General features: G+C 70.2%; 52 protein-coding genes, 2 tRNA genes and 1 pseudogene (1 of these 55 only partly in view). 26 read left to right on the top strand and 29 right to left on the bottom strand.

The features are described 5' to 3' along the window. On the bottom strand, positions 1-229 hold the 5' portion of the coding sequence (locus tag ACZ43N_RS12295; RefSeq protein ID WP_468096995.1) for a bifunctional MaoC family dehydratase N-terminal/OB-fold nucleic acid binding domain-containing protein. Its footprint begins 701 nt before the window's first position; 229 of the gene's 930 nt are visible here — the first part of the coding sequence; it begins with the start codon at positions 227-229; its stop codon lies beyond the left edge, outside the window. 600 nt (positions 230-829) lie between these two features. Between ACZ43N_RS12295 and ACZ43N_RS12290 the strand changes: the two genes are divergently transcribed. Continuing rightward, positions 830-1,756 carry a bifunctional DNA primase/polymerase gene (locus tag ACZ43N_RS12290; RefSeq protein ID WP_468096994.1) on the top strand — a complete coding sequence of 309 codons (927 nt, stop codon included), beginning with the start codon at positions 830-832 and terminating at the stop codon, positions 1,754-1,756. Positions 1,757-1,916: 160 nt separating this feature from the next. On the opposite strand, the gene ACZ43N_RS12285 is transcribed toward ACZ43N_RS12290, so the two are convergent. Both ACZ43N_RS12285 and ACZ43N_RS12280 read right to left on the bottom strand, forming a co-directional pair. Continuing rightward, positions 1,917-2,132, bottom strand: coding sequence for an antitoxin (locus tag ACZ43N_RS12285; RefSeq protein ID WP_468096993.1), 216 nt, complete (start codon positions 2,130-2,132; stop codon positions 1,917-1,919). Between the two features lie 137 nt (positions 2,133-2,269). After that, a complete protein-coding gene (locus ACZ43N_RS12280; RefSeq protein ID WP_468096992.1) occupies positions 2,270-2,569 on the bottom strand; it encodes a hypothetical protein in 300 nt (99 codons plus the stop codon). A 260-nt stretch (positions 2,570-2,829) separates the two neighbouring features. On the opposite strand from ACZ43N_RS12280, the gene ACZ43N_RS12275 reads away from it, so the two are divergent. After that, positions 2,830-3,051: a hypothetical protein gene (locus tag ACZ43N_RS12275; protein WP_468096990.1), complete on the top strand. Its 222-nt coding sequence runs from the start codon at positions 2,830-2,832 to the stop codon at positions 3,049-3,051. Between the two features lie 624 nt (positions 3,052-3,675). Here ACZ43N_RS12275 and ACZ43N_RS12270 read toward each other — a convergent pair. The 13 genes from ACZ43N_RS12270 to ACZ43N_RS12210 form a co-directional block, all read right to left on the bottom strand. Then, positions 3,676-3,894 (bottom strand): hypothetical protein, encoded by a 219-nt coding sequence (locus ACZ43N_RS12270; RefSeq protein ID WP_468096988.1) that lies wholly within the window; start codon positions 3,892-3,894, stop codon positions 3,676-3,678. Between the two features lie 211 nt (positions 3,895-4,105). After that, positions 4,106-5,293 (bottom strand): tyrosine-type recombinase/integrase, encoded by a 1,188-nt coding sequence (locus ACZ43N_RS12265; RefSeq protein WP_468096987.1) that lies wholly within the window; start codon positions 5,291-5,293, stop codon positions 4,106-4,108. After that, positions 5,293-5,502 carry a helix-turn-helix domain-containing protein gene (locus ACZ43N_RS12260; protein ID WP_468096985.1) on the bottom strand — a complete coding sequence of 70 codons (210 nt, stop codon included), beginning with the start codon at positions 5,500-5,502 and terminating at the stop codon, positions 5,293-5,295. The genes ACZ43N_RS12265 and ACZ43N_RS12260 overlap by 1 nt, the downstream gene beginning before the upstream one ends. A gap of 2 nt (positions 5,503-5,504) precedes the next feature. Then, positions 5,505-6,899: a replication initiator protein RepSA gene (gene repSA, locus ACZ43N_RS12255; RefSeq protein ID WP_468096984.1), complete on the bottom strand. Its 1,395-nt coding sequence runs from the start codon at positions 6,897-6,899 to the stop codon at positions 5,505-5,507. Then, positions 6,896-7,084 carry a hypothetical protein gene (locus ACZ43N_RS12250; RefSeq protein ID WP_468096983.1) on the bottom strand — a complete coding sequence of 63 codons (189 nt, stop codon included), beginning with the start codon at positions 7,082-7,084 and terminating at the stop codon, positions 6,896-6,898. The genes repSA and ACZ43N_RS12250 overlap by 4 nt, the downstream gene beginning before the upstream one ends. 89 nt (positions 7,085-7,173) lie before the next feature. Next, positions 7,174-7,497, bottom strand: coding sequence for a SpdD-like protein (locus ACZ43N_RS12245; protein WP_468096982.1), 324 nt, complete (start codon positions 7,495-7,497; stop codon positions 7,174-7,176). A 23-nt stretch (positions 7,498-7,520) separates the two neighbouring features. Then, positions 7,521-7,676, bottom strand: a complete 156-nt coding sequence (locus ACZ43N_RS12240; RefSeq protein WP_167357483.1) for a hypothetical protein — start codon at positions 7,674-7,676, stop codon at positions 7,521-7,523. Between the two features lie 19 nt (positions 7,677-7,695). Then, entirely contained in the window at positions 7,696-7,884 is a 189-nt protein-coding gene (locus tag ACZ43N_RS12235) for a mobile element transfer protein (RefSeq protein ID WP_067004685.1), read from the bottom strand. A gap of 14 nt (positions 7,885-7,898) precedes the next feature. After that, positions 7,899-8,558, bottom strand: a complete 660-nt coding sequence (locus ACZ43N_RS12230) for a DUF2637 domain-containing protein (protein WP_468096980.1) — start codon at positions 8,556-8,558, stop codon at positions 7,899-7,901. A gap of 72 nt (positions 8,559-8,630) precedes the next feature. After that, complete coding sequence (locus ACZ43N_RS12225) at positions 8,631-8,807, bottom strand: hypothetical protein (RefSeq protein WP_468096978.1); 177 nt, start codon at positions 8,805-8,807, stop codon at positions 8,631-8,633. Positions 8,808-8,883: 76 nt separating this feature from the next. After that, entirely contained in the window at positions 8,884-10,239 is a 1,356-nt protein-coding gene (locus ACZ43N_RS12220) for an FtsK/SpoIIIE domain-containing protein (RefSeq protein ID WP_468096976.1), read from the bottom strand. Between the two features lie 5 nt (positions 10,240-10,244). Next, positions 10,245-10,595, bottom strand: a complete 351-nt coding sequence (locus tag ACZ43N_RS12215) for an SCO3933 family regulatory protein (protein WP_468096974.1) — start codon at positions 10,593-10,595, stop codon at positions 10,245-10,247. Positions 10,596-10,734: 139 nt separating this feature from the next. Next, the gene (locus ACZ43N_RS12210; protein WP_468096972.1) at positions 10,735-11,514 is read right to left on the bottom strand and encodes a GntR family transcriptional regulator; all 780 of its coding nucleotides are present in this window, start codon (positions 11,512-11,514) and stop codon (positions 10,735-10,737) included. Between the two features lie 18 nt (positions 11,515-11,532). Here ACZ43N_RS12210 and ACZ43N_RS12205 point away from each other — a divergent pair, with 18 nt between their 5' ends. Continuing rightward, positions 11,533-12,000 carry an NUDIX hydrolase gene (locus ACZ43N_RS12205; RefSeq protein WP_468096970.1) on the top strand — a complete coding sequence of 156 codons (468 nt, stop codon included), beginning with the start codon at positions 11,533-11,535 and terminating at the stop codon, positions 11,998-12,000. Positions 12,001-12,453: 453 nt separating this feature from the next. On the opposite strand, the gene ACZ43N_RS12200 is transcribed toward ACZ43N_RS12205, so the two are convergent. Further along, positions 12,454-12,540: transfer RNA gene (locus ACZ43N_RS12200), tRNA-Ser, on the bottom strand. A 163-nt stretch (positions 12,541-12,703) separates the two neighbouring features. After that, entirely contained in the window at positions 12,704-14,482 is a 1,779-nt protein-coding gene (locus ACZ43N_RS12195) for a S1C family serine protease (protein ID WP_468096968.1), read from the bottom strand. A 255-nt stretch (positions 14,483-14,737) separates the two neighbouring features. Here ACZ43N_RS12195 and ACZ43N_RS12190 point away from each other — a divergent pair, with 255 nt between their 5' ends. From ACZ43N_RS12190 to ACZ43N_RS12180, 3 genes are all read left to right on the top strand, one after another. After that, the gene (locus ACZ43N_RS12190; protein WP_468096967.1) at positions 14,738-15,547 is read left to right on the top strand and encodes a glycerophosphodiester phosphodiesterase; all 810 of its coding nucleotides are present in this window, start codon (positions 14,738-14,740) and stop codon (positions 15,545-15,547) included. A 314-nt stretch (positions 15,548-15,861) separates the two neighbouring features. After that, positions 15,862-16,404, top strand: a complete 543-nt coding sequence (locus ACZ43N_RS12185) for an ATP-binding protein (RefSeq protein ID WP_468097094.1) — start codon at positions 15,862-15,864, stop codon at positions 16,402-16,404. 284 nt (positions 16,405-16,688) lie between these two features. Then, positions 16,689-17,678 carry a DUF5926 family protein gene (locus ACZ43N_RS12180; protein WP_468096965.1) on the top strand — a complete coding sequence of 330 codons (990 nt, stop codon included), beginning with the start codon at positions 16,689-16,691 and terminating at the stop codon, positions 17,676-17,678. A gap of 254 nt (positions 17,679-17,932) precedes the next feature. On the opposite strand, the gene ACZ43N_RS12175 is transcribed toward ACZ43N_RS12180, so the two are convergent. Next, on the bottom strand, positions 17,933-18,544 hold the full coding sequence (locus tag ACZ43N_RS12175; RefSeq protein WP_468097093.1) for a hypothetical protein: 612 nt from the start codon (positions 18,542-18,544) through the stop codon (positions 17,933-17,935). Between the two features lie 198 nt (positions 18,545-18,742). Next, positions 18,743-19,408: a bifunctional DNA primase/polymerase gene (locus ACZ43N_RS12170; RefSeq protein WP_468096963.1), complete on the bottom strand. Its 666-nt coding sequence runs from the start codon at positions 19,406-19,408 to the stop codon at positions 18,743-18,745. 512 nt (positions 19,409-19,920) lie between these two features. On the opposite strand from ACZ43N_RS12170, the gene ACZ43N_RS12165 reads away from it, so the two are divergent. Beyond that, the gene (locus ACZ43N_RS12165; RefSeq protein ID WP_468096962.1) at positions 19,921-21,444 is read left to right on the top strand and encodes a PP2C family protein-serine/threonine phosphatase; all 1,524 of its coding nucleotides are present in this window, start codon (positions 19,921-19,923) and stop codon (positions 21,442-21,444) included. Between the two features lie 148 nt (positions 21,445-21,592). Continuing rightward, complete coding sequence (locus tag ACZ43N_RS12160) at positions 21,593-23,077, top strand: aminopeptidase P family protein (RefSeq protein WP_468096960.1); 1,485 nt, start codon at positions 21,593-21,595, stop codon at positions 23,075-23,077. A 193-nt stretch (positions 23,078-23,270) separates the two neighbouring features. On the opposite strand, the pseudogene ACZ43N_RS12155 reads toward ACZ43N_RS12160, so the two are convergent. Beyond that, positions 23,271-23,581, bottom strand: a pseudogene (locus tag ACZ43N_RS12155) (triphosphoribosyl-dephospho-CoA synthase); the annotation flags it as partial. Positions 23,582-24,203: 622 nt separating this feature from the next. Between ACZ43N_RS12155 and fxsA the strand changes: the two are divergent. The 4 genes from fxsA to fxsT all read left to right on the top strand — a co-directional run bounded on the left by fxsA (position 24,204) and on the right by fxsT (position 32,593). Continuing rightward, a complete protein-coding gene (gene fxsA / locus ACZ43N_RS12150) occupies positions 24,204-24,578 on the top strand; it encodes an FxSxx-COOH cyclophane-containing RiPP peptide (RefSeq protein ID WP_468096959.1) in 375 nt (124 codons plus the stop codon). 38 nt (positions 24,579-24,616) lie between these two features. Next, positions 24,617-27,025 (top strand): FxsB family cyclophane-forming radical SAM/SPASM peptide maturase, encoded by a 2,409-nt coding sequence (locus ACZ43N_RS12145; protein ID WP_468096958.1) that lies wholly within the window; start codon positions 24,617-24,619, stop codon positions 27,023-27,025. A 232-nt stretch (positions 27,026-27,257) separates the two neighbouring features. Beyond that, the gene (locus ACZ43N_RS12140) at positions 27,258-28,505 is read left to right on the top strand and encodes a TIR-like protein FxsC (RefSeq protein WP_468096957.1); all 1,248 of its coding nucleotides are present in this window, start codon (positions 27,258-27,260) and stop codon (positions 28,503-28,505) included. Positions 28,506-28,606: 101 nt separating this feature from the next. Next, the gene (fxsT, locus tag ACZ43N_RS12135) at positions 28,607-32,593 is read left to right on the top strand and encodes an FxSxx-COOH system tetratricopeptide repeat protein (protein ID WP_468097091.1); all 3,987 of its coding nucleotides are present in this window, start codon (positions 28,607-28,609) and stop codon (positions 32,591-32,593) included. Positions 32,594-32,839: 246 nt separating this feature from the next. Here fxsT and ACZ43N_RS12130 read toward each other — a convergent pair whose 3' ends face one another. After that, the gene (locus tag ACZ43N_RS12130; protein WP_468096956.1) at positions 32,840-33,703 is read right to left on the bottom strand and encodes an alpha/beta fold hydrolase; all 864 of its coding nucleotides are present in this window, start codon (positions 33,701-33,703) and stop codon (positions 32,840-32,842) included. 501 nt (positions 33,704-34,204) lie between these two features. Beyond that, complete coding sequence (locus ACZ43N_RS12125; protein ID WP_468096954.1) at positions 34,205-34,651, bottom strand: ATP-binding protein; 447 nt, start codon at positions 34,649-34,651, stop codon at positions 34,205-34,207. 373 nt (positions 34,652-35,024) lie between these two features. Between ACZ43N_RS12125 and ACZ43N_RS12120 the strand changes: the two genes are divergently transcribed. From ACZ43N_RS12120 to ACZ43N_RS12080, 9 genes are all read left to right on the top strand, one after another. Next, positions 35,025-35,804 carry a hypothetical protein gene (locus tag ACZ43N_RS12120; RefSeq protein ID WP_468096953.1) on the top strand — a complete coding sequence of 260 codons (780 nt, stop codon included), beginning with the start codon at positions 35,025-35,027 and terminating at the stop codon, positions 35,802-35,804. 250 nt (positions 35,805-36,054) lie between these two features. After that, on the top strand, positions 36,055-36,801 hold the full coding sequence (locus ACZ43N_RS12115) for a YcnI family copper-binding membrane protein (protein WP_468096952.1): 747 nt from the start codon (positions 36,055-36,057) through the stop codon (positions 36,799-36,801). 132 nt (positions 36,802-36,933) lie between these two features. Then, positions 36,934-37,614 (top strand): SCO family protein, encoded by a 681-nt coding sequence (locus ACZ43N_RS12110; RefSeq protein WP_468096951.1) that lies wholly within the window; start codon positions 36,934-36,936, stop codon positions 37,612-37,614. Then, entirely contained in the window at positions 37,611-38,075 is a 465-nt protein-coding gene (locus ACZ43N_RS12105) for a copper chaperone PCu(A)C (protein ID WP_468096950.1), read from the top strand. Before ACZ43N_RS12110 ends, ACZ43N_RS12105 begins: the two co-directional genes overlap by 4 nt. A gap of 302 nt (positions 38,076-38,377) precedes the next feature. Further along, positions 38,378-40,504, top strand: a complete 2,127-nt coding sequence (locus tag ACZ43N_RS12100; RefSeq protein WP_468097089.1) for a copper resistance CopC/CopD family protein — start codon at positions 38,378-38,380, stop codon at positions 40,502-40,504. 8 nt (positions 40,505-40,512) lie between these two features. Further along, a complete protein-coding gene (gene efeB, locus ACZ43N_RS12095; RefSeq protein ID WP_468096948.1) occupies positions 40,513-41,955 on the top strand; it encodes an iron uptake transporter deferrochelatase/peroxidase subunit in 1,443 nt (480 codons plus the stop codon). Positions 41,956-42,292: 337 nt separating this feature from the next. Next, a complete protein-coding gene (pheA, locus tag ACZ43N_RS12090; protein WP_468096947.1) occupies positions 42,293-43,228 on the top strand; it encodes a prephenate dehydratase in 936 nt (311 codons plus the stop codon). A gap of 554 nt (positions 43,229-43,782) precedes the next feature. Further along, the gene (gene serS / locus ACZ43N_RS12085) at positions 43,783-45,060 is read left to right on the top strand and encodes a serine--tRNA ligase (protein ID WP_468096945.1); all 1,278 of its coding nucleotides are present in this window, start codon (positions 43,783-43,785) and stop codon (positions 45,058-45,060) included. Further along, positions 45,057-45,911, top strand: coding sequence for an HAD family hydrolase (locus tag ACZ43N_RS12080; RefSeq protein WP_468096943.1), 855 nt, complete (start codon positions 45,057-45,059; stop codon positions 45,909-45,911). The genes serS and ACZ43N_RS12080 overlap by 4 nt, the downstream gene beginning before the upstream one ends. A gap of 270 nt (positions 45,912-46,181) precedes the next feature. Here the strand turns inward: ACZ43N_RS12080 and ACZ43N_RS12075 are convergent. The 6 genes from ACZ43N_RS12075 to ACZ43N_RS12050 form a co-directional block, all read right to left on the bottom strand. After that, positions 46,182-46,265, bottom strand: a tRNA-Ser gene (locus ACZ43N_RS12075). A 280-nt stretch (positions 46,266-46,545) separates the two neighbouring features. Further along, positions 46,546-46,848 (bottom strand): SGM_3592 family protein, encoded by a 303-nt coding sequence (locus ACZ43N_RS12070; protein WP_468096942.1) that lies wholly within the window; start codon positions 46,846-46,848, stop codon positions 46,546-46,548. A 300-nt stretch (positions 46,849-47,148) separates the two neighbouring features. Next, on the bottom strand, positions 47,149-47,868 hold the full coding sequence (locus ACZ43N_RS12065) for an ABC transporter permease (protein ID WP_468096940.1): 720 nt from the start codon (positions 47,866-47,868) through the stop codon (positions 47,149-47,151). Positions 47,869-47,878: 10 nt separating this feature from the next. Further along, on the bottom strand, positions 47,879-48,790 hold the full coding sequence (locus tag ACZ43N_RS12060; RefSeq protein WP_468096938.1) for an ABC transporter ATP-binding protein: 912 nt from the start codon (positions 48,788-48,790) through the stop codon (positions 47,879-47,881). Next, positions 48,787-49,725: an ABC transporter permease subunit gene (locus ACZ43N_RS12055; RefSeq protein ID WP_468096937.1), complete on the bottom strand. Its 939-nt coding sequence runs from the start codon at positions 49,723-49,725 to the stop codon at positions 48,787-48,789. The genes ACZ43N_RS12060 and ACZ43N_RS12055 overlap by 4 nt, the downstream gene beginning before the upstream one ends. Continuing rightward, on the bottom strand, positions 49,715-50,704 hold the full coding sequence (locus tag ACZ43N_RS12050; protein WP_468097087.1) for an ABC transporter ATP-binding protein: 990 nt from the start codon (positions 50,702-50,704) through the stop codon (positions 49,715-49,717). The genes ACZ43N_RS12055 and ACZ43N_RS12050 overlap by 11 nt, the downstream gene beginning before the upstream one ends. Positions 50,705-51,030: 326 nt before the next feature. On the opposite strand from ACZ43N_RS12050, the gene ACZ43N_RS12045 reads away from it, so the two are divergent. From ACZ43N_RS12045 to ACZ43N_RS12025, 5 genes are all read left to right on the top strand, one after another. Beyond that, positions 51,031-51,876 (top strand): M24 family metallopeptidase, encoded by an 846-nt coding sequence (locus ACZ43N_RS12045; RefSeq protein ID WP_468096935.1) that lies wholly within the window; start codon positions 51,031-51,033, stop codon positions 51,874-51,876. Then, positions 51,873-53,660 carry an SDR family oxidoreductase gene (locus ACZ43N_RS12040; RefSeq protein WP_468096933.1) on the top strand — a complete coding sequence of 596 codons (1,788 nt, stop codon included), beginning with the start codon at positions 51,873-51,875 and terminating at the stop codon, positions 53,658-53,660. The genes ACZ43N_RS12045 and ACZ43N_RS12040 overlap by 4 nt, the downstream gene beginning before the upstream one ends. 134 nt (positions 53,661-53,794) lie before the next feature. After that, positions 53,795-54,697 carry a MerR family transcriptional regulator gene (locus ACZ43N_RS12035; RefSeq protein WP_468097086.1) on the top strand — a complete coding sequence of 301 codons (903 nt, stop codon included), beginning with the start codon at positions 53,795-53,797 and terminating at the stop codon, positions 54,695-54,697. 135 nt (positions 54,698-54,832) lie between these two features. After that, positions 54,833-55,381 (top strand): RNA 2'-phosphotransferase, encoded by a 549-nt coding sequence (locus tag ACZ43N_RS12030; RefSeq protein ID WP_468096931.1) that lies wholly within the window; start codon positions 54,833-54,835, stop codon positions 55,379-55,381. 148 nt (positions 55,382-55,529) lie between these two features. Continuing rightward, the gene (locus ACZ43N_RS12025) at positions 55,530-56,432 is read left to right on the top strand and encodes an LLM class flavin-dependent oxidoreductase (RefSeq protein ID WP_468096930.1); all 903 of its coding nucleotides are present in this window, start codon (positions 55,530-55,532) and stop codon (positions 56,430-56,432) included. Positions 56,433-56,542: the final 110 nt, after the last annotated feature.

The raw sequence follows: 56,542 nt of genomic DNA, 5'->3' as shown, positions 1-56,542 counted from the left end.
ACGCCGGCGAACGCGTCTCGTGTCCGCTCAGCCCGCCCATGGTCCACACCTGGAGCATGGTGGGCGGCGCGATCGCGTCGGGGCCGGTGTACGCGGGGTTGGTGTCGCCCATGGCCTCGCACCAGTGCCGGATCATGGGCGAGTTGACGGGGTCCTTGCCGAGCCCGCCGCGTACGGCGGGGCGCCCCTCGTAGGCCTTGAGTCGCACGGACAGCTCGTCGACCACCACGCCACGGCCCCCTCCGAAGTTTTCTGACTATCCGTCAGATTGAAGGAAGAGGCGGGGGAACTGTCAATACGCCTGTGCGGCGGCACCGAAGCACCACCGCACAGACGCACTGCACCCCACGAACATGTCCCACACCCGAGGGGACGAGCCCTGAGCCACGAGGCCCGGGTCCCGCCACCCTCAGTGACTCACCACATGACGATGAAGCCGACGACGGCATTGCCGTGGTCACGGTTTGTTGCCACGCATATCCTCCCAAACCTTTCCCAAGTACGAGATGCGCGGGGGCGGTTGGCCGACCGCTCCGGCGCCGGTCATCGAATCGACGTCGTGCAAGCAGAGTTGCCCACGAAAGCGCCGCAAGCCACCAGGAAAGTCCGGATTCGCCCTGAAGCGTGATGACATGTCGATAAACCCCCTTGGATCAAGGAATCACCAGCTCGGCCCAGGCGCGGCGGCTCCGTCCCGCCGAGATCGAGCGAAGCAAGCAGCGAAGGGGGTGCGACTCCATCCCGGCGTCCCCCGAAGAGCCCAGAGAGCACCCGAAAGCACCGCCCGAACCCTCTTCCCTTTATCGAACGTACGTACGAACATAGAAGTATGGCCACCATGGACCGGCAGGCCACCACCCTGGCCCTGGCACACGCCCTCTCCGCCGCCGAACGCGGACTGGCGGTGATCCCTCTGTCCCGCTCGAAGCTCCCGGCCCTGCGCTCACCCCACCGGGACGACCCGGCCCCCACCCCCTGCCACGGCGAATGCGGCCGCTTCGGCCACGGCGTCTACGACGCCTCCACCGACCCCCGCCGTATCCGCGCGCTCTTCGCGGCCGCGCCGTGGGCCACCGGCTACGGCATCGCGTGCGGTCTCGACCCCCACCGTCTGATCGGCATCGACCTCGACACGAAATGCGGTACGGACTCCTCCACGGCCCTCCGTGAACTGGCCCTGCGCCACCTCTTCACGATCCCGGACACGGTCGTGATCCTGACCCCCAGCGGCGGTCGCCACCTGTGGCTCACCGGCCCACCCGGCGTCGTGGTGCCCAACTCGGCGAGCCGGCTGGCCCCCGGCATCGACGTCCGTGGCGCCGGGGGCTATCTGGTCGGCCCAGGCTCCCGCACCGACCACGGCGTCTACGGCACGGCCCCGGGAACGGCCCACCTCCCACCCGCCCCCTGCCCGTCCGCCCTGCTCCGCCTGCTCCTGCCCCCGCCTCGGGACGTACGGGCGCGCGGAAGCGCCACCAACGGACAGGGGCGGAGTCAAGACCACAGCCGCATCCATGGCCAAAGCCAGGGCCAGGGCTCAGCCCATGGCCACGGGCTGATCCACTTCGTCCTCACCGCCCACGAAGGGCAACGCAACACCCGCCTCTTCTGGGCCGCCTGCCGCGCCTACGAGAACGGCCTCGGCCCGGACCTGGCCAACGCCCTCATCGACGCCGCGATCCACACGGGGCTCCCGGAACGCGAGGCCCGCTCGACGGTGGCATCTGCGGCACGGATGTCGGGGTGGCAGGGATGAGGTGGGGGCAGGGCGGTGGGGCGGCTGGACCGCACCCACGTCACAACCGACAACCGACCGGCACCCGAGATGCGGGCGCCGGTCCCTCACGAACTGAGCGTCGCCGCGGATCACCGATCGACCACGCCGGAACCCGCCGGCCGACCGCACCGCGCGCCCGCTACCGGGGAGGCGGCTCCTGCCGGCCGCCCGGGTCCGTCCGGCCTGTCTGATCCGTGCCCAGCTGCTCCCTGAGCCGGTCCTGAGCGGTGTCGACGTGACGCCTGTGCCTGCCCCGCGTCTTCTCGTCGACGTAGTCACCGGCCCGGTCGACGCCCTTGTCGGCCTGCTCCTCATGGCCCTTCAGCATGTGCTTGAGCTTGCCCATCACAGACATCGCGGCTCCTTCCGCCGTTCGCCGTCCTCTCCAGAATCAGCGCCCGTTCCCCACCCCGCATCCGGAGCCACCGAAGGGGTGCCCCGCAACCCGGGACACCCCTTCCGCCCAGTGGGTTCACCGGGATGTGCGCGTGCTCACGCCGTACCGTTGACGCCGGGCGCGACGAACCGCCGGTGCAGCGGGCTGAAGACGATCTCGGGCGTCCCCGTGAGGCCGGCCTTCTGGATCGCGGGCGCGAGCCGCTCGCCGAAGAACGTCTCGAACGCCTCTTCGGAGTCCCACACGTCGGTCACATGGAACCCCTGGTCATCGAACCAGGCCACATGCACCTGCCCACCGGCCGCCGGCACGTCCTCCCAGGCGACCGCGTCCCGCACCATGTCGTACTGCTCCGGCGTGACCCCCGCCCAGCGCATCGACAACACCACAGCCATACCAGGCCCCCTTCAGCTGCCCTCTCGCCGACACCGGCACAGGGATCGTTCCAGCCGGTGGGCCGCGCCGGGCAGAGCGTGCGGACGCACACCGGCGGGTGCCCGGGCCTCCGTACGCTCTCCCGGCACGGCTCTGCGTGAGCCCGCAGACCTGTGCGACAGGACGGGCGTCGGCTGATCGCCGGTCTGACGGGGTTTTCACGGAGGGATCTGTGCCGACGGCCACAGCGGGCCGGATCCGCGTAGGCTCATACTGAGCCATGACAAAGCCCGCGGCACCAAAGCGTCATTTGCCCACCAGCCCGTTCAAGGCCCCGGTCACACCGGCTCCCAAGCACTTCGATCTGGGCGACCAGGTCACACACGACGTGTACGGCCTCGGCCGGGTGGTCGGCATCGAGGACGGAATCGCGGCACTCGTCGATTTCGGCTCGGCGCAGGTGCGGGTCTCGAGCCCGTACGCCAAGATGACCAAGCTGTAGCACCGCTGTGCCCGGTCACGGCACGCCAGGCCCCCTCAGGGACCTGTAACGAAAGGCAGACCTCTCATCGACTCGACGTCGCTGTTCTCCGCCCTGGAAGGGCAGCCCAGCCGTTCCACCTCGGTATCACCGCCTCCGACGACGGACCCCTTCCGGGCCCCGGACTTCGGAGACGAGGAGCCCTACTGGCCCGAGGACGCACAGGACCCCGCCCCGAGCCCACGCGCCCGGCGCTCCAGGGCCGCCTAGGTCGTATCCGCTAAGTCCCGTCGTCCGCCCGGAGGGCGAACGCCGCGGCGTATGGTGCGTGCTCTCGGCATGCCGGGCCAAGGCCCTCGTACTGGATGTACGTGGGGCTTCGCCCGGTGCGGCGAGAGGGCGTGCCAGGTGTCGCGGGTGCAGGCGGGATTTTGCGGACACGCCCAAGCGCACACCGCGAAGACAACGGCCGCTGGCCGTCCGGCCTGGTCAGGGGCCGTTCACGGTGATCCCGGCTCCTACGCCATGGCCCTCACCGGGCCTCGCTGCCCGTCACGCCGGACCACTGGCCCCCGTGGACGGCGCGGTGCCGTTCACCGCCATGATCAGAACGATCCCAGCCGAGGCCGAAGCCGTCACACGAACCTAGCCGGTCGCCACGTGGGGCGTCCCTTCCTGCCTGTCGGGAAACATCAGCCAGGCGCCGCCGTGGATCGCTCCGAGAGATGCCAGCCCCAAGCCGTGACGCAGCCACCTCATGCCGCCCTCCCAGTCACGGGGAGGACCGAAGACCAGCCAGGTCGCGAGGGCGATGCCGCCCAGCACGCTCACGATGCCGGCCACACGACGTAATCCATGACTCATGGGCCCATGATCGCCTGTGCCCTCCCGTACGCACCACCGAAAACGCGGCAGTGGCACGCCGCCCCGCTCAACGCAACGGCCCCTGACCAATTGCCTGGTCAGGGGCCGTCACCATGCGGTGGGTGTGGGATTTGAACCCACGGTGACATCGCTGCCACGACGGTTTTCAAGATCTCTCGGCGGTCGGGTGGGGTGTTCGCTCCGCCGCAGGTCAAACGGGTGCGAGGACCCCGGCGGAGCCGTCGTCATCGTCGCCGTGCCCGCTACGTGCCCCAGACGCATGATCGTCGTGATCGTGCCCGCTGAGCCAGGAGTCCGCCGCTTCGGCCACCTGGTCATCACGACCGGCGACCGGCCGGGCGTAGTGGCGAGTCGTCACGCTCGCGTTCGAATGGCCGAGCCGGTGAGCGGCTGTCATGACGCCGTACCGGTCGGCGACCCACGTCCCGTGCGAGGCGCGGAGATCGTGCGGGGTGACGTCGGTCAGCCCGGCCGCCGACACGGCGGGGTCGAAGCACGCCTTGCGCCACTGGTTGTAGCGCAGAGGCTTGCCGCCGGGTGTGGTGAACAGGAGCGCGTCATCCCCTCCGGGCAGGTTCTCAAGGTGACGGCCGAGCCGCTTCGCGAGCGACGGGCCGACGCGAAGGAGCCGCTTCTGATGCGACTTGGGGGTGTCGAAGACCAAGGTGCCGTTGGCTTCGGCAAGGTTCTCGTCGACCAGGACGAAGCCGCCGGACACGTCGATGTCGACGCGGCGGAGTGCAAACGCCTCGCCGACTCGCAGGCCCGCGTACGCGAGGAGCGCGATCAGCAGGTCATGCGGCTTGGCGGCACTCCGCACGATCCGGGAGGCTTCGAGCGGGGTGAGGATGTGCGGCTCCGTCTGCGGCATCCGAGGTAGCTTCACGCCCCGGCATGGCGTCTGCGAGATCATGTCGTTGTCGACGGCAGCTCGCATGATCTGCGAGAGGACCCGGTACGCCTGCCTGATACGCGACGCGCTGAGTCCCTTGGTGTTCATGCTGGCCACCCACTCAGTGATCGTGATCGGCCGGAGGCCCGACAGCTCACGGTCCCCGAGCGCCGGATTGATCAGCGAGTTGATCAGGGACCGGTACGTCGCTTGGGTCTTGTGCTTGAGCTGAGGAGAAACCGCAGCGAGCCAGCGGGCCGCCCAGTCACGTACGGTCGTCTGCCCCTCGGTGGGGTCGAGCCAGCGCCCCTCTTCGATCTCGATGCGCTTCCGCATGAGCCATCGGTCAGCGTCCGTGGACGTGGCGAACGTCCGGTCTGCAGGCCGGAGTACGCCGTCAGGCCCCGGGTACCGGGCTTGGAAGCGCCCGGAGGGCAGTTTGCGGACCCGGCCGAAGGGCCGACGGGACTTGCGCTTGCCAGCCATCAGGCGGCCCTCCTCAGGCCCGTCGGCCGCAGGACGACCGGTTCCACGGTGTTGGCTGTCACGTACGCCTCCACCGCGCTCTCGGGGATGCGGACATGCCGACCGACCTTCACGAAGGTGATCCGGCGCTCCTCTATGAGGCGACGCGGGAAGCGCACGCCGGTTCCGAGCCGGTCGGCGACCTGATCGACGGTGAGGAGTCGGTCCATGGTCACCACTCCCCTTCTGCGTCCAGGTGGCGCCTGTCAGCCAGTGCCTCGCGGGCGGTTTCTCGGTTGAGCTGGAGACCGCGGGCGATCGTGGCAGCGAGGGCGGATTCTCCTGGGGTGTGGCCGTGTCCGGCGTACTGCCAGTCGGCCAGGATGAGCACGGTTTCCGGCTCGCGGTCGTCCAGGCCGAGCGCTTCGCGTTCCTGCGTGGCGCGGAAGTCGGCGCGGGCCTGGCGGAGTGCGCCGAGCGTGGTGGAGTAGCGGCGGGACTTCGAGCTGAAGTGGCCCCGGAAGCCAAGCATGTGAGCCCAGGCCCACAGGCGCCGGTCCGGGTACAGCTCATCCAGGTCACGGCAGGCGGTGATCAGTCGGCGGGTGTGGTTGGGGACGCCGTGGCGGTCGAGTTCGGCGAGTTCGCCGATCCGGCGGTCTAGGGTCCCGGTCGTCTCGGCGGCCTTGGTGGCGTACTTGGCGACGTACGCGGCAACCGCCTGCTCGGTGATGTCGGAGCCGTCACCGAACGCCTTCACGGGCCGGACGTCGAGTTGTCGGCCCCACTGGAACGTACGGGCGGGCTGGTCCCCGGCGGTAGGCACGCTGACGCTCGTGTAGGCGTGCGTGACGGCAGCGCGGATCGCATCCGTGAGAAGCCCGGCCGACGCCCAGGACGGGGGCGGGGACTCGGGTCCCTCCGGGCCGTCGAGGCGGATCACGGCGTGAAAGTGGACGGCGCCGCGCTTCTGGAACTCGGCGACCTTGCCGTACGACACCCGGCATGCGTCGGCGAGTTCGCGCTGTGTCAGTCTGGCACGCTTGGCGATCTCGCGGCGGAGCCGGTTGGTGAAGCGCATCCACAGCTCACCCGCGTGGTTGTTGAAGAGGACGGCGCCCGCGTAGTCGTACGTGGCCGGGTCCAGGGCCGTGCCGAGGTCCGGGTCATCCGGGGCGTGCCGGGCCCCGCAGCGGCAGACGCCGCGGTCGGGCCGGTTGTGGACCGGGCCGAACGAGGGCGCTGTGAACGTGGCGAAGACCCGAGGGTGATCGCGCACGGTCGCCGGGATGTCCTTGTCCGGGTCGCCGGCGAGCCCGGCGCGGATCAGGTGGTACGTGTCTCCGGCGTAGGTCCAGGCGCAGGCCGGGCAGCGGGAGGCACGGCGGTTGCCGCAGGCGACGCGGAGGCGTCCGCCGGGCTCGCCCTCGGTGCTGTAGCGGTGCAGTACCTCGCCGGTCGTCTTGTCCTTGTGCAGGACCCAGCCGCGCAGGTGGATCGGGTCGGCGCAGCCGCCCGTGCGCTTGATCTGGTCCTGCCAGCGGTCGAAGCCGGGAAGCCCGGCCACCCGGAGGAGATCCCCCAGGGTGGTCGGGTCCAGGCCCGCGAAGGTCGCGGTGTCGGTCACGCGCGACCCCCGGCGAGCTGGGCGACGCGGGCGGACACGGTGCCGGTGCCGCGGCAGGTCTGGCAGTCGACGCTGATCGTGTGCAGGTGGCCGCGGGCGTCACGGCCGCCGGAGGTTACCGCAGCGGAGGCGAAGCCGTCGCAGTCCCGGCAGATGCGAGCCGGGGCGGAGGCGCGGTCGGTCATGATGGGGATTCCTTCCGGTTCTGTGGATCGGACAGGGACGGCGCCCGGGCGGCGGATGCTTGGCGGTATCAGGGCCGCCCGGGAGCCGGTCAACGTCGCTTGGCCTCGGTAGCGATGAGCGAGCGGACGACGAGCGCGCACACCGCGACCGAGGCGGCCGTCACGGCGACGGCGAGGAGCATGGAGACCAGGACGGCGCCGACGACGAGCACGACGGCCGTGCCGCCGCCGACGACGGCGACCAGGGCGCCGGGGGTGAGCTGGATCGTGGGCCGGGACGGCGCCGGGGCCGGGGCCGCCGGAGCGGGCGGCGGGGTCTGAGCACTCGGGACGACGGCGGTCGGCTCGATGACGGCGTGCGGAGTGACCAGGCCGGTCGGCGTCGGGTTGGTGGGCACCTTGGGGCGGAGCATCGGTGATCTCCCTTCTGGGGTGGTTACTTGGCGATGGAGTCGACGGCGGGGGCAAGGAAGCTGTCGGCGATGAGGTAGCCGCCCAGGAGCAGGACGACGACCAGCCACAGCGGCGGGCGGGTGAGCTTGATCCCGAGGTAGGCGACGACGGCGACGACGAACCAGAGAGGCAGGCTCATGACGTGATCTCCCTTGTGGTCAGCGGGCGTTGCAGCGGTGGCTTTGGGCGGCCAGCTCCGCGGCGGCGGCGCTGAGGTATTCGGCGGACCAGTCGCAGCCGGGCGCGGTGCAGGCGGTCGCGTGGGCCTCGCGGCCGTGACGGTCGGTGAAGGTGCCGACCTGGACCGGGCCGATGCGGCGGACGTCGCGGAAGCGGTAGCGGGGCATGGGTGGTTCTCCTCTCAGGCGAGTTGAGCGGCGATGGCGGTAGCCATCGGGTCGGGGACACCCAGGCGGGCGCGGAGGGTGTCGGTGTCGATCGGGCCGCCGGTACGGGCGCGGTGGTCGTCAGCGACCTTGCGGGCGTAGGTGAGCAGCGCGTCAGGGACCTGAGGAGCCGGAGCCGGGTTGGCCACAGGCAAGGCCGGGGCGTCCTCGGCTTCGAGGGCGGCGGCAGGCTCCGAGGCGGGAGCCGGGGCGGGTGCGGGGGCCGGGGCTGCGGGCGCCGGCGGAACCGGCACCCGGTCCCCAGCCGACTTGGGCGCGGGCGAGTGGGCGAGCAGGGTGCCGCCCATGAAGGCCAGCGCGGGCCAGGCGGCGACCAGGATCCGCAGCCAGGCCGGAACCTCACCCAGGTCGAGGAGTCCGGCGGTGGCGACGTTGGCGCCGAGCGAGGCGACCAGGGCGATCAGGAACCAGCACCAGGCCAGCCGGGACGGGCCGTCCGAGCGGAGCCGTCGCCATGCGGCGACCAGGAGCAGGTCAACGCTGATCGGGTAGGCCCAGGCTTTCCAGCCGGACTGTCCGGCCGCGGCGGCAAGGTCGTGCAGGTGGGCGAAGGACAGGGCACCGGCGATCACGGCCTGTACGAGCACGGCATCCGGGCGGATCGAGCGGGTCATGTCCTCACCTCCTTCAGAGAGTTGGGCCAGGACGGGGCGGGGATCGAGTCCGGCCGCCCGGTCCCGGCGGGTTCAGTCGGTCGGGGCTTCGCCGGTGCCCAAGCAGGTCAGGCACAGGGCTTCCTGCCGGTCGTCGCTCACGCGCTTGCGGCGACCGCCGACCTGGAAGGACTCCAGGACCTGCCCGTTCTGGCAATCGGGGCACGGCTGTTTCTTGGGCTTGCGGCTGGTCGTCTTCCGTGCGGCCATGGCGTTCTCCTTCGGGCATGGCTCGGGTAGGGACCTGGCGCGATGCGGTCGCGCCAACCGATGGAGCGGGGAGGGTTCAGGCGGTTTCCGCGGCGAGTTCGCGGGCGTCCTCGGGGACGGTCGTGCGATGGGGGCGGAACGGAGCCAGGGTGGGGATATCCGGCGTCAAGTGCGCGTTGTCCGCGCAGGCCTTGACCGCTTCGTGCAGCGAGACGAACGGGGAACGGATGCGAGCCCAGCCACCAGTCAGCAGGCCGATCACGGCAGTGCCGGGACGGTTCGCGGCGATCGAGGTTGCCGCACCGACCGCGCGGGGACTGACGTCGGCGAGCGCCATCTTCGCGGACGCTTCATCGTTGACGCGGTGGGCAACACGGCCAGTGAGCTGAGCCCGCAGAGCGGTGGCGCCGGTGCCGAGTTCGGAGCCGAAACGCTGCCCGCAAACCTCCAGGTAGATGCCCGCGGCGCGGCCGAGCTGGGCGAGGCGGACCAACTGGGTGACCATGTGATCCCGGCGCTTCTCGTCTGCCTTGCTGGAGATCAGGAAGAGCTCCGCCACCTCGTCGACGACCAGGACCAGCGGCACCGGCCTGATGTCCTCCGGCAGGCCCCAGATATCTGAGGTGATCGAGTCCAGCGGGGTGCCGGGCGCCAGGTGCTGAGCCGCGCGGATCAGCTCATAGCGGCCGGTCATCTCCTGCACCATCGCGTCCAGCAGTTCGGCCGCCTGCTCGGGGGTGCAGGCCAGCGCGGACAGACGCCGGGCGAACGGTGCCAGCTCCACACCCCACTTGCAGTCGATCCCTGCAAGCGCGACCGGCTGAGCCGCCAGGCCCTTGACCAATCCGCGTAGGTAGACGGACTTGCCGGACTCGGTGGCACCGATCACCAGCTCATGCGGGCTGGTGCGGAAGTCCCGCACGTGCGCCGAGCCGTCAGCGCGGAGCGCCACCGGCACCTGAAGCAGCTTCGCGGGCAGCTTGCTGGGCATCGTGACCTTGCGCAGCACGTCGTAGCCGATCAGCCGGACTTCCAGCGTTCCCGGCTTGAGCGCCCGGACCTGGACACCATGAGCCCGCCAGGCGTGACGGAGCCGTTCGGTGGCAGCGTCGAAGTCCTGTACGTCCTGGCCGGGCTGCATCTTCAGCCGAAGGACCAGGCCGGAGCGGGTGACCCGTATCCGGCGGAGCCTCGGCGTCATGCGGCCGGGTTGCCGGTTGGTGGCCGCGGCCAGCCACAGACGCCAGCGGGTCGGCGCCTCGGTCAGGCCGCACGCCTCCATCACGGACTTGAGCGTGATCACGATGCGGGCGACGGTGACCAGCCAGCCGCAGGTCAGCCAGTACCAGGCCGGGCGCTGCCAGCGCAGCCACCCGAGTCCGGCAGCGGCCAGCGCCAGGACGATCAGCGTCGTGAGCTGAAGTCCAGTCATGGCGCTCAGCCCTTGGCGTTCGCGGAGACGGTGAGCGCGGTGACCGCGGCAGCGCGGAAGGCGATGCCGTGACGCTTCTGGCCGTTGAACTCGTTCTCCCACGGCCGCCCCACCAGGCCGGTCAGCGCGACCGGGGTGCCCATCACCAGCTCGCCCGTGATGCCGGGCTCCGGGACGGTGATGGACAGGATCTCCACCTCGTCGTTCGCCGCGAACATCACGTCCACGGTCATCAGGGTCGCGCCGGTCTCGGCGTCCATGGCGATCTCACCGGTACGACGGTCCTTGACCTTGGGCTGCGGGGTCTTGGCGACCATCACGGTCGCGGCGGAGGTGTCGACGGGAATCTGACGCACAGCAGATCACTCCTCTACAGAGGCTGGACTCTGTCACTCATGTATATGAGTGACATGAAGAAGAGTGCCTCACTCCTATACATGAGTCAACCCGCCGCGGAAGAGAATTCGCGACGGGCTGAGGGGAGTTGAGCGTGCGTCAGTCGGCGGCAGGGATCCGGTACTCGAAAACGAACTGGTCAGCGGCCATGAGCGTGTCACAGACCTCAACGACGAGACCCTCGGTCGTACGGGCCTCCCGGGTCAGATGAACCACCGGCGCACCGGGACTCAGCGCCAGCTCGGACGCCTCCGCCTTGGAGGCCGGGCGCGCTTGCAGCGTCTCAACGAACTCAGCGAACTCGTGCCCATGGTCTTCGAGTCGGGCGTAGATGCCACCCCCGCCGGGGTTCTCGGCGAATAGTTCCGGGATCTCCTTGACGACGTCCCACGGGAGGTACGACGTAGCAGTCTCGACGGGCGTGCCGTTGCGGAAGTAGAGGCGCCGCCGGGCGAGCACCTGGGCACCGGCGGGGACGCCCAACCGTTGAGCAGCATCCTCTGGCGCCTCCATGGGCCCGATGTAGAGGACGCTCACCTTGGCCGTAGCGCCGGACCGCTCGGACTCAGCGAGGTACGCGGCCTTACCGCCCCGCCGGAGCGAACGCCGGAAGCGATCGGAGGAGCGATGCCGCACCGGCGGCCGATCCTTCACGATCGATCCCTTGCCGTGCCGAGTCTCCACAAGCCCGCTTGCGCGCACCTCGACCATGGCCTTACGAATCGTGCCGCCGGAGACGCCGTAGCGGTCGACAAGCTCTGATTCGCTCGGCACCATTTCACCGGGCTTGAGAACGCCCGCCCGGATCTGCTGCACGATCTCCTCGGCGATCTGTACGTACCGGGGTACGGACTTCTCACCTCCTACTGCGGTTCCCATAGTCCTTCTCTTCCTCCTATGCTCCTGTACATGAGTAACAGCGCCCGAGCCACCCGGTCAACGCCGCGCCACTCCGTATCTGTCGCGGGGGTGGTCGTTCGTGACGATGGGCGGCTCTTGGCGATCCGGCGTGCGGACAACGGGAGGTGGGAACTTCCCGGCGGAGTGCTGGAGATCGAGGAGGCGCCGGAAGAAGGGGTGCGGCGCGAGGTCCTTGAAGAGACCGGCGTTCATGTCGATGTGGCCGAGCTGACCGGGGTCTACAAGAACGTCTCACTCGGTGTCGTCGCCCTGGTCTTCCGGTGCAAGCCGACCGGGGGCACTGAGCGCACGTCCGACGAGTCGACGGCAGTCGAATGGCTCACGCCCGCGGAAGTGTCCGAGCGGATGGCCGAGGTCTACGCGATCCGTCTCCTGGACGCCCTGGACGGCGGAGGCCCGCATGTACGCAGCCACGATGGCCGCCGCTTGATCCCGGCGCGGTAGCACTTTCCCTACATCATCAAGGGCCCGCGCACGGCGCGGGCTGGCCCCTTGGGCCTGGCCCTCTGCGCCTTCGGCGCCCGGGCCTGGCCCCTGGGGCCGCATTCCCACTGCGGCCCAGATGTGGAGAAACCCTCCGGGGCCGGGGCGGTCGGCTCCGCGGCTTTACCCACCTCCCCGGTCCGGGTCCCGCGTCGAGCAAGACCAGGGGGCCACTCGTGCTAATTGCGGTCAGGCCCAAAGCCTGCCCGAGTTGCCAACTAGCGTACGGCCCCCTGATCATGCTCGACCCCAGACCGGGCAGGCCACCGGCCAAAGCCGCTCCGCCGACCTGGTGGGCACGTGCCCCATCCGTGCCCGAAGGAGCGGGAAACCACCGGGAACAGGGGGCAATCACAGGGAGCGCTCACGATGAAGGCCCCCAACCTAGTGCCCAGGTCAGGGGCCGTTCACCTGCGGTGGGTGTGGGATTTGAACCCACGGTGACATCGCTGCCACGACGGTTTTCAAGACCGTTCCCTTAGGCCGCTCGGGCAACCCACCCACGCCCCGGCCCACCAGGGGCGGAGCGGGTACAGCGTACCGGTCCGGCGCGGTTCGCGGGGGCCGTGGGCCGGGTGCGAGGGGTTCGCGGGGAGGACGGACGCCGCACCGCCCCGGGAGAGGGGCGGTGCGGCGCGGTCGTCAGGGGCGGCCGGTTGTCCGGTCAGCTGTCGCCCTCGCGTTCGCCGAGGGTCACCTCGGCGGTGCGGGTCTTGCCGTCGCGGGTGTAGGTGAGGGTGACCTTGTCACCGGGCTGGTGGGTCCAGATCTCGCCGATGAGGGTGGGGCCGCTGTCGATGACGTGGTCGTCGAGCTTGGTGATCACGTCGCCGGACTTCAGGCCGGCCTTGTCCGCGGGGCCGTTGGGCGTGACCGAGGGCACGCCGCCCTCACCGGAGTCGGTGATCTCCGCACCGCCGGTGCCCTCGCTGAGGGAGACCGAGGCGCCGATCACCGGGTACACCGGCTTGCCCGTCTTGATCAGCTGCTGGGCCACGTTCTTCGCCTGGTTGATCGGGATCGCGAAGCCGAGGCCGATCGAACCCGCCTGCCCCGAGCCGAAGCCGCCGTTGCTGGCGGACTGGATCGCCGAGTTGATGCCGATGACATTGCCCCGGGCATCGAGCAGGGGGCCGCCGGAGTTGCCGGGGTTGATCGACGCGTCGGTCTGCAGGGCGCTCATGTACGAGGCCTTGCTGCCCGAGGAGCCGTCGCTGGAGGCGACCGGGCGGTTCTTCGCGCTGATGATGCCCGTCGTCACCGTGTTCGACAGACCGAAGGGGGCGCCGATCGCGATCGTCGAGTCGCCCACCGCCACCTTGTCGGAGTCGCCGAGTGTCAGCGGGTTCAGGTCCGAGGGGGCGTTCTTCAGCTTGATGACCGCCACGTCGTAGCCCTGAGCGTGGCCGACGACCTCGGCGTTGTACTTCTTGCCGCTCGGGAAGGTCGCCGTCAGCTTGCCGCCGTCGACCGCGTCCGCCACCACGTGGTTGTTGGTGACGATGTGCCCTTCCTTGTCGAAGACGAAGCCCGTGCCCGTGCCGCCCTCGCCGTCGCTGCCCGACGCCTCGATCGTGACCGTGCTCGGCAGCGCCGCCGCGGCCACCGCGGCGACCGTACCGGCCGCGCGCTTGACGTCACCGCCGTTCTGGGAGGCCGAAACCGTGGTGGAACCCGTCGAGTTGTCGCTGCGGTCGGCCAGCGTGTAGCCGATGCCGCCGCCGACGCCGCCCGCCGCCAGCGCGGCCACGAGGATCGCCGCGATCAGGCCGCCGCGCTTCTTGCCGCCCGGGTTGGGTGCCGGCTGCTGCGTCTGCTGCCAGGAGGAGCCCCAGCCGCCGCCCGCGCCGCCGCCGTGACCGCCGGAACCACCGTGGTCACCGGGGCCGCCCGGTCCCGCGACCCCGCTGCCGTCGGCGTACCTGTGTCCGCCGTCCGCGTACGACGGGACGGCCGACGGCGCCGGGGGCGGCCACGCGGCGTCGGGCGCGGTGGAACCACCCGGACCGCCGGGCGCCTGGCCGTAGCCACCACCGGGACCGGCGCCCGGTGCCTGGCCATAGCCGTGGCCCTGGCCGGAAGCGGCCGCGTATCCGGGGGCACCCGTGGTCACCAGCTCCGGCTGGGCCTGGTGCTGCCCATGGGGCTGCGGCTGGGCGTGGGGTGCCGGTTGCTCGTGCGGCTGCTGCTGACCCGCGGTCCGGTCCGGGGCGGTCGGCGGGGCCGGCGGGATCTGGGCCGTCGGGGCGCTGTCGGCGGTGGTTCCGCCGGCCGGGGCCGGGGGCGTCGTGTTTCCGGTCGGTGCCGGCCCGGAGGTGGTTCCCGCGGGGGCCGCGCTCGGCTCGGGGGCCGGGGCCGGCGCGGAGGCAGCGGGAGTGTCCACCGGCACGGGAGGTGCGGACGGGGCCGGGGGTACCGCGGTGCCCTCGTTCTCGGTGCTCACAGCTTCTCTCCTCGATCCACGGCTGTCACCTGTCAGCGGTCGACTCGTCCTGGGCGCACAGCGGGGCTGGGCGCGAGTTTGTATGCGGTCAGCTTTTCCCACGAGCCGTCAGGGCACCATAAGCGGTGTCTGTGGGTCCGGGAGCAACCTTTATATAGGATCTATCTGACCAAAGGCTCACATCGCCCATGGTGCCGCAGCCGTACGACGCCACCACCCCGACGCGTACCCCCTTCACGGTGGCACCATGACGCGGTGACCCACGCACGACAGCTCCCGATCCAGGTAGTCGCCCACCGAGGGGCCTCCGAGGAAGCCCCCGAGCACACCCTGGCCGCGTACAAGAAGGCGATCGAGGACGGTGCGGACGCCCTCGAATGCGATGTCCGGCTGACCGCGGACGGCCATCTGGTCTGTGTCCACGACCGACGCGTCAACCGTACGTCGAACGGCCGCGGTGCGGTGTCCACCCTGGAGCTCGCCGATCTCGCCGCCCTGGACTTCGGCTCCTGGAAGAACGGCGACGAGGCACCCGACTGGGAGATCGCACCCGAGGAGCGGGCCGACACCTCCGTCCTCACCCTTGAACGACTGCTCGAACTCGTGGCCGACGCGGGACGCCGCGTGGAACTGGCCATCGAGACCAAGCACCCCACACGTTGGGCGGGACAGGTGGAGGAGCGGCTGCTGGTCCTGTTGAAGCGCTTCGGGCTGGACGCACCGGCCTCGGCCGGCGGGTCACCGGTACGGATCATGAGCTTCTCGGCGCGTTCACTGCATCGCGTGCACGCCGTGTCCCCGACCCTGCCGGCGGTGTACCTCATGCAGTTCGTCTCGCCCCGGCTGCGGGACGGACGTCTGCCTGCCGGTGTCCGGATCGCGGGCCCCTCCATCCGCATCGTGCGCAACCATCCCGCGTACATCGAGCGCCTGAAGAAGGCGGGCCACCAGGTTCACGTGTGGACCGTGAACGAGCCCGAGGACGTCGACCTGTGCGTCCGCCTCGGCGTCGACGCGATCATCACCAACCGCCCCCGCGCGGTGCTCGACCAGCTCGACCGCTGACGCTCGCCGCGTACGCGCCGCCACCCCCCACTCCGAACACGCCCCTGTTCACACTTGGCCATGCCACTGGCCCTCTCCGTGCCCCTCACACGGTTTCGGCGGAGGTAAGAATTCCGCCAGAGCGGCCCCCGTCCGTGCGGCGACAAGTCCGTACATTGGGGGCGGAATTCAGCCAGTCCCTCACAGGGAGTGCACCGGCGCGTTCGGACCGTATTCGATCGGTGTGAGTGCGTCAGAGCACATGTGTTGGCCGGTTTCCAGTCCAGTCCAATGGGGCATTCACACCGTGGCGTGGGGTGAAGGAGGTCTCGGGGGTGGCGTTGGTGGTGGCACAGGAGGTGCCCACGTCGTCGAGCATGGCCGTACCCCATGGCCCTGCGGGCGTGGGGCTGGCGAGGCACCGGTTGCGTGATCAGTTGCGTGACGGTGGTGTGGCGGAATCGATCATCGACGATGCCCTGCTGATCCTTTCCGAACTACTCAGCAATGCCTGCAAACACGGCAGGCCCCTCAACGACGCGCTGGCCGGCGACGGCGACGTGCGCTGCGCCTGGCGCATGGACCCCTCGGGGCGGCTCACGCTGGAGGTCACGGACGGCGGTGGTCCGACCCGCCCGGTTCCGTCCACGCCCTCGGTCACCGCACACGGTGGCCGCGGGCTGAACATCGTGACGGCACTGGCCGACGACTGGGGCGTACGGGACGACGCCCGGGGCGAGGTCACGGTCTGGGTCGTCGTCCAGGACGACGTCCGCCACACCCACCGTCGGGACGACTTCGCCACGCGCGTCGCCGCGCCCTCGGTCTCCGCGATCCCCGACCTGGACTTCGCGGACGCGTTCGAGGACATGGACTGAACCACCCCGCCCCGGCCGGACTCGTCCACGACGGCGAGCACACCGGCCCGCGAGCGGACACCGATGACGCCCGCCGGCGATCCCGTACCCGCGGCCCGTTTCCGGACAGGTCTGACGGCACCCATCCCCTATACAACAGTCACCCCGGCCACCACCGAACAACCTGGCCTGATTCACCGGTTCCGGGACGACTCGGTGCGTTGTCCACAGGGTCCCGTCGGCGGCCGTACGAGCGGCTAGGCTCGCGCCAGTACGAGACCAGCCGTGATCGGGAGACACCCACGATGGCCAAGAAGCGACCCCACACGAAGGCCAAGCGCCCGCAGGGCACCGGCGGAGTCGGCGCCGCAGGCGCCGATGGGCAGGTTCCAATTGTCGGTGCGCGCGAGCCCTGCCCCTGCGGCAGCGGCCGCCGCTACAAGGCCTGCCACGGCCGGGCCGCCGCGCAGGCGGTGACCGAGCTGGTTCAGCGCCCGTTCGAGGGCCTGCCCGGCGAGTGCGACTGGGTGGCGCTGCGTGAGCTGGTGCCCGCCGCCACCGTCGAGCTGAAGCTGCGCGAGGCACTCCCCGAGGGCGTCCCGTCGGTCACGCTCGCCACGGTCCTGCCGATGGCATGGCCCGCGCTGCGCCGCGACGACGGCTCAGTGCTGATCGGCCTGCAGAACGACACGGCGTCGGGCGACATCAGCCGCGACCTCGCCGACACCCTGCAGCGCGCCCTCGCCGCCGAGCCGGGCACCCCGGTCCAGGGCCGACGCGCCCCGGCCGACGGGCCGCGGCTGCAGGACCTGCTCGACCCCGAAGGAGAGTTCGAGCCAGTTGTGCACTCGGGCTTCGAGTTCTGGGTCCCCGACACGGAGAACGCCACCCCGGAGGTCACCGCCTCCCTGGAGCGGGCCAACTCCGCGGCCATCCCGACCGTGAAGCTCTCCGGCGTCGATGCGGCCTACTGGTGCGAGACCCCCGACAAGAACCACCTGCGCTGGGTCATGCCGCACCCGGAGGAGCGTCTTCTGGACGCTCTGGCGCGGCTGCACGCGGCGGGCAGCTCCAGCCTCGGTGAAGGCACCCGCCTGGTGGGCTCCTTCCGTGCTCACGGGCTCACGGTGCCCGTGTGGGACCTCCCCAGCGGGGTCGGCGCGGACGACATCGAGAAGCCGGCCGCCGAGTTCGCCGAGCGGCTCGCCGCGGCCCTGGCGGAGGATGCTCCGCTCACCCCGGACGAGCGTCGGGCCCGCGGCGGACTCACCAACCGGCAGGTCACGCTCAGCTGACGCGGGGAGCGGCGGCCGGCCGGGCGGCGGGCCGACCGCGACTCTGCGTTTGTGGTGACTCCTGTCACAACTCCCCTACGTGACAGGCAAATTCGTGTCCGAATAGCCGAGATCGAATTTGCGAAGCGCCGATCTCTTGTTACGGTTCCATTAGCCCGGTTGCTGGTGCATCCCCCGTCGCCAGCAACCGGGTCTTTTCATGCCCGGCTCGCGAGCGGCCTCGCAGCGCGGAACGGCCTCCGCCGCCAACTCCCCTACGGACGGCCGGAGTTGCTCCCGGAACGCAGCAGCAGCGGTCCTCCCCCGTCCGGCGCCGCGAACTCCGCCACAGCCGTGTAAGCGCCCGGCACGCCCCGTGTGCGCTCCCTCGGTGTCTCACACGCTCCTGGCTCGTCCCCCGCGCCCACGGCGCAGTGGATGCGTACGCTGCGGCCGCCGGGCGTCATCATGCTGAGGACGGAGCTCAGCTCCCGCCCGGTCGCGTTGCGGTAGTACGTACGCGCCCAGGTCTCCTCGCCCTGGGTGAGGACGCAGGTCTGTGCCTCGATGCCGTCCGGCGAGGTGAGTTCGGGACCGCAGTGGGCGGCGGTGGCGAGCCCCAGGTCGGGCGGCATGGGCGACCGTGACGACTCAGCGGTCCCAGGGGCGTCGTGTGCCTTGCCGTCGGATCCACCGCCGGGCCCGGCAGCCGGCCTCCCGGCCGGCCTGTCCCCGGACTGCTCGGACGCCGGGCGTCCCTTGGTTCCGGCCGAAGGCCGCTCCGCGGCGCCGCCCAGGTGTCCGGTCGTCCGCCGCGCCATCGTGTCGCCGGCATCGGCCAGGGGTCCCGCGGACGCCACGAGCGGCAGGGCGAGGGAGCACGCCACCCCGACCGTCAGCCCGAGGAACCGGAGCCTGCGCCCATCCGGACCACCACGTGCCGCTCCGGGCGCCCGGTGGGTCCGGGGTGAGGGCGCACTGTGCCGGCCGCGCGGCGACGGGGCCCAGAAGCCCCCGGGAAGACGCTGCATGTGCGGAAGATAACGACCGACCGGTGGGCCCGGCCGAGCGCGCGCCGGTCGGACTCAGAACTCGGGGGCGCTCACACCCGTACGAGTGAGGGCGTCGACCACCGCGTCCACCACGGCCTCGACATCGGGCACCCAGGGGGCCGCCGAACCGGGCAGCGGCGCGCGCTCCCAGCCGATCCGGCCGTGGCCCGTCTCGGACGGCGGCAGTGCGATGTAGCCGCCCTCACCGTGGAAGCGGAGCGAGCCGGGGACGAAGTCCTTGGCGTAGAGCAGTTCGCCCAGCTGCTCCATCGAGTACGGGGCGACGAGGATCGCCCAGCGGTGCGGGGCCGCGACGACAGGGCCGAGGCGCATACCGCTGCGGTCGAGCGCGGCGAGCGCCCGCGAGGCGCCGAGGGCCGGCAGGCTGACCGCGCACGGCGCCCTGCCCCCGGTGGCCAGGACGATCGGTGCCGTGGGCCGGTTGGTCCACCACCAGCGGACCATGCGCTCGTCGGTGGTGGCGGCGAGCAGCCCGGGATCGAACGGGTGAGCACCGGGCACCACGCACTCCGGGTCCGGGCAGGCGCAGCGGGCGCGCCCCTGCGGATCCGGCGCCACGCCCGGGAGCACGGGCCACTGCCATTCCCTCGCGAACGTCAGGGCCTGCTCGAGCAGCTCGGGCCTCCCGCCGTTGCGCTTGGACAGGAGCCTGCGTCGCCTTCCGGGGATCTCGCGCATGAGCGCTCGTCCTTTCCGTTGCACGCATGGCAACACCGTGGGTCACTCACAACATGTGTCGTTCACTTCACTGTGCGTACCTGCTGGCGCATCACACCCCTGTCGCGGACAAGGGGAACCCCTGCGGGCCTGGCTCGGCTACGTCCGCGTCCATCGCTTGCGCTGACTTGCGTCTGTCCAAAGCATGGGCATGGCGTGGGGGTGGCGACGCCTGGCGTTTTGCCGTCCGGCGTTTGCTCGCCGCCTCCGCCACGGGAGGATGGGGCTCGGTCGTCGGTGGATAGGACGCCCGGTTCCGTCGCCAGGTTCCGGATGACTGACGCCACCCCTGGCCTTCACCGAGTACGTACCCATCACGACCGCTGTGACGCTCTGTTGAACAAGGCCAGTCGACCTCAATACACCGTTCACCACAACACTTTTAAGCCATTTTTAGGTTTTCCAAAGGGCTGTACAAGAAGCCAACAGAAGTCGAACTGGGCCACACGGACACCACATATCCCAGCAGGACAATGCTGGACATCTCCTCACGAGTGCGTGTACATGTGGAGACACTGCTAGCGGCGCAGAATGACATGGGGGTTTGCGATGCTTTTCAGCAATACGCACCGGTCGGAAAGCCGGACACCATGAACGCCCCTCACCCTTCGAAAGTGGCCGGAATCGATTCAACGGTTCCCCCACCGGCACACACTGTCGCGCCCACGCCTGCCGCTCCGGGCACCTCATCGGCCACGCCCGCCACACGAGCGGGCACACCCCCCGGGGCCGTCCTCCAGGACCGGCTCGCCGGCTGGGTGTCGGACCTGACGACCCTGCACGAACTCACCGAACGCCTGGCCCGCACGGACGCCCTCGACAGCGCTCTTCAGGAAGCCCTGCGTGCGGGAGCCGCCCTGGTCGGCGCCCGGCGCGGCCTCGTCGTCCTGGAACCGCACGACGGGCTCGGGCCCGACACGACCATCGGCCTCGGCCTCGGCCGCGCCGACCTCGGCCACATGGAGACCGTGCCGCGCAGCTCACTGCCGTACGGCCGCATCCTCGACGGACTACCCGGTGGCGACGGCGAGATCACGCAACCCGATCTGTTCGCCGAGGACGGACTGGACCCCCGCCACCGCGAGGTCGCCGCCCGGCTCGGATACGCCGCGAGCTACGCCCTCCCCCTGTCCGCCGAGGCCGCGGGACGCCTCGGTGCCGTCGTCTGGCTGTACGACGAGCCCGCCGAGCCGGCCGAACGGCAGCGGCACCTCGTCGGGCTGTACGCGCGGTACGCCGCCGAGCACCTGGCGCGGCTCGTCGAGGTCGAGCGCACCCGCATGTCCTTGGCCACGATCGCCGAGGAACTGCTGCCCTCCCGGCTGCCCCGCGTCGCCGGCGTCCAGCTCGCCGCCCGGCACCGCACCGGACCGCGCGGCGGCGGCGACTGGTACGACGCCCTGCCGCTGCCCGACGCCGCGCTCGGTCTCGCGGTCGGCTCGGTGACGGGGGCCGGGCCCAGCGCGATCGCCGCGATGGGCCGGCTGCGGGCCTCGCTGCGCGCATACGCCGTGATGGAGGGCGAGGACCCCGTCGCCGTCCTCTCCGACCTCGAACTGCTGCTCCGCCTCACCGAGCCCGCCCGCTCCGCCACCGCGCTCTTCGCCTATGTCGAGCCCGCGCTGCGCAAGCTGACGCTGGCCGGAGCCGGGCACAGCCCGCCGCTGGTGATCGGCGACCGGCGCACCGAGTTCGTGGAGACCTCCCTCTCGGCACCGCTCGGCATGCTCGCCTGCTGGGAGGCGCCCAGCATCGAGCTGACCGCCGGACCAGGAGAAACCGTCCTGCTGTACACCGACGGCCTCCTCCAGCGCACCGGGGAGCCCGTCGACCGCGCCTTCGCCCGACTCCACGCGGCGGCCGCCGGCGTCCCGCGGGCGCTGCGCGCCGACCCCGGCGCCCTCGCCGACCACGTCCTGCGGACCGTGCTGCCGGACGAACTGGACGCGGCTGCCGGCACGGAGGACGTGGTGCTGCTGGCGGCGCGGTTCGAGTAGCCGGCAGAGCCTCCGCGGCTGCTTCCAGTGCCCCCTCGCGGCTGCTTCGGGTGAGCCTTCGGTGACCGCCCGTGAGAGGGCCTGAAGGCCCTGGGCCCCGTCCGTTGCGACCGTACGATGGACGGGGTCCAGTGCCGTACCTAGGAGGATGACCGTGGCGGACGATCTCGAGCCGGCGACCCCGGAAGACGAGGCCACCGAAGCCGAGGAGCCCATCAAGCAGCGCAAGAACGGCCTGTATCCGGGCGTGTCCGACGAACTCGCCGAGAACATGAAGTCCGGCTGGGCCGACACCGAGCTGCACGACCTGCGGCCCATCGCCCAGGCCGCCGAGACCGCCGCCCGCCGCGCCGCGCTCTCCGCGCGCTTCCCCGGCGACCGGCTGGTGATCCCCTCGGGCAACCTGAAGACCCGCTCGAACGACACCGAGTACCCCTTCCGGGCCTCGGTGGAGTACGCGTACCTCACCGGCAACCAGACCGAGGACGGCGTCCTCGTGCTCGAGCCGAAGGGCGAGGGCCACGAAGCGACGCTCTACCTCCTGCCGCGGTCCGACCGCGAGAACGGCGAGTTCTGGCTCTCCGGCCAGGGCGAGCTGTGGGTCGGCCGCCGCCACTCGCTGACCGAGGCGGAGAAGCTGTACGGCATCCCGGTCTCCGACGTGCGCGAACTCGCCGACCGGCTGCGCGAGGCCACCGGCCCCGTCCGGGTCGTCCGCGGTCACGACGCGGGCATCGAGGCGGCGCTCACCGACAAGGTCACCGCCGAGCGCGACGAGGAGCTGCGGGTCTTCCTCTCCGAGGCGCGCCTGGTCAAGGACGAGTTCGAGATCGGCGAGCTGCAGAAGGCGGTCGACTCGACCGTGCGCGGCTTCGAGGACGTCGTCCGCGTACTGGACAAGGCCGAGGCCACCTCCGAGCGCTACATCGAGGGCACGTTCTTCCTGCGCGCCCGGGTCGAGGGCAACGACGTCGGCTACGGCTCCATCTGCGCCGCGGGCCCGCACGCCACCACCCTGCACTGGGTCCGCAACGACGGCCCCGTGCGCTCCGGCGACCTGCTGCTGCTCGACGCGGGCGTGGAGACCCACACGTACTACACCGCCGACGTCACGCGCACGCTGCCGATCAACGGCCGCTTCAGCGAGATCCAGCGGAAGATCTACGACGCCGTCTACGACGCGCAGGAGGCCGGCATCGCGGCGGTGCAGCCGGGCGGCAAGTACCGCGACTTCCACGATGCCGCGCAGCGGGTACTGGCCGAGCGGCTGGTGGAATGGGGGCTCGTCGAGGGCCCGGTGGAGCGCGTCCTGGAGCTGGGCCTGCAGCGCCGGTGGACCCTGCACGGCACGGGCCACATGCTCGGGATGGACGTCCACGACTGCGCGGCGGCGCGGGTGGAGACGTACGTCGACGGCACGCTGGAGCCGGGGATGGTGCTGACCGTCGAGCCCGGGCTGTACTTCCAGGCGGACGATCTGACCGTTCCGGAGGAGTACCGGGGGATCGGCGTCCGGATCGAGGACGACATCCTGGTGACGGAGAACGGGAACCGGAACCTCAGCGCCGCGCTGCCGCGGCGCTCCGCTGAGGTGGAGCTGTGGATGGCCTCTTTGAAGGGGGCGCAGGGCTGACAGGGTGCGGCGGTGGCCGGAGCGCCCCCGGGGTGGTCCGGCCGTCGTCGTTCGCGGGTGGGCGTGGGTTGTTCGCGCAGCTCCCCTCGCGTGAAAAGCGGCCGGGGCTGCGCCCCGTGCCCTCCCGGGGCGCGGGGAACTGCGCGAGGACCACAGACCCACCCGCACCCGCCACCGAACCCGCGCCCCCGAGCTACAAGGCGCTCCCGCCCAACCGCAGCGGCAGCGTGTCCGCAAAGAGCGCGCCGGCGAGCAGTGCCCCACTGCCCCGCGGACTCCACCCCCGCCGCTGCAGGTCCGTGTCGAACGCGCCCAGGGCCCGGCGGCCGGCCTCCGTGGTCGTGCCGCCCGCGTCGAGGACTCCGCGGGCGCCCGCCTGGACGTGGCGGAGGCCGTGGGGGGCCCTCGGTGTAGAGCAGTTCGGTGTCCTGGAGGGTCGACAGACCGTCAGGAGGGCGTCAGGCGGGCGCCCTCCTCAGGGGTGCCGGCGGTGCGCCCACCGGCGGCGACCGCCCCTCCGGTCAGGGCGAGAGCATGGCGCCGCGTGCTCGTTTTGCTCGCGTGGGTTCCCGTCATACCGCAGAAAACCAGGGACGCAGTCCGTCATGGAGCTGGGGGAGTGCTGTGAGGACGCCGAGAGTGCGGGATGGGCCGTTCGGCGGAGGGGGAACCGTTCGCCGGGGTCTTGCGTCGTCACGTCGAACGGCATCTGACGCGCACTCAGCGCTACGGAACGTGACATTTTTGGATCTTGACCGAGCCCGGCGAGGCCGTGTCCGAGTCCGAGACCTCTGGGAATGAGAGGCAGACAAGTCACTTGGGGGCGCACTTAGTTGAGGTGGGGCGTGAAAGGTGCACCGTTGCGTTGTTCGCGCTTCAGATCTGCCCGGCGCGCCAGCCGCAGCGCCGATTTGTCCGTGCCACCTTTGGCTTGATGGTAAATTATAGGCAAAAACCTTCCAAGGCCTCCGCCTGCTCGAGATCGTCGTTATTGCGCAGTTGACCAGTAGTCAGGGCGGTGGCCTCGGCATAGGCAAGAGGGGGAGGTGCAGGCATTCACCCGCCGGTGTGACCTGCCTCACGTTTATCTGTCAAAGCCTCGTGGACGGGACACTCGAAGCCGGACATGGACGCTATCGTCAGCACGCAATCAGGCCGGCTGGCATCTGATGCCGCTCGTCCAGTCGGCCCCTGCAACGATCTGGCTCGGCCCTCACGACAGGCGGTTCCCGTCGGCTGGTGCTTCAGTTATCGAAGGCCATACAGGTCAGCACCTGAGGTGCTGTCAGAAGATGAGGTCCGAATGAACGCTTCCCTCGACATCACGGCCGAAGAGCCGGGAAAGCCGACGGCTGTCGGCCCTGAGCGGGTTTCGCTTGTGCGGTTGGCTGCGCAGAGTAGCGGTGCGCTGTCCCCGGCGGTGACTCGTGCCGTATCGAACGGCGTCGAGCGGCGGGGGCCGGGCAGGGTCGCGGTCGCGGCCTTCCAGAGCTCGGTCTGATCTCATCGATCACCATCGATCGGGAACTGACACCTCTCATGACACCCATGGGCCGACCATCCCACCCCTTACGCCAATTTGTGCTCAAAATGCACAGCCGCTGCGATCTGGCATGTAACCACTGCTATGTGTACGAACATGCGGACCAAAGTTGGCGCGGTCGGCCCATTGTGACGTCCGAGAAAGTCCTCGAGGCCACGGCGGAACGCATCGCCGAACATGCCACGACGCATGGCCTGAGTACCGTTCATGTGGTCCTGCACGGCGGCGAGCCGCTCCTGGCCGGACGCACGCGGCTGCGCCGAGCGGCCGAAGTGCTACGCCGAGCGCTCAGTGGTGTGTGCGCCCTGGACCTACGAATTCACACCAACGCCGTAACCCTCGACGAGCGGTTCCTCGATCTGTTCGACGAGTTCGACATCAAGGTCGGTGTCTCGCTCGACGGCGACAAGGCCGCGAACGACCTTCACCGCCGCTACGCCAACGGGCGCAGCAGCCACGACCGTGTCCTACGGGGTATCGCCCTGCTCGGCCGCCCCCGCTACCGCCACCTCTTCGCGGGCATCCTGTGCACCATCGACGTGCGTAACGACCCGGTCGCCGTCTACGACGCGCTCGCCGAACTCCGTCCGCCCCGAGTCGACTTCCTCCTCCCGCACGCCACCTGGGACGAGCCCCCGCTCCGACCCGCCGACGACACGGACGGCACCGCCTACGCGCGCTGGCTGCTCACCGTCCACGACCGCTGGATCGCGGACGGGCGCCCCATGAACGTCCGCATCTTCGACTCCGTCCTGCGCACCCTGCGCGGTGACAGCAGCCTGACCGAGTCGCTGGGTCTGGGTCCCGCCGACCTCGCCGTGATCGAGACCGACGGCAGCTTCGAACAGGCCGACTCGCTCAAGACGGCCTACGACGGCGCCCCCGCCACCGGCCTTGACGTGATCACCCATTCGCTCGACGAGGTGGCCGCTCACCCGGGCCTCGTCGCCCGGCAACAAGGGCTCGACGGACTGTCGGAGCAGTGCCGGGCCTGTCCGGTCGTGCGCTCCTGCGGTGGCGGCCTCTACGCCCACCGGTACCGGACCGGCAGCGGGTTCCTCAACCCGTCCGTGTACTGCTCCGACCTGCTGCGCCTCATCACCGACATCCGGGACCGACACATGCCCGATCACTCCGTCCAGCCCGCGCTCGCCGACGAGCACCTCGACGAACTGGCCGCGGGCGTCGGCTCCACCGCCACCACGGACCTGCTGGCCCGCCATCAACTCGGCCTCGGCCGCGAGTTGCTGGGCCTCGTCTGGCACGAGACACCGCACACCCCGCTGGGCGAGGCCGCCTGGGAGACGCTCACCCTCCTCGACAGTGCTGCCCCGGAGTCCGTCGACCGGGTGATCGCCCATCCCTACGTACGGCCCTGGGCCCTCCGCTCGATGCAGGGCGACACGGACGCGGCCGACATCGCCATGCGCGGTGTGGCGGAGATCGCCGCGTCCGCCGCGCTGCGCGCCGGACGGGCGGAGGCCGTCGTCGTGCCCGTCCTCGACGGAGTGCTGCGGCTGCCGACGCTGGGCACATTCGCGCTGGGGGACGGCGTCGAACGGGCCGAGGTGTGCACGGATGCCGAAGGATTCACCGTCCGTGCGGACGGAAAGACGCACACCGTGTCCTGGAAGGGCCCCAAGGATCCTGCCTGGCAGGGCATTCGAAGGTTCGAGCTGGACGGCTGGGCCGTCACGCTGGAGGACACAGACCCCTGGCGGGACTGCCACGGGCACCCGGCGCACCCCCGGCTCGCCGATGACGAGGCCGAGGCATGGCGGGGCGGCCTGGCTGCCGCCTGGGCATGGATCCGCCGCGAACTTCCGCAGTACGCCCCCGGCATCGCCGCCGGGCTCCAAGTGGTCACCCCCCTCCGTCCCTCCTCCGACGGCTCCGACATCAGCTCGGCGGCCCGCGACGCGTTCGGGGCGGTCGCCATCGCCCGCCCTGTCGGCCCCGAGTCTCTCGCGCTGCTGCTCGTCCACGAGTTCCAGCACGTCAAGCTGGGTGCCGTACTCGATCTGATCGACCTTTACGACCCTTCCTGCGAAGAGCTGTTCTACGCGCCGTGGCGCCCTGATCCACGCCCGCTCGAGGGGCTGCTGCAGGGTACGTACGCCCATCTGGCGGTGATCGACTTCTGGTTCGCGCGATGGCGGTCCGCCGACGGCGACACGGCCCGCAATGCCGAGGTGCAGTTCTCCCGCTGGCGGGACCAGACGGCCGAGGCCCTGGAGACACTGGTCGGGTCCGGTGCGCTCACTCCCGCGGGGGAGCGGTTCGTGGCGGGGATGCGAGGGACCCTCCGAGGGTTCATGGCGGCGGACGTCGCAGCGGAGGCACTGCGGGCGGCTCGGCAGGTGGCCAGGGAGCATCGGGGCGCCTGGGAGAAGGCGGCGCGGTAGCGCCCGCACGGAGAGAGCGGCGGCTTTCGGCCCGCCGGCCACTCGGTCTTCCCGGCTACTCACGCCCCCGGGGCAAATCAATACATATCCTGATCTTTCGCGGCGACTTCGCCGGCATCCGGTTGCCAGAACATGACCTTCCGAAGCCGAGTCGGGTGTGTTCGTCCTGTTCCGAACAGGACTTGCGGCTTCCTACACTAGGGGCCCAGTCACGGAGCGTCGGGGGGCATACGTGCAAGGAGCCGGTCTGGCCAGAGGGGGGAGCAGTCCTTACTTCTTCCTCAGCTACGCGCACACACCGAGTCATGACTCAGGCGGCAGTGACCCCGATGTGTGGGTGAAGAAGCTGTACGACGGTCTGTGCGAGCACATCATGGGGCTGACCGACCTGCCCCGGGGGGCGAAGGTCGGGTTTCTGGACCAGAAGATGTCGGTCGGCACCAAGTGGACCGACGAGCTGTCCATGAACCTGGCGCGCTGCAAGGTGTTCGTACCGCTGTACTCGCCTCGCTACTTCACGAGCCGGCAGTGCGGCCGTGAGTGGTGGGCGTTCGCACAACGCCAGGTCACCCAGCGGGCGCGCGGCCTCCCTGTGCGGGAGAACACGATCATCCCGGCGTTATGGGTGCCGGTGGAACCGGCCCAGATGCCTCAGGTGGCCCGGGACCTGCAGTTCAACCACGCCGCCTTCGGGCAGGACTACGCGGACGAGGGCTTCTACGGGCTGACCAAACTCCGCTACTTCAGGGACGAGTACGAGCGGGCCGTGTACCGGCTGGCCAAGGAGATCGTGCGAGTGGCCAACGAGGCCTCGCTGGAGGAAGGCAAGATCTCCAAGGAGTACGAGTCACTTCCGGCCTCATTCGGATCGGATGAACGTCCGCCGGAGTTCGACATATCCGTGCTCGCCTGCACCCGTTCCGACCTGCCGCAGGGCCGCAAGCCGGACTACTACGGGGACCAGCCCCACGACTGGAATCCGTATCACCCCGAGTCCGCCCTGCCGCTGGGTGACCATGCGGCGGACCTCGTACGCACCAGGAACTACAAAGTCAACATCGGAGTACTCGACGACAACGCCCGCATGCTTCACCCGGGCGGACCGAAGGCGCCCGGACTGATGCTGCTCGACCGCTGGACACTCGAGTCCCAGCGGAGCAGGGAACTGCTGGGCAGGCTGTGCAGGGAGCAGCGGCCCTGGATCAGCGTCATGACTCCCCGGCACAAGGACGACGTCGTGACCGCCGAGCGGGAACGTGAGCTGGACGAGCTCACCTACCGCACGCTCGTGTCCCGGATGGCGGACCGAGCCGGCCACTACTCGGCCCACAGCACCATCCGCGACCTGGACTCCTTCGCCGGCGAGCTGCACAGGGCCGTGACCTCGGCCGTCTACTACTACTGGGAGAACGTCGAGACCTACCCACCGGAGGGATCACCGAGCGAGCCTCCACGGCTGAGGGGGCCCGACCTGGGTTAGCGAGCCCGGGTGACGGACCCCGGCAGCACCACCTGGCACGACCACCGAAAGGCGCGCGACGAGCGAGGCCGAAAGAGGCCGACAGGGCGGAGGGCATGAGCATGACCAAGAGCCGCAACGGCACCGTGATCACGTTCTACTCGTACAAGGGCGGCACCGGGCGGACCATGGCGCTCGCCAACGTGGCCTGGATCCTGGCCGCGAACGGACACCGCGTCCTGGCGGTGGACTGGGACCTGGAGGCTCCGGGTCTGCACAAGTTCTTCCACCCTTTCCTCGACGCCCAGTTGCTGCGGGGGACCCCCGGGCTGATCAACCTGATCGACGACTACCGCCGGGAGGCGCTGCGCAACCTGCCCGACCGGGCGCCCGACTGGCACCGCCACTACGCCCGGGTCAGGCCGCACGCGCTGTCGTTGGACTGGGCGTTTCCCGAGGGCGGCAGCCTCGACTTCCTGTCCGCGGGCAAGCGGCACCGGGACTACCCGATCGTCGGGAACATGGACTGGGACCGCTTCTACGCGAGTTACGGCGGCGGCCAGTTCTTCGACGCGATGCGCGACGACATGCAGCGCTACTACGACTACACGCTGATCGACAGCCGGACGGGCCTGAGCGACCTCGCGGACATCTGCACCGTACAGATGCCGAACACCCTGGTCGTCTGCTACACCCTGAGCGAGCAGAGCATCGAGGGCGCCGCCGCCGTCGCGCAGGACATCAAGGAGCTGCACGGGGAGAAAGGCATCCGCATCCTGCCCGTCGCGATGCGCATCGACCTCGGTGAGAAGGACAAGCTGGACGCCGGCCGCGCCCGCGCCAGGGAGCGCTTCTCGGGACTGCCCTCCGGCCTGACCGCCGACGAGATGGCCGACTACTGGGCGACGACAGAGATCCTCTACCAGCCTTACTACGCCTACGAAGAGATCCTCGCGGCCTTCGGCGACCCGCCCAAGTCGGCCAACTCCATGCTGAGCGCATGCGAACGGCTCACCTCCGTGATCACCGAGGAACGGGTCACCAAGCTGCCGCCGATCAGTGAGGCGAAGCGGGCCCAGTTCAAGGCCGCGTACACCCGGCAGCGGCCGGTGCCGCTGTCCCAGCTGACGCTCTACTACGTGTCCGAGGACCGGATGTGGGTGGACTGGCTGGAGTCGGTGCTGCGCGGGGCCGGTTTCGAGGTCGTGCCGAAGAACGTGCAGACGATGCCGACGGCGGAGATCGGCGCCGAGGCCATGCCGGGCGGTGCGCACCGGGTGCTCGCCGTGCTCTCGCCCAGCTTCGTCGACTCGCGCCGGGCGCGGGTCGCCTGGGAGGCGGCCGTGCACTCCGGCGGCTCGGAGAAGCGGCAGCAGCCGGTGTCGATCCGTGTCGACGACGTGCAGATCAGCCAGCCGTTCGTGGGCCGCGGCGTCATCGACCTCAAGGGCCTCAACGAGACCCAGGCCTACAGCGCCCTGTTGAGCGGCCTAGAACGCCCCGAAGCCGTCTCCACCGTCTCCCCCAGCTCGCGAGGGCTGCGCTTCCCCAGTGTGGGCAGGCGGGTCTCCAACGTCCCGGCCCGCTACAGGTGGTTCACCGGCCGCTCCACGATCCTGGACAAGCTGCGTGAGCAGCTGACCACGAACCGGCCGGGACAGCGCGTCCCGCAGGTGCTGCACGGCCTCGGCGGGGTGGGCAAGACCCAGCTCGCCCGCGAGTACGCCCACCGGTTCATGGCCGACTACGACGTGGTGTGGTGGGTCGACGCCGAACAGCCCGAACTCGTCCTGCCGAAGCTGGCGGCGCTCGCGCAGCACCTCGGTCTCGGTGTGGGCGAGGACGTCAAAGAGGCGGCCGAGGCAGTGATCCAGGCGCTGCGGGAAGGGGAGCCGTTCAACCGTTGGCTGCTGATCTTCGACAACGTCGAGGACCTCGACAAGGTGCTGAACAAGTTCCCGGAGTACACCGCTCCCGTCCCTGACCACGTCTACGGCCACCTCCTGGCAACCACTCGCACCCGGCCCACGCTGCCGAAGGTCCAGCCGCTGGAGGTGGAGGTCTTCACCCGCGAGGAGAGCGTGGAGCACCTGTGCCGCCGGGTGCCGGGGCTGAGCGAGGAGGACGGCGGGCTGGTCGCCGACGCGGTGGGTGACCTGCCGCTCGCCGTCGAGGTCGCCGCCGCCTGGCTTGAGGCGACGGCCACGCCCGTCGAGGAGTACATCGAGCAGCTGCGCGAACAGTCCACCCAGGTGCTCTCCGTCAAGGAGGCCGTGGAGGCCGTGGAGTACCCGAAGTCCGTGGGCGCCACGTGGAACATCTCCATCAACCGCCTCCGGGACGAATCCCCGGCCGCGGCCCGCCTCCTCGAACTCTGCGCGTTCTTCTCGGCCGAGCCCATCTCCATGAGCCTCATCGGCAGCGACGCGATGATCAAGGCCTTGCTGCCGTACGACAGGGACCTGCGCGCCCGCTACATGCTGGGCCGGGTCACCCAGGCACTGAACCGTTTCGCCCTGGCCAAGGTGGATTCGACCGACAACTCGATCCAGGTGCACCGCCTCGTCCAGGCCGCTGTGCGCGAAAGCATGGACGAAGAGAAGTTCGAGGACACCATCCATGAGGTGCACCGCATCCTCGCCGCGGCCCGGCCCCCCGAGGAGGCCCTGGACGACCCCGCCCAGTGGCCCGGCTTCGAGGTGATCTGGCCGCATCTGACCCCCTCCAACATCCGGAACTGCTCGGAGGAGGACCCGCGGCAGCTGATGGTCTACCGCGTCCGCTATCTGTGGAAGCGCGGCGACCTGCACGCCGCCCGCACCCTGAGCACCCAGCTCAACGAGTTCTGGTCGGGCGAGTTCCGGGACGCCAACGGCCTGCCCGTCAACGACGAGCAGATACTCAATCTGCGCTTCGAACTGGCGAATGTGCTGCGCTCGCAGGGGCAGTACCAGGAGGCCCTCGACCTGGACGAGAAGACCCTCGCCGACCAGCGGGAGCTCCTCGGCGACGACCACCCGAGCATCCTGATCACCTCCGGCAGCTTCGCAGCCGACCTGCGAGCGGTCGGCCGTTTCAAGGAGGCCCTGGACCTGGACCAGCGGATCTACCGGGGCTTCCGCGAGATCTTCGGTGAGGATCACCCCCGCACCCTCACGGCCGCCAACAACCTCGCCATCGACTACCGGCTGGCCGGCGACAGCGAGCCCGCCCGCAAGCTCGACGAGGACACCGTCCGCCGCCGGACCGCGCTGCTCGGCCCGCTGCACCCGTACACCCTCACCACCAAGGGCCACCACGCACGCGACCTGCGGGAACTGGGTGATTACAAGAACTCGGTGGAGATCCTGCACGAGGTCCGCGAGGGCTTCAAGCAGGTCCTCAATCCGAACGTGCCCGAGGTGCTGCGCGTCGACAAGAGCCTCGCGGTCTCCCTGCGCAAGGACGGCCAGACCGCCGAGGCGCTGCGGATCACCCAGGAGACCTGGGAGACGTACGCCCTGTACCGCGACCGCTACGGCAGCAACCTCCCCGAGGCCCTGGCCTGTGGACTCAACCTCGCGGCGGACTACTTCGCCACCGATCCGGAGAACGGCGCCGCTCGGGCGGTCGAGTTGGTCAACGAAGTGCTGGAGGGATACAGAACCTCCTTCGGCCCCGAGCATCCGTTCGTGATGTACTGCCTCAACAACCTCTCCATCTACCACCGGGCCCTGGGCGAGGTGGAGAAGGCCGCCGAGTTGAGCAAGCAGGCCCGTGACGCCCTCGCGGAGGATCTCGGTGAGGAACACCCCGCCGTGCTCTGCGCCGGGCTCAACCTCGCCAACGCCTACGGTGAGATGAACATGTACGACCGGGCCGAGCACTGGGAGCGGCTGGCCCTCGAGGGTCTGCGCCGCCGCTTCGGCCCCACCCATCCCGACGTCCTGGTCAGCACCGGCAATCTGTCGATCACCCTGCGGGACATGCGGCGCCAGGAGGAGGCCGAACGGCTCCAGCAGCAGGCCGAGTCCAGGTCGTCGCGGCTGCTGGGCGACACCCATCCCGTCACCGAGGCGATCCGCGGATGGCGTCGGATGGGCAGGGACCTGGAGCCGCAGCAGACCTGAGGGCCGGGAAAGCCCGGAGGCCGGCGCTCCGTGGGGCGCCGGCCTCTTCCTCAGGGCTGTCCCGTGAACCGCGGTGGATCAGCGCACGGCGTCGGATGCTGGGGGCACCTCCCAGGCCGTTCAGGCAGTGGGGGAGCATCGCAAGGCGGAGGGGCGTCCGCATACGGGATGTATGCGGGCGTTCCGACAACCCGGCGAGGTGCCGTAGCCGGCGTCGTGGGCCCGCCGGGGATGACGGGACAGCCCTTAGCTCACGGCCCAGCTCAGGACTCGGGTCAGGACCCGCAGCGCGCCGAAGTGGGCGGCGCCCCGCTCGACCTCGACCTCCGCGTCCGGGATGTGCCGGCCCAGCCAGCGGGTGTGCTCGACGGGGGCGAAGATGTCGTCCTCGCCGTGCCAGAGCTTCACCGGCGTGGTGATCCGGCCCAGATCGAATCCCCACCCCGTGCTGAACGCCATCACGTCGTCCACCCAGCCGTCGGCGGAACTGCGCAGACCCTCCGCGAAGTTGCGAACCAGCATGTCCTGGATGCCGGCGTCCGCGACGATCCACCGGTCCGACTCGGGAAGCCCGCCGGCCATCTCGGCGACGGATGCGGCGGGGTCGGCGAGGATCGACCTCGACCGGCGCCCGAGGGTCGCGGTCACCCGACTGCGGCCGATGGCGGCGTTCACGTACTCGCGCACGTTCGACTCGGTCATCCCCTCGAACCAGTCCAGCCCGGGCGCGTCCCGCGGGGCGAGGCTCACCAGAGCCGCCACCCGGGTCGTACGGTCCGGCAGCAGCGCGGCACAGGCCAGCGCGTGCGGGGCGCCGCCCGAGCGTCCGACCACGGCGAAACGGCCGATGCCGAGCGCGTCCGCGATGTGCCTGACATCAGCGGCCGCTGCCCTGACGGTACGGCCCGGCAGCCGGTCCGAGTCGCCGTACCCGGGCCGGTCGAAGGTGATCAACCGGACGCCCAGGTGGTACAGCACCCGTTCACGCGGCGCGGGCCCGAACCTGCTGCCCGGCGTGCCGTGCAGCAGGAAAACCGGCCGACCGGCAGGATGCCCGCCATCGTTGATCGACAGGCGCCGACCGTCCGAGGTACGCACCGTGAGCTGCATTCGCCATCCCCTGTCGTCCCGTCCCGCCCGTGTGCCCCGCCATTCCCCGCCCTCGTCGGTCGTCAACCCCCCGGGACGGCCAGGGTCTTGGGGCCGTGCCCGGCACCGGCCATGGACGGCACCCGGGTGGCCCAAGCCCGGGAACGCCCGAGAGGGGGACCCTCGGGGCCCAGTGGCGTACGGCACGAGTGCGCCGTGGGGGAGGCAGGTGTCGTACGGATGGGCGCGCTCGTCCGGGGTGACCGTGGCGTACGGGGTGGTGCGGACGGCCGAGGCACGCTGTCGTACGGGGTGGAAGCGCGCACGACGGGATCATGTGTCGTTCAGTCACGTGTCCCGTCGGCGCGGGTGACTTCGCACCGGCCACCGCTGCTGTGTCCGGTGACGTTCTGTCGGCCCGCGGTTGGGTCCCCTTCACCGGTGGACACCCGTGCTGGTTGCCAACTCCCCCATCCGGCCAGTATGCAACCGGACGGCCACCCGGCCCAGACCGCGAACGCGCTACACCGCCACGAGCGGTGCGCCCTCTCGCCATTTGAGGATCTTGTCGAAGCTCACCACGGCGCCGCCGCGGCCCGGTTTGTTGCCGATGTGGACGTGGTCGGCGAGTTCGCGGATCAGGCAGAGACCGCGGCCGTTCTCGTCGTCGGCCTGGGCCGGGCGGGGCGGTTGGCGGTGCGGGAAGCCGGGGCCCGAGTCGGCTACCTCGATGCGGCACTTCTCGCCGTCGAGGTAGGCGGTGACCCGGTACGCCTCGGAGGTGTCGCCCGAGGGGGCGGCGCCGCCGTGCTCGACGGCGTTGGCGCAGGCTTCGCTGAGAGCGACGGAGAGGTCGTAGGAGACGTCCGGGTCGACGCCCGCCGTTTCCATCGTGCCGAGCAGCAAACGCCGGGCGAGCGGCACGCTCGCAGCCTCACGCCGCAGATGGAGTGACCACCAGATGCTCATGCTCCAGCCTCCAGGCCGCGGCTCGACATACCGTTACGTATTGCCACCGAGGCGGGCGTGCAATCGCCCGGAACCGGTCCTCCCGCCCATACGGCGGATGCGCGTCCGTCACATTCGGTGTATGCGGACGAAACCCTTCCGAATCCCTTACCACTTCCACACCTCACCCCCAGGAATGCGGGTACGGGGATGCGGACGAAAAGGCCGTAATCGGGGCATCGGGGCATCGGGGCATCGGGGCATCGGGGGATACATCACAAAACTTCCCCTGGGCGCCATGGCCACGTACGAACACCGGCAGCTCCGGTCCCGTACCTCACCGCAGCAACCCGGCGCTCACCCGACCGCGCCCCGATGGGATGATGACCCCGCCATGAAAGCCCGCACGCGCGCCGGAGGTGATCTCCGGGTCATACGGGCCGCGGTGTTCGCCGCGGTCTGCGTCGTGCTGGCCGGAGCCGGCCACGCGCTCGCCTCCTGTGCGGTGGTCCCGCTGTGGAGCCTCGGTGTCGGGTTCGTCGGCGTCTTCGCCGTCGCCGCCGCCCTGGCCGGACGGGAACGCTCGCTGCCGGGAATCGCGGCCCTGCTCGCGGTGGGCCAGACCGTGCTGCACACCCTCTTCGGGCTGGGCCAGCACGGCGCGGAGACCGCGTCCAAGGCCACGGCGGCCATGGACGCGGCGCTCATCGAACGCGCGGCGCGTCTCGTCTGCGGGACCACGGCGGCGGCCATGAGCCCCGCCGAGGCCCGACGGATCCTCGTCGACGCCGGGCTGGGCGGCACATACGCCACGCATCACCCCGCGGACGCCATGACGACCGCACCCGACTCCGCGGCCGCCGTCCTGCCGTCGCTGCCCATGCTGCTCGGCCACGTTCTCGCGGCCGTCGCCGCCGGGTGGCTGCTCCGCCACGGCGACCTCGCGCTGCTCCGCCTCGCCCGGCTGTCGGCCCACGAGCCGCTCGTACGGTCCCTGCGAGGGGCGCTCGCGCTGGCGCGGGCCTTGCGGTCCGGGCTTCCTGGCGCGCCGGACGTCGTATCGCGCCCCCCTCAGGCCACGTTCGCGACCCCGCCGGCCCCACGTACGGCCGCGCTCCATCACACGGTGATCCGGCGCGGCCCCCCGGCCGCCGCGCTCACCCTCGCCGCCTGACACGACGACGGCCCACTCACACTCGCACTCCACGCACTGCACGGCTTGGGGGCGCAGGGTTTCGCCCTGCGCCACCTCGCGTCGCATATGCACAGGGAGGGGAAGGGGACGTCGGCGTGCGGCGCACGCGCGCGTGCCGGTGCGAGCGCGGTTCGATCCGCGCTCCTCGCTCGTCCTCTCCACTGGGCGAGGCACGCGTTCCTCTTCTCGTCCTTTTGTCCCACTCACTCACCGTGGAGTGTCACCAGCCATGAAGGCTTCTCGTATCGCCGCCGTCGGCGCCCTCGCCGGTGCCGCCGTCCTCGTCCTGTCCGGTCCCGCGTTCGCGCACGTCAGCGTCGCGGCGGAGGGCACGGCGGCCAAGGGCGGGTACGCGACCGTCAACTTCAAGGTCCCGAACGAGCGCGACGACGCCTCGACCACCAAGGTCGAGGTGAGCTTCCCGACCGACCACCCGCTCGCCTCGGCCCAGCCGGAGGCCGTTCCCGGCTGGAAGATCAAGGTCACCCGGGCCAAGCTCGACAAGCCGATCGAACTGCACGGCGAGCAGATCGACGAGGCCGTCTCCAAGGTCACCTGGACCGCCACCGGCAAGGGCATCGAGCCGGGCTACTTCCAGAAGTTCCCGCTTTCCCTGGGCCAGCTCCCCGAGGACACCGACGAACTGGTCTTCAAGGCGCTGCAGACGTACTCCAGCAAGGAGGTCGTCCGCTGGATCGAGGTCCCGCAGAAGGGCCAGGAGGAGCCCGAGCACCCGGCGCCCGTGCTCGCGCTGGCCGCCGCGTCCGACGACCACCACGGCTCGTCCACCGCCGCCTCGGACGAGTCGGAGAAGTCGGACGCGAAGAACGCCGAGGCCGACTCCAACGAGACCGCGGCCGAGCCCGCCGACAGCAGTGACACCACCGCCCGCGTTCTCGCCGTCGTCGGCATCGTGGTCGGCGCCGCGGGCGTCGCGTACGGCGTCCTCGCCGGGCGTCGGCGTACCACCGCCTGAGGTCCGGCTTCCCGACCCCTCCCCCTCTCCTCCCACCCCCGGCGCGCACGCGGTGGTCGTCCGGCCCGTGTGTCGCTGTCGCGGCGTACACCCCGTACGCGCCGGGGCTCGAACCATCTGGGACATTTCCATATGCGCACGAACACGAAGAAGACGAAGAAGACGTACGCGGTCGGCGCCCTGCTCGTGGCAGCCGTCCTCGGCCTCTCCGCCTGCGGCAGCGAGGACGCGTCCACGACGGCGGTGGCCGAGGTGTCCGACACCGGCCCGGCCAAGGTGTCCACGGTTCTCGACCGGCCGTTCACCAAGCCTGATCTGGTGCTCACCGACACCAAGGGCAAGACGTACGACCTCCGCAAGGAGACCGAGGGCAAGCCGACGCTGATCTACTTCGGCTACACCAACTGCCCGGACGTGTGCCCGCTGACCATGAACAACATCGCGGTCGCCAAGAAGGAGGTGTCGAAGAAGCTGCCGAAGTCGGAGCTGGCGAACCTCCGGCTCGTCTTCGTCACCACCGACCCGGAGCGGGACACCCCGGCCGAGCTCGGCAAGTGGCTCAAAGGCATCGATCCCGAGATCGTCGGCCTGACGGGCGACTTCGACAAGATCCAGGCCGGCGCCCTCAAGCTCGGCATCTCGATCAACCCGCCGACCAAGAACAAGAACGGCAAGATCGTCTCCGAGCACGGCACCCAGGTCTTCGCGTTCTCGCCGAAGACCGACGCGGCCTACGTGATGTACGACAAGAAAGCGACCGTGCAGGACTACGAGAAGGACCTGCCGAAGCTGCTCAAGGGCGAGAAGCCGTGAGGGTGCGTGCGGCGCGGGTCGCTGTGCTCGTGGCCGGTGGGCTCGTCTTGGCCGGGTGCGGCTCGTCGGACTCCTCCGGTTCCTCCGCGGCAGAGCTGTCCGTGAAGGCGGCGTACATGCCGCAGCCCGTCACCGACTCCATGGCGGCCGGATACCTCGTCATCGAGAACAAGGGCGGCGCGGCGGACGAGCTCACCTCCGTGACCAGCGACCTCGCCCAGGACGTCACCGTGCACGAGGCGGCCGGGCAGTCGATGAAGGAGGTCTCTGCCCTGAAGGTTCCCGCCGGTGGTGAACTCGTCCTCCAGAGCGGGGGAAACCACCTGATGTTCGAGAACCTGAAGCGCAAGCCGAAGGAAGGCGAGACGGTGTCCCTGCGGTTGAACTTCACCAAGTCCGAGGCCATCACGGTCGAGATGCCCGTGAAGTCGGCGACGTACCAGCCGACGACCGGGCACTGAGGGAGGGAACCCCGTTGAGGCCCTTGAGCGGGTTGCGGCCGTGTAGCCGGTCGAGGCCGTCGAGCGAGGTGCGGCGGTCGGGCGCGGCCAGGCGACCGAGCGAGGTGCGCCGGTCGAGCGACGGGCGACGGCCGAACACGGCGCGCCGGTCGGGCGCGGCATGGCAGCCGAACGCGGCGCGGCGGTCGAACGCGGTGTGGCGGTCGAACGCGGTGTGGCGGTCGAACGCGGTGTGGCGGTCTGGCGGCGGTGATTCGCTGTCCTCGAGCCGGCTGAGGCCGTTGCTCCTGCTGCTCGCGGTGATGGCTGCGGTGCTCGCCGGTGCCGTGCCGGTCTCCGCCCACGCCGCGCTCACCGGCAGCGACCCGCAGCAGGGGTCGGTCGTCCAGGAGGCTCCGTCGCAGGTGTCGCTCACCTTCTCCGAGAAGGTCGCGATGTCCGACCGCTCGGTGCGCGTGTACGACCCCAAGGGCAAGCAGGTCGACACCGGTGACGTCACCGACCTGGGCGGCAACAGATACGGGGTGAAACTGCGCCCCGGACAGCCCGACGGCACCTTCACCGTCACCTACCAGGTGGTCTCGGCGGACAGCCACCCCGTCTCCGGCGCCTTCACCTTCTCCGTGGGGGCACCCTCGAAGACGACGGTCGCCGTGCCGGGCCAGGAGGCCGGCGGCGGGGTCGTCGGCGGGCTGTACGGCTTCGCCCGCTATCTGTCGTACGCCGGTTTCATTCTGCTGGTCGGCGGCGCCGCCTTCGTCCTGACCTGCTGGCAGCGCGGCGCCGGGGTACGACCCGTCCAGCGGCTCGTGGTCTCCGGCTGGCTCACGCTCGCCGTCGCCACCCTCGCGATGCTGCTCCTGCGCGGCTCCTACACCGGCTCCGGCAAGCTCGGCGATGTCTTCGACCTGGACCTGCTGAGCGATGTCCTGCAGACGAAGACGGGCGCCGCCCTCATCTCCCGTCTGCTGCTGCTCGCCGCGGCGGCCCTCTTCATCGCGGTCCTCTTCGGCGCGTACGCCCGGCGGGACGAAGACGACGCCGAGGAGGACGCCGAGGAGCACATCGAGGGGCCGGAAGGCACGAAGGGGACGAAGAAGGGGGACGGCGCGGAGTCGGCCGAAGGGGCGACTGGTGCTGCGGCTGTCCGGGAGTCCGACGAGAAGAGTTCCGGGGACGGCGACGAGCCCTCCGACGCCGACGACGACTCCTACCAGCGGGACCTCACCTTCGGCCTGGCCATCGGCGGTGGCGTGGTCGCCGCCGGGCTCGCCGCGAGCTGGGCGATGGCCGAGCATGCCTCGACCGGTATCCAGGCGGGCCTCGCGATGCCCCTCGACATCCTGCACCTGCTGGCGGTCGCCGCCTGGCTGGGCGGTCTGGCGACGCTGCTCGTGGCGCTGTTCCGGGCACCTGCGGACGCACAGATCGAGACCACGGCCGTACGCCGGTTCTCGCGGGTCGCGTTCGGCAGTGTGCTCGTGCTGACGGCCACCGGGATCTACCAGTCCTGGCGGCAGGTCGGCACCTGGTCGGCCCTGACCGGCACGTCGTACGGGCAGTTGCTGCTGGTGAAGATCGGCCTGGTCGCCGTGCTGGTCGGGATCGCGTGGATCTCCCGCCGGTGGACCGCACGGTTGGTGGAGGCACCGGCGCCGACGGAGGCCGCGGTGGAGGCGGGTTCCGACGCCGGGCGCGAGCCGGTCGCCGCCCTCGCGGAGCGGAAGCCGGCGTCCGCCACGGTGGGCGAAGAGTCGGGCTCCGTCATCGCCCGGGAGGAGACGACGGCCGCCTCGTCCGGCACATCAGGCGCAAGTGAAGGCGCAGGCGAAGCCGGCGGCGGCGCGGCGAACATCGAGCGGGCCGCCCAGCTCGCCCGGCAGAGGGCGGCGATGGCCACCGCGCGCCAGAAGCGGCTGCGGGACGCCGATCCGGGCCGTCGCGGCCTGCGCCGGTCGGTGCTCGCCGAGGCGGGCGTCGCCGTCGTACTCCTCGCCGTCACCACGGCCCTGACCTCCACCGAGCCGGGCCGCACGGTGGAGGAGGCCAAGGCGGCCAACGCGGCCGTCGCGCCGGACACCCGGTCCGGGGCGCTGGCGCTGGACATGTCGTTCGACACCGGGGGCAAGAACGGCAAGGGCGTCGTCCGGCTGGAGATCGACCCGGCGCGCGTGGGCGCCAACGAGATGCACGTCTACGTACAGGGCCCCGACGGCAAGGCCTACGACATCCCCGAGGTGAAGGTGGCCTTCACCCTGGAGGCCAAGGACATCGGCCCCCTGCCCGTGGTGCCCGACCACATCGCCACCGGCCACTGGACGGCCGACGGCGTGCAGATCCCCATGGCGGGCGACTGGAACATCGAGGTCACCGTACGCACGTCCGACATCGACCAGGTGACCGTGAGCAAGAACGCGAAGATCGGCTGAACCGCACCATGACCGACCAGTCCACCACTGTCCCTTCCGAGGGTGTCCCTTCCGAGGGCAACGGCTCCGCCGGGAACGGCGCGAAGAGAAGCGCCACCAGCAGGAACGACACGACCAGAGGCTCCGTCACGGAGCACGGCGCCGCCGCGCCCGCCGACGTGAAGATCTCCGATCCCGCCGAGGGAACCATCTCGCGGCGCCGTCTCCTGGGGACCGCCGGCGCCACCGGCCTCGCGCTGGGCGTGGCGGGGGGAGCCGTCGGATACGCGGCCGGGTCCTCACCCTCGTCCGACTCGGCCTCCTCGTCCTCCTCCGCGGACGGGGTCGCCCTCCTGTCCTCCGTCGGGGCGGGGGAGGTGATGTTTCACGGGAAACATCAGCCGGGGATCACGACGCCGCTCCAGGCCCGTGGCCACCTGGTCGCGTTCGATCTGGCCGCCGGGGCGGGTCGCAAGGAGGCGGCCGCGCTGCTGCGCCGCTGGTCGGAGACGGCCCGGCGGCTGATGGCGGGCGAGGCCGCCGCCCAAGGCGACACGGATGTGGCCCGCGACGCGGGGCCCTCCTCGTTGACGGTCACCTTCGGCTTCGGGCACAGCTTCTTCGCCCGTACGGGGCTGGAGAAGCAGCGCCCCGACTCACTGGACCCCCTGCCGGACTTCTCCTCCGACCAGCTGGACAAGGCGCGCAGCAACGGTGATCTGTGGGTGCAGATCGGCGCCGACGACGCCCTCGTAGCCTTCCACGCCCTGCGCGCGATCCAGAAGGACGCGGGCGACGCGGCCCGGGTGCGCTGGCAGATGAACGGCTTCAACCGTTCGCCGGGCGCCACGGACCGCCCCATGACGGCACGCAATCTGATGGGGCAGATCGACGGGACGCGCAATCCCAAGCCGGCCGAGCCCGACTTCGATGAGCGGATCTTCGTACCCGCCTCCGGGGCGTCCGGCGACCCGGAGTGGATGGCGAACGGTTCGTACGCCGTCGTACGCCGTATCCGCATGCTCCTCGACGACTGGGAGCAGCTGTCGTTGAAGGAGCAGGAGGACGTCATCGGGCGGCGGAAGTCGGACGGTGCCCCGTTGAGCGGGGGCGCGAAGGCGACCGAGACGACCGAGATGGACCTGGAGAAGACCGACTCCCAGGGCAATCTCCTCGTCCCGATCAACGCGCACGCCCGTATCAGCCGCCCCGACCAGAACGGTGGAGCGGCCATGCTGCGCCGACCCTTCTCCTTCCACGACGGCATCGACGCGAAGGGCGTCCCCGACGCGGGCCTCCTCTTCGTCTGCTGGCAGGCCGATCCGCTCCGCGGCTTCGTCACCGTCCAGCGCAAACTCGACCGCGGCGACGCCCTCTCCCAGTTCATCCGCCATGAATCCAGCGGCCTCTTCGCGGTACCGGGTGGTGCGGCGAAGGGGGAGTACGTGGGTCAGCGGCTGCTGGAGGGCTAGGGTCTGCCGTTTGGATCATGCCGACCGGGTTGCGGCACCTTGATGGCTGCCGGTGAGCGGGGCGTGGTGCGTGCGGCTGCAGGGCGGCGGAGGGAGTCGACGCGACGGGGTCCCCCGCGCGAGGTTGTTCGAGCGTGGGAGAGTCGGCGACTGACGGCAACGCGGCAGATGTGGGTGCCACGACCCGCGGCCCGGGCGTGACCCAAACGACGGGCCCTGGGCGGTGCGGCCCGGTGGGCGCCCCGCGTGGGGGCGCTCCAGGGCCGTGGGTCGCCCGCGGGGGTGGTGTGGACGGTACTCGTGCGCCGGGCCCCGGCGGGCCCATTAGGGTGAGGTCATGCCAGCCAGCTACGTGTACCTCGGCCCCGAGGGCACCTTCACCGAGGTCGCCCTGCGCACACTGCCGGAGTCCGCGACCCGCGAGCTCGTCCCGATGGTGTCCGTCCCCGCCGCCCTCGACGCCGTCCGCAACGGCGAGGCCGAGGCCGCCTTCGTCCCGATCGAGAACTCCGTCGAGGGCGGTATCACCACCACCCTCGACGAGCTGGTCGCGGGTGCCCCGCTGATGATCTACCGCGAGGTGCTCCTCTCGATCACCTTCGCGCTGCTGGTCCGCCCGGGCACGAAGCTCTCCGAGATCAAGACCGTCACCGCCCACCCGGCTGCCCAGCCGCAGGTCCGCAACTGGATGAAGGCCAACCTGCCCCCCGACGTCGTCTGGGAGTCAGCCGCCTCGAACGCCGACGGCGCCCGCCTTGTCCAGGAGGGCCGTTACGACGCCGCCTTCGCCGGCGAGTTCGCGGCCTCGCGGTACGGCCTGGAGGCCCTGGAGACCGAGATCCACGACGCGGAGAACGCCCAGACCCGGTTCGTCCTGGTCGGCCGTCCCGCCCGGCCCGCCGCCCCGACCGGCGCCGACAAGACCTCCGTCGTCATCTGGCAGCGCGACGACCACCCCGGCGGTCTGCGCGATCTGCTCGGCGAGTTCGCCGTCCGCGGCGTCAACCTGATGCTGCTGCAGTCCCGTCCCACCGGTGAGGGCATCGGCAACTACTGCTTCGCCATCGACGCCGAGGGCCACATCTCCGACCGCCGGGTGGCGGAGGCACTGATGGGCCTCAAGCGGGTCTGCCTCCAGGTGCGCTTCCTCGGTTCGTATCCGCGTGCGGACGCCGCCGTGGCGGAGGTGCGGCCCACTCTGCCGGGAACCTCGGACAACGAGTTCGTCGCCGCCGCGGACTGGGTGGCTCGCTGCCAGGACGGTCGGTTCTAGGCCACGCGGGCGGTCCTACCTGCCTATTTTCTTTGTCCACAGAAGTTATCCACAGGTGGGCTTCTCGATCTGGGGACAAGTCGACAGCGCGGCGCCATTCAGTCGACAAATCCCCTTGGGGCGGGCGCTCTGTCCACACCCCCGTAGATCACCCTTCGCCCGAGTGTTTCCCCGAGTCCACCCTTCAGAGCGGCCTATTTCCCTGCGAATCCACTCGAACGTGGGCGTGAAGGTGGTTTGAGCCGGGAATCCTGAAGCGGGCCCCCACCATGCGAAACGATCACCTGGGCAGTCCACAGATCTTTCACACAGCCTGTGGATAACTTTTCGGCACTACGGATCCCTGTGGACGACCGGCCCTCAAGTCCCGTACGACACAAGGGAATCGAGTCAACCAAGGACCATCTTCGCGTCTACTTTCGGGGAGTCGGGCGACAATTCATTGACGGCGACCACTTCGCCGACACAGCGAACATTCCGCTCAAATCTCCACAGAAGCGGCGTACTGCAATTCCGAGTCGTGGGGCGGAAGCACTCCCCGGTAGCCTTGAGGGGTGATTGACCTTCGCCTGCTCCGTGAGGACCCCGACCGTGTGCGCGCGTCCCAGCGCGCCCGTGGAGAGGACGTCGCGCTCGTCGACGCTCTCCTGTCTGCCGACGAGCGGCGCAGGTCCTCCGGCGTCCGCTTCGACGAGCTCCGCGCCGAACAGAAGTCGCTCGGCAAGCTGATCCCCAAGGCCACCGCCGACGAGAAGGCCGAGCTGCTGAAGCGCGCGGAGCAGCTCAAGGCCGACGTCAAGGCCGCCGACGCCGAGCGCGACGCGGCCGACACCGAGACGCAGGAGCTCCTCCTCCAGCTCGGCAACCTCGTCCACCCCGAGGTCCCCGTCGGCGGCGAGGAGGACTTCGTCACGCTGGAGACGCACGGCGAGATCCGCGACTTCACTGCCGAGGGCTTCGAGCCCAGGGACCACCTGGAACTGGGTACGCTCCTCGGCGCGATCGACACCGAGCGCGGCGCCAAGGTCTCGGGCTCGCGCTTCTACTTCCTGACCGGTGTCGGCGCCCTCCTGGAGCTCGCCCTCGTCAACGCGGCGATGGCCCAGGCCACCGCGGCCGGCTTCACCCCGATGCTGACCCCGGCGCTGGTCCGCCCGCAGTCGATGGCCGGCACCGGCTTCCTCGGCCAGGCCGCCCAGGACGTCTACCACCTGGACAAGGACGACCTGTACCTGGTCGGCACCTCCGAGGTGGCGCTCGCCGCGTACCACATGGACGAGATCATCGACGCCGACCGCCTCCCGCTGCGCTACGCCGGCTTCTCGCCGTGCTTCCGCCGCGAGGCCGGTTCGCACGGCAAGGACACCCGGGGCATCTTCCGCGTCCACCAGTTCGACAAGGTGGAGATGTTCTCGTACGTCACCCCGGAGGACTCCCAGGCCGAGCACCAGCGCCTGCTGGAGTGGGAGAAGCAGTGGCTGACGTCGCTGGAACTGCCGTTCCGCGTCATCGACGTCGCCTCCGCCGACCTCGGTTCCTCGGCCTCGCGCAAGTTCGACTGCGAGGCGTGGATCCCGACCCAGGGCAAGTACCGCGAGCTGACCTCGACCTCGGACTGCACCGAGTTCCAGTCCCGCCGACTGTCGATCCGCGTCCGTGACGGCAAGCAGGTCCGCCCGCTGGCCACGCTCAACGGCACGCTCTGCGCCGTCCCGCGCACGATCGTCGCCATCCTGGAGAACCACCAGCAGGCCGACGGCTCCGTCCGGATCCCCGAGGTCCTGCGCCCGTACCTGGGCGGCCGCGAGGTCCTGGAGCCGGTCACCAAGTGAGCGAAGCGGCTGCCACCGAGGAAGTACCGGGCGGTACTCCCTCCGCACCCTCGGGTTTCCCGTACAAGCTGATCGCGACCGACCTCGACGGAACGCTGCTGCGCTCCGACGACTCGGTCTCGACGCGCACCCGTGAGGCGCTCGCCGCGGCCACCGCGGCGGGCGCCGCCCACATCGTCGTCACCGGCCGGGCCGTCCCCTGGACCCGCCACATCCTCGACGACCTGGGCTACCGCGGTCTGGCGGTCTGCGGCCAGGGCGCCCAGGTGTACGACGCAGGGGAGCACCGTCTCCTCACGGCGGTGACCCTGGACCGGAAGCTCGCCGCGGTGGCTCTCGCCAAGATCGAGGCGGAGGTCGGAACGCTGTACCTGGCCGCCAGCCGCGCGGGCCTGGACGGAGAACTGATGGTCGGTCCCGGGTACGCCTTCCGCGGCTCTCTGCCCACCACCCCGCTCACGGACGTGTCCGACCTCTGGTCGTCGCCGCTCAACAAGATCTACATACAGCACCCCACCCTGAGCACCGACGAACTCACCGAGGCCGCCCAGCGGGCAGCCGGCGGCTTCGTCTCGGTGGCCATGGCCGGCGAGGGCATCGTCGAACTCCTCCCCCTCGGCCTCACCAAGGCCACCGGGCTCTCCCTCGCCGCGCGCCGCCTCGGTGTCAAGGCCGTCGACACGATCGCCTTCGGCGACATGCCCAACGACATCCCTCTCCTCACCTGGTCCGCCCACGGCGTGGCCATGGCCAACGCTCACCCCACCCTCAAGACCATCGCGAACGAGGTGACCTCCTCCAACGACGCCGACGGCATCGCCGAGGTCCTGGAACGCCTGCTGGCCGACTGAGGAGTCGGGCCCTGCCGTGCGGATCACGCCGGGGCCCCACGCTCGCGGCGCCGCCTACTCCCCCGCGGGTCCGGGAGCGGTCAGCGACACGCCGAGGCTCAGGGGTCGACGGGCGGGGGGCCACGATGGGCCACCGGGCGGTCAACATCCCTGGTGCCCCTTACCTGTGGGCCCCACCAGAGGCCCCAAAGGTCGGGCACCAACACTGAGGGCTTCTTGCACTCGCCCTCAGCCCCGGCACTCGGCCAAGTCACAGTGACAGCGAACGGGCGGAGGATGCACGATTCGAACGTGCGCGGGCAAAACCCGACCACGGCTTAGCAAGCCGGTGCCTTACCACTCGGCCAATCCTCCGGGTGGGCGACCCACGCGAAGCGATTCGCGTGCTCGAAGCGGCCGCCCCGGGCAGTTCCCCTGCGGTGCGGGCTCGACGGAGAGCAACTACTCCGGAGTCCGCTGCGGACTGCCCTGTCGGGAACTCGGCGTACTGCGCCTGATGAACAGCACCGCCGGGCTCCTCTCCCAGAACGTGGTGCCGCCTCGGTCCGGCGGCCTGGACACCAACCACTGTGCCCGGCAGCCGGATTGCCCGCCACCGAATATCGACCGGGCCGATCTCACCGGTGGAGGACGATCAGCGACGACGCCACTTGCGCCGACGCGCCTTGCTGAAGAACCACCCGGCAGGTGGTTCGTCCGACCGCCACGGCTGCGGATCGGGCGCCTGCTCCCGCCACCGCGCGGCCAGCATCCGAGCCCGCGCCGACGGCTCGGCGGACTCCGCGGACCGTATGAAGTCCTCATCCAGTACCACGTCGTCCCAGACGCCCCCGGACTCGTCCCCGCTCCGGCCTCCGGCACCTGACGCGGCGCCGGGGCCGTCACCCGACTTCTTGCCCTGCCCTTCGCCCCCGTCGGGTGTGACCTCCACTGTCATCCCTGTCCCTCCTGCCTTCCGGCCCGCCTTTCCTGGCCCGTCTCCTACCGCTTCGTACCCCTCGCCCACTGTGCCTGGACGTGCGTGAAACTCCCGTCAAGATCAAAAGTGGGCGGCGGTACGCAGGGGGTCTTCCGACACTGCGGAGTTCCGTGGTGGCGCGCGCCCCGGAGGATGGCCCTCCGAGGTCGCGTCATCAGACGTGGCCTCCGAAGCGGCGTACGCGGGAGAAGTCTCCTCCGAGGGAGCGAGTCCGAAGGGGCATCCGAGGCCGCCTCCCCTCTACGGAGGAGGAGCCTGTCACTCCTCGCCGGCCAGCTTCAGCGTCCGCAGCTTCTGTCCCGCGTACCAGGTGGCCCCGGCCGTGACGACCGTCAGCAGGATCACCGCGGTGGGCAGCCCGACTTCGGAGGTCACGAGGTCTCCGTCGGTGACCTTGTGGGCCACGGCGAGCGACCACTGCTGGACGCTGAGCGTGCGCGCTCCCTGCACCAGCGAACCGAACAGGGCCTCCCAGACGAGCGCGTAGACGAGCCCGAAGACAACCGCATGCCGGGTCACCGTCCCCAGGAGCAGGAACAGCGCGGCGTACGCGATCGAGGCGACCAGCGCCGCCACGGTGTAGGCGACCGCGATCTGCTGCCCGTTGCCGTTCAGGATCAGGCCCGCGACGAACGTCGGTATAGCCGAGAAGGCCATGGTCACGGCGATCGCCACGATCAGCTTCGTGGAGATGATCGTCGACCGCTTCACGGGCTTCGCCAGCAGATACACCACCGAACCGTCATCGATCTCGGGCCCGATGGCGCCGGTGCCCGCGATGACTCCGATGATCGGCACCATGGTGGCGAGCGCGAACCCGCCGAGCAGGTCGGCTGCCACCTGGTCGTCGGCGCCGCTCAGACCGCGTACGGCCGCGGAGATCACAAGCAGCAGAACGGGCAGCGCGCCGAGAATGAGGGCCCGACGGCGGCCGAGCAGGGCCCGGTAGGTGAGGCGGGCGACTGTGGGGTCGTACATCTTCGGCCTCCTACGCCGCGACCAGATACGAGAACACGGACTCGAGGGACTCGTCCGACGGCGAGACCGTGAGCAGACGGATGCCCTGGTCCCTGGCGACCCTTGGCAACAGAGAGGTGAACCGGCCGAAGTCGACGGCCTGGATGCGCAGCGCGCCCTCGGTCATGTCCACTTCGATCCCGGCGGTCGACGGGTCGGCGATCAGCGCGGCGGCCAGTGCCCGGTCGTCGCTGGAACGCACCAGGTAGACGTGCGGCCGGTCGGTCATCAGGCGACGGATGCGCCGGAAGTCACCGCTCGCCGCATGCCGCCCGGCGACTATCACCTCGATGTGGGAGGCCAGTTGCTCGACCTCTTCGAGGATGTGCGAGGAGAAGAGCACCGACCGGCCCTCGTCACCCATGCGCCGCAGCAGGTCCATGAGCTGCATACGCTGGCGTGGGTCCATACCGTTGAACGGCTCGTCGAGCAGAAGCAGGGACGGATCGTGGACCAGCGCGGACGCCATCTTCACGCGCTGCCGCATGCCCTTGGAGTACGTCGAGATCTTGCGGTCCTGCGCGTACTCCATCTCCACCGTGGCGAGTGCCCGTTGGGCGGCCGTTGCCCCGAGGCCGTGCAACTCGGCGTTGGCGACGACGAACTCGCGGCCCGTGAGGAAGTCGTACATCGCCTCGCGCTCGGGGACGACGCCGATGTCCTTGTAGATCTGCTCGTTGCGCCAGACCGGCCGGCCGTCGAGAGTGACCGAACCCGTGGACGGGGCGAGGAAGCCGCCCATCATGTTGATGAGGGTGGACTTCCCCGCGCCGTTCGGGCCGAGGAGGCCGGTGACGCCGGGGCCGATCGTCATCGTGATGTCGTTGACCGCCACCACGTTGCCGAACCAGCGTGAGACGTGGTCGATGTTGAGCGTGGTCACAGCGCGGCCTTTCGGTAGCGGCGCATCAGCAGGCCGTAGCAGCCCGCGATGAGACCGAGGACGACGAGGAGGTAGACGACCCCCTGTCCGCTGGACGGCCCGTGGCCGCTGGGGAAGGCGGAGGTGGCGCCCAGGAAGGCGGTCTGCACGCCGTCTATCAGCGTGATCGGCGAGAAGAGGCCGAGCCAGGGGATCACGTCGCTGCTGGACTGCACGTCGGCGATGGCCTGGACGACGGACACGGCCCCGTAGGAGATGGTGAAGACCGCGATGACGGCCGCGATGCCGAAGCCGCGGCGAGGCGTGACCGCGGAGATCACCAGACCGATGCCGGCGAAGAGGAGTGACAGGAGTGCCACGGACACCAGTCCTTGTGCGAAGCCCTTGGTCTGGTCCGTGAAGTCCAGTTTGGCCAGCAGAGCGCCCACGTAGAGCACGAAGAGAGGGACAGCGGTGATGATGAACAGCGCCGTGGTCAGCGCGGCGAACTTGGAACGCACATAGTCCGCGGTCTCGATCGGCCGCGAGAAGTACAAGGGCACCGTCTTGAAACGCAGATCGAGTGAAACGGCCTGGGGCGCCTGGGAGGCGACGTACAGCCCGATGACGGCCTGCATGATGATCGCGTAGTCGGTGTACTTGATGGGCAGGTCATTGGCCTTGGTGGCGACCGAGACAGCCACCATGATGGCCGCGGGCACGCACATCACCGCGAACAGCATCATCGGCAGCACCTTGGACTTGGCCGAGCGGCCGAGGCCGTACGCGCCGCGCAGGGACTGCGAGTACAGCGAGCGGCGGGCATAGGCGCGACCCAGTCGGGGGCCGTCGTAGCTGCGGTAGCCGATGTTGTGGATGCGGCTCTGTTCGCCCGTGCGCGGGGGCTGTGCGCCGGTGTGGGCCGGGGCCTCGACCCGGGTCTGCTCAACCGCCATGACCGACGGCCTCCTTCCAGGCATCCTGTGTGCGCTGGGACATCGCCTGCTCGTCGCTGTCCTTGAACACCTCGGCGATGTGGTGCCTGCGCTGCTCCATGCGGACCAGGCCGAGACCCAGATCGGCGACGACATCACGGATCAGGTCGTAGGTCTCCTCTCCTCGCGCGGTGAGCAGCAGGATGTGCCCGGCGCCGGGGAGGCCGGTGCCGTCGGAGACGGTCACACCGCGGGCGTGGAGCGCCTCGCGCAGCGCACGGGTGCCGTCGGGGTGCTCGTCGGTGTCCGTGACCTCGATCGCGAGGGTGGCCGTGCTCTGGGTGAAGTCCCGCGTGGAGCTGGACCGCAGGAGCTTGCCGCCGTCGATCACCACGACGTGGTCGCAGGTGCGCTCCAGCTCGCCCAGCAGGTGCGACGTGACCAGGACCGAGATACCGAAGTCGGTGTGGATGCGGCGGATCAGGCCGAGCATCTCGTCCCGGCCGACCGGGTCGAGGCCGTTCGTCGGCTCGTCCAGGAAGACCAGCTGCGGGTCGTGCACCAGCGCCTGGGCCAGCTTCACACGCTGCTTCATGCCCGTGGAGTAGCCGCCCATCGGACGGTACCGCTCCTCGTAAAGGCCGACATGGCGCAGGGTGTCCGCGGTCCGCTCGCGCGCGGCGGTCGGCGGGAGCCCCGACATACGGGCCATGTGCACGACGAACTCGGTGGCCGACACATCGGGCGGCAGGCAGTCGTGCTCCGGCATGTACCCGACGTGCTCGCGGATGGCGCCGCCCTTGCTGGCGACGTCCAGTCCGAGCACCTCGGCACGGCCTTCCGTGGCGGGGGAAAGACCCAGGAGGATCTTGATCAGCGTGGACTTGCCGGCGCCATTGGCACCGACGAGTCCCGTCACACCGGGTCCGATGTCCACGGAGAGCCGGTCAAGAGCGGTCACCCTCGGGAACCGCTTGCTCAGGCTTTCGGTCGCGATCACAGTCACGATTTCGACACTAGGGCCGGGGGCCCTCACGGTCGTCACCCCGCAGAGCTGTCTCGGCGTCCCCCTCGAGTCGTACGGGCCCGTAGGGGGCATCAGCCGTCAGTCCCCCTAGGGGTCACCCTGAGGTCGAACCACCGGCAGGCCGGACCGGGGCGGGAGCGGCCGCCGTACCTGGAGAACGTCTGACGCCACCGGATGGTGCCCTCGGTTTTCCACCGCCTCGCCCACCCCTATTGACGCAGCCCTCAAACACTGTCACATTCATCGATGTCACATTGCGAACACGGGCCGTGGTCGAAGGAGACAGGTGGGCCGGTGGCATGACCTCTCTGACAGCGGAACGCACGGCGGAGCTGCGCGGGTTCCGCGAGGTGCAGACCCTCGCGTACGAGTGCGCGGAAGCGGTGGCGGCCCAGCTGAGACCGGGTGTGACCGAGCGCGAGGCGGCGCGGATGCAGCGCCGCTGGCTGCGGGAGCGCGGGGTGCGGGACTGGTTCCACCTGCCCTTCGCCTGGTTCGGTGACCGCACGGCGTTCGTGAACTTCCGCGTACCGCTGCAGTTCTTCCCCACCGACCGCCGACTGGAGCCGGGCATGCCGTTCATCCTGGACATGGCCCCCGTCTACAAGGGCCATACCGCGGACATCGGCTATTCGGGCTGCCTCGGTCCCAGTCCCCTGCACGACAAGCTGATGGCAGACCTGCAAGCACACCGGGAGTTGATCCTGCGCGAGGTGCGCGAGCGGCGTTCCCTGCGGGAGATCTACGAGAACGTGGACCGGCTCATGGTCCGCCAGGGATATGCCAACCGCCATCGCGCGTACCCCTTCGGTGTCATCGCGCACAAGGTGGACCGGGTCAAGGAACGTCGCTGGTCACCCCATGTCTTCGGGTTCGGTACACAGGCGCTGAAAGGCCTGGCGTCGGACGCGGTGCGCGGCCACCGTGACGGCTGGTCGCCCCTGTGGTCCCCGTACCGGTTCTCGGACCACCCACCGCAACCGGGGCTGTGGGCGGTCGAGCCGCACCTCGGCTTCCGGGGCACGGGTGCCAAGTTCGAGGAGATCCTGGTCGTCACGGATTCCCGGGACCCCGAGGAGAGCGCCTTCTGGCTGGACGACGACCTGCCGCACGTACGGCGGTGGGCACAGGACAAGTGCCGATGAGCGAGGGGGCAGAGGTGGCGGGTTCGGTGGGGCTGGAAGGTGCCCGGGAGCGCCGGGTGCGCGCGGACGGGGTCGAGCTGTGCGTGGCCGAGCTGGGCGACCCCCAGCAGCCGACGGTGCTGCTCGTGCACGGCTATCCCGACTCCAAGGAGGTCTGGTCCGAGGTGGCCGTACGCCTCGCCGAGCGCTTCCACGTCGTCCTGTACGACGTGCGGGGTCACGGCGGGTCGACGGCGCCCCGGCCGTTGCGCGGCGGGTTCACCCTGGAGAAACTGACGGACGACTTCCTGGCGGTCGCCGACGCCGTCAGCCCTGGACGGCCCGTCCATCTGGTGGGGCACGACTGGGGCTCGGTACAGGGCTGGGAGTTCGTGACGGTCGAACGCACCGAGGGCCGCATCGCGTCCTTCACGTCGATGTCCGGGCCGTCGCTCGACCACTTCGGCCACTGGATCAAGCGGCGTACGAAGGTCCCCACCCCGCGCCGGCTCGCCCAACTCCTCGACCAGGGCGCCAGGTCCTGGTACATCTATGCGCTCCACACGCCCGTACTCCCCGAGTTCGTCTGGCGCGGCCCCCTCGGCAAGCGGTGGCCCGGCATGGTGCAGCGGGCCGAAAAGCTGTCACCGAGCGGAGGTTATCCGGCCAGGTCGCTGCCCGAGGACGCTGCGCACGGCGTGTGGCTGTACCGGGACAACGTGCGACCCCGCCTGGCCAGCCCGCGGGACGACGCGTACGCGCACGCGCCCGTGCAGCTCATCACGCCGCTCGGGGACGCGTTTCTGTCCGAGCGGCTCTACGACGAACTGGAGCAGTGGGCCCCGCGGCTGACCCGCCGCACCCTCCCAGCCAAGCACTGGATCCCCCGTACCCGCCCTGACCAACTGGCCTCTTGGATAACCGAGTTCATCACGGCGGTCGACGGCGGACGGCCGGGTCCGTCGGCCACCGGGAAGTACGCCGACCGGTTCGGTGGGCAGTTGGTGCTGGTCACCGGCGCCGCCGGAGGGATCGGCCGGGCCACCGCCTTCGCGTTCGCCGAAGCCGGGGCACGTGTCATCGCCGTTGACCGGGACGCGGAGGGCGCGGCACGTACCGCGGAACTGTCCCGGCTGATCGGTGCCCCCGAGGCCTGGGCCGAGACGGTCGACGTCTCCGACGAGCAGGCCATGGAGGAACTCGCCGAGAAGGTCGCCACCGAGTACGGGGTGGTGGACGTGCTGGTGAACAATGCGGGGATCGGGCTCTCGGGCTCCTTCCTCGACACCACCCCCGAGGACTGGCGCAAGGTTCTCGACGTCAATCTATGGGGTGTGATCCACGGCTGCCGGCTCTTCGGCAGGCAGATGGCCGAGCGTGGGCAAGGCGGCCATATCGTCAACACCGCCTCGGCAGCGGCGTATCTGCCCTCGCGGACGCTGCCCGCCTACAGCACCTCCAAGGCTGCCGTGCTGATGCTCAGCGAATGCCTCCGCGCGGAGCTGGCCGGCAGGGGCATCGGGGTCTCGGCGATCTGCCCCGGCATCGTGAACACCAACATCACCTCGACCACCCGCTTCGCCGGTGTCGACGCCGAGGAGGAGAAGCGCCGGCAGCAGAACGCCGCCCGGCTCTACGGGCTGCGGAACTACCCGCCGGAGAAGGTCGCCGACGCCGTTCTGCGGGCGGTGGTGCGCAACCAGGCCGTCGTTCCCGTCACCCCGGAGGCCCGAGGCGGACACCTCATGTCGCGCTTCGCCCCCAAGGCGCTTCGCGCGCTCGCCCGGCGGGAGCCACGCCTGTGAGCCCACGCGAAGGACGTCCCGCGGACAGGGCGGAGCGGCACGAGATCGCACCACGAAGGGTCTCCTTCGCCCCGAACGGGCCCGCCACCCAGCGCGAGTCCGCCTCCGCCAACGGCCCGGCCGCCACCTACCGCATCGAGGATCTGGCGCACCGCAGCGGTGCCACCGTTCGCACCATTCGTGCCTACCAGGACAAAGGGCTGCTTCCCCGCCCCGAGCGGCGCGGGCGGGCGAACGTCTACTCGGACGTCCATCTCCACCGACTGCACCAGATCGGAGATCTTCTCGACCGCGGCTACACCCTGGCCTCCATCAGGGAACTCCTCGAGGCATGGGACACGGGCCGCGGTCTCGGAGGGGTGCTCGGCCTGGTCGCCGAGGTCGACGGACCGTGGACCGACGAGCAGGCCGTCCGGATCACTCGGGCCGAGTTGATCGAGCGGTTCGGCGGAACTCCGGACGAAGCCGCGGTGACGGACGCGGTCGAGTTGGGCGTACTGGAGCCCGTTCCCGGCGAGGAGGACCTCTTCCTCGTGCCGAGCCCTCAAGAGCTGTCCGTGGCAGCCGAGTTGCACGCCGCCGGCGTTCCCCTGTCCGCGATCGCCGGGCACCTGCGGGAGTTGAGGGGCCAGATCGAGCATATCGCCGCCCGTTTCCTGGACTTCACCACCGAGCACGTATTCGCTCGCTACCTCGGGGGGCACCTGCCTCCGACCGAGACGGAAGCGGCCGAGGCAGCGGCTCTCGTACGTCGATTGCGGCCCCTTGCGCAGCAGTCGGTGGACGCGGAACTGGCTCGCGCGATGCGCTCGTTGGCCGCACGCCACCTCCGCCGACATCTCGATTCGGACGCTCCTGTCCAGCGGACGAGCGAGTCGTTCCCCGTTCAGATCCCGGCCTCCACAATGCAGGCGGTGGAGAGGCTAGTCGGACCTGAACACGTCCAGGCGTTCATCACGGCGGCAGCCGAACGGGAGGTGCAGACACGCACCTTGGACTCTCTGGCGACAAATAGTTATAAAACACAACAAAGTTGACCAATCGCTCTGCTGTGGATATGCAGTTGTCCACAGATTCTTCAATTCGCCTGTGGATAACTACAGTTGGTTGTGGATCAAACATCCGGATCAAAATCGCGTGCGTGACGCGTGTCTCGCGGGCACGCTGGCGGGATGGACGAAAGACGCACCGTGAAGGTGTCGAAGTACCTCTCGAAGCACCTGCGGCACCAGCCCGAACGGATCGGGCTGACCCTGGACGAGGCCGGATGGATCGAGATCGACACGCTCATCGAGGCAGCCGCCGAACACGGCTTCCGCTTCACCAGGGCGGAACTCGACCATGTGGTCGAGGCCAACGACAAGCGGCGCTTCGCCGTGGAGGGCGACCGGATCCGCGCCAACCAGGGCCACACCGTCGAGGTCAACCTCGGTCTGCCCCCGGCGGTCCCGCCGCCGTACCTCTACCACGGGACGGTCGCGGCCTACCTGACCGCGATCCGCGCGGAGGGCCTGCGGCCCATGAACCGGCACGACGTGCACCTGTCGCCCGACCGTGAGACAGCCACCCGGGTCGGTGCCCGACGCGGCCGTCCGGTCGTGCTCTCCGTCGACTCCGCAGCGATGCACCGCGACGGCCATGTGTTCCGGGTCAGCGACAACGGCGTGTGGCTGACCGAGGCGGTTCCGCCCCAGTACCTGCAGTTCCCGGAGGCCCACTGAGCACGGCCCGGGAAACGCGGGCCGGCGCCGCCGGCCGGCCCGGCCGCAACAGCCCAGCGGCCCAGACGGCCCCCGGACCACCCCGGGACCGGCCCGGCCCGCTCCCCGCCTGGTCGGCCCATCCCGCGTCCGCGCTTACGCTCGATGCATGAGTCTGCGTCTGAGCACCGTGATCCTGCCGTACCTCCGCTGGCACGAGGGCGGCCGCGCCACCTGGCAGCGGGCCGAGCAGCTCGGGTTCCACACCGCGTACACCTACGACCACCTGTCGTGGCGGACCTTCCGTGACGGCCCGTGGTACGGCGCCGTACCGACCCTGACCGCCGCGGCCGCGGCCACCGAGCAGCTGCGTCTCGGCACCCTCGTGACCTCCCCGAACTTCCGCCACCCGGTGACCCTCGCCAAGGAGCTGATCTCCCTCGACGACATCTCCGGCGGCCGGCTGACCCTCGGCGTCGGTGCGGGCGGCACCGGCTTCGACGCCACCGTGCTCGGCCAGGAGCCGTGGACGCCGCGCGAGCGCGCCGACCGGTTCGCCGAGTTCGTCCCCCTGCTCGACCGGCTGCTCAGCGAGGACTCCGTCTCCTACGAGGGCGACTACTACTCGGCGCACGAGGCGCGCAACATCCCCGGCTGCGTCCAGCGCCCCAGGCTGCCCTTCGCGGTGGCGGCCACCGGTCCTCGGGGGATGAGGCTGGCGGCACGCCACGGGCAGGCGTGGGTGACCACCGGAGACCCCAAGCTGTTCGAGGCGGGCACCCCGGAGCAGTCGGTCCAGGCCCTGCGCGGGCAGGTCGAGCGGCTGGCCGACACTGCCGCCCAGATCGGCCGGGACGCTTCCGGGATCGACAAGATCCTGCTCACCGGCTTCACGCCGGACCGCGGCCGCCCGCTGGAGTCGCTCGACGCGTTCGTGGACTTCGCCGGCCGCCACGCGGCACTGGGCTTCACCGACATCGTGATCCACTGGCCGATCCCGGACTCCGACTTCGCCGCGGACGAGAAGGTCTTCGAACGCATCGCCATGGAGGCGCTCGCCCAGCTGTCCTGAACCTGCCGGTCCGGTGGCGTGGGAGGGGGAGGGAGAGAGGAGGGGCGGGGGGGTGGGGAAAAGGTAGAGGGGCAGGACCACACAACCGTTGGGGGTGTTGTCAGGGCAGG

This window comes from Streptomyces sp. NPDC030814 (assembly GCF_055572155.1).
This window is presented reverse-complemented; position numbering and strand designations above follow the sequence as displayed.

Bases quoted from the DNA above. Each gene is read 5' to 3' on its own strand.
- ACZ43N_RS12290 (WP_468096994.1), top strand. From the start codon at position 830: ATGGCCACCATGGACCGGCAGGCCACCACCCTGGCCCTGGCACACGCC.
- ACZ43N_RS12285 (WP_468096993.1), bottom strand. From the start codon at position 2,132: ATGTCTGTGATGGGCAAGCTCAAGCACATGCTGAAGGGCCATGAGGAG.
- ACZ43N_RS12280 (WP_468096992.1), bottom strand. From the start codon at position 2,569: ATGGCTGTGGTGTTGTCGATGCGCTGGGCGGGGGTCACGCCGGAGCAG.
- ACZ43N_RS12275 (WP_468096990.1), top strand. From the start codon at position 2,830: ATGACAAAGCCCGCGGCACCAAAGCGTCATTTGCCCACCAGCCCGTTC.
- ACZ43N_RS12270 (WP_468096988.1), bottom strand. From the start codon at position 3,894: ATGAGTCATGGATTACGTCGTGTGGCCGGCATCGTGAGCGTGCTGGGC.
- ACZ43N_RS12265 (WP_468096987.1), bottom strand. From the start codon at position 5,293: ATGGCTGGCAAGCGCAAGTCCCGTCGGCCCTTCGGCCGGGTCCGCAAA.
- ACZ43N_RS12260 (WP_468096985.1), bottom strand. From the start codon at position 5,502: ATGGACCGACTCCTCACCGTCGATCAGGTCGCCGACCGGCTCGGAACC.
- ACZ43N_RS12250 (WP_468096983.1), bottom strand. From the start codon at position 7,084: ATGACCGACCGCGCCTCCGCCCCGGCTCGCATCTGCCGGGACTGCGAC.
- ACZ43N_RS12245 (WP_468096982.1), bottom strand. From the start codon at position 7,497: ATGCTCCGCCCCAAGGTGCCCACCAACCCGACGCCGACCGGCCTGGTC.
- ACZ43N_RS12240 (WP_167357483.1), bottom strand. From the start codon at position 7,676: ATGAGCCTGCCTCTCTGGTTCGTCGTCGCCGTCGTCGCCTACCTCGGG.
- ACZ43N_RS12235 (WP_067004685.1), bottom strand. From the start codon at position 7,884: ATGCCCCGCTACCGCTTCCGCGACGTCCGCCGCATCGGCCCGGTCCAG.
- ACZ43N_RS12230 (WP_468096980.1), bottom strand. From the start codon at position 8,558: ATGACCCGCTCGATCCGCCCGGATGCCGTGCTCGTACAGGCCGTGATC.
- ACZ43N_RS12225 (WP_468096978.1), bottom strand. From the start codon at position 8,807: ATGGCCGCACGGAAGACGACCAGCCGCAAGCCCAAGAAACAGCCGTGC.
- ACZ43N_RS12220 (WP_468096976.1), bottom strand. From the start codon at position 10,239: ATGACTGGACTTCAGCTCACGACGCTGATCGTCCTGGCGCTGGCCGCT.
- ACZ43N_RS12210 (WP_468096972.1), bottom strand. From the start codon at position 11,514: ATGGGAACCGCAGTAGGAGGTGAGAAGTCCGTACCCCGGTACGTACAG.
- ACZ43N_RS12205 (WP_468096970.1), top strand. From the start codon at position 11,533: ATGCTCCTGTACATGAGTAACAGCGCCCGAGCCACCCGGTCAACGCCG.
- ACZ43N_RS12180 (WP_468096965.1), top strand. From the start codon at position 16,689: ATGGCCAAGAAGCGACCCCACACGAAGGCCAAGCGCCCGCAGGGCACC.
- ACZ43N_RS12170 (WP_468096963.1), bottom strand. From the start codon at position 19,408: ATGCGCGAGATCCCCGGAAGGCGACGCAGGCTCCTGTCCAAGCGCAAC.
- ACZ43N_RS12165 (WP_468096962.1), top strand. From the start codon at position 19,921: ATGCTGGACATCTCCTCACGAGTGCGTGTACATGTGGAGACACTGCTA.
- ACZ43N_RS12160 (WP_468096960.1), top strand. From the start codon at position 21,593: ATGACCGTGGCGGACGATCTCGAGCCGGCGACCCCGGAAGACGAGGCC.
- fxsA (WP_468096959.1), top strand. From the start codon at position 24,204: ATGGACGCTATCGTCAGCACGCAATCAGGCCGGCTGGCATCTGATGCC.
- ACZ43N_RS12145 (WP_468096958.1), top strand. From the start codon at position 24,617: ATGACACCCATGGGCCGACCATCCCACCCCTTACGCCAATTTGTGCTC.
- fxsT (WP_468097091.1), top strand. From the start codon at position 28,607: ATGACCAAGAGCCGCAACGGCACCGTGATCACGTTCTACTCGTACAAG.
- ACZ43N_RS12130 (WP_468096956.1), bottom strand. From the start codon at position 33,703: ATGCAGCTCACGGTGCGTACCTCGGACGGTCGGCGCCTGTCGATCAAC.
- ACZ43N_RS12125 (WP_468096954.1), bottom strand. From the start codon at position 34,651: ATGAGCATCTGGTGGTCACTCCATCTGCGGCGTGAGGCTGCGAGCGTG.
- ACZ43N_RS12120 (WP_468096953.1), top strand. From the start codon at position 35,025: ATGAAAGCCCGCACGCGCGCCGGAGGTGATCTCCGGGTCATACGGGCC.
- ACZ43N_RS12115 (WP_468096952.1), top strand. From the start codon at position 36,055: ATGAAGGCTTCTCGTATCGCCGCCGTCGGCGCCCTCGCCGGTGCCGCC.
- ACZ43N_RS12110 (WP_468096951.1), top strand. From the start codon at position 36,934: ATGCGCACGAACACGAAGAAGACGAAGAAGACGTACGCGGTCGGCGCC.
- ACZ43N_RS12100 (WP_468097089.1), top strand. From the start codon at position 38,378: ATGGCTGCGGTGCTCGCCGGTGCCGTGCCGGTCTCCGCCCACGCCGCG.
- efeB (WP_468096948.1), top strand. From the start codon at position 40,513: ATGACCGACCAGTCCACCACTGTCCCTTCCGAGGGTGTCCCTTCCGAG.
- pheA (WP_468096947.1), top strand. From the start codon at position 42,293: ATGCCAGCCAGCTACGTGTACCTCGGCCCCGAGGGCACCTTCACCGAG.
- ACZ43N_RS12070 (WP_468096942.1), bottom strand. From the start codon at position 46,848: ATGACAGTGGAGGTCACACCCGACGGGGGCGAAGGGCAGGGCAAGAAG.
- ACZ43N_RS12065 (WP_468096940.1), bottom strand. From the start codon at position 47,868: ATGTACGACCCCACAGTCGCCCGCCTCACCTACCGGGCCCTGCTCGGC.
- ACZ43N_RS12055 (WP_468096937.1), bottom strand. From the start codon at position 49,725: ATGGCGGTTGAGCAGACCCGGGTCGAGGCCCCGGCCCACACCGGCGCA.
- ACZ43N_RS12045 (WP_468096935.1), top strand. From the start codon at position 51,031: ATGACCTCTCTGACAGCGGAACGCACGGCGGAGCTGCGCGGGTTCCGC.
- ACZ43N_RS12040 (WP_468096933.1), top strand. From the start codon at position 51,873: ATGAGCGAGGGGGCAGAGGTGGCGGGTTCGGTGGGGCTGGAAGGTGCC.
- ACZ43N_RS12030 (WP_468096931.1), top strand. From the start codon at position 54,833: ATGGACGAAAGACGCACCGTGAAGGTGTCGAAGTACCTCTCGAAGCAC.
- ACZ43N_RS12025 (WP_468096930.1), top strand. From the start codon at position 55,530: ATGAGTCTGCGTCTGAGCACCGTGATCCTGCCGTACCTCCGCTGGCAC.